General features: G+C 67.5%; 62 protein-coding genes (1 of these 62 only partly in view). 32 read left to right on the forward strand and 30 right to left on the reverse strand.

What is annotated here, in order from left to right; all coding sequences use genetic code 11:
* The first annotated feature begins 107 nt into the window (after positions 1-107).
* A complete protein-coding gene (locus ACFFGH_RS25650) occupies positions 108-809 on the forward strand; it encodes a class I SAM-dependent methyltransferase (RefSeq protein ID WP_386673654.1) in 702 nt (233 codons plus the stop codon).
* A gap of 13 nt (positions 810-822) precedes the next feature.
* Positions 823-1,479, forward strand: a complete 657-nt coding sequence (locus tag ACFFGH_RS25655; protein WP_386673656.1) for a pyridoxine/pyridoxamine 5'-phosphate oxidase — start codon at positions 823-825, stop codon at positions 1,477-1,479.
* A gap of 272 nt (positions 1,480-1,751) precedes the next feature.
* Here the strand turns inward: ACFFGH_RS25655 and ACFFGH_RS25660 are convergent, their stop codons facing one another.
* Together ACFFGH_RS25660 and ACFFGH_RS25665 are read right to left on the reverse strand one after the other, a co-directional pair.
* Positions 1,752-2,195, reverse strand: a complete 444-nt coding sequence (locus tag ACFFGH_RS25660) for a DUF6463 family protein (RefSeq protein WP_386673658.1) — start codon at positions 2,193-2,195, stop codon at positions 1,752-1,754.
* 66 nt (positions 2,196-2,261) lie between these two features.
* The gene (locus tag ACFFGH_RS25665) at positions 2,262-3,071 is read right to left on the reverse strand and encodes a TetR/AcrR family transcriptional regulator (RefSeq protein ID WP_386673660.1); all 810 of its coding nucleotides are present in this window, start codon (positions 3,069-3,071) and stop codon (positions 2,262-2,264) included.
* Here ACFFGH_RS25665 and ACFFGH_RS25670 point away from each other — a divergent pair.
* Positions 3,037-4,488 carry an MFS transporter gene (locus tag ACFFGH_RS25670; RefSeq protein ID WP_386673662.1) on the forward strand — a complete coding sequence of 484 codons (1,452 nt, stop codon included), beginning with the start codon at positions 3,037-3,039 and terminating at the stop codon, positions 4,486-4,488. The genes ACFFGH_RS25665 and ACFFGH_RS25670 overlap by 35 nt on opposite strands.
* A gap of 86 nt (positions 4,489-4,574) precedes the next feature.
* Here ACFFGH_RS25670 and ACFFGH_RS25675 read toward each other — a convergent pair whose 3' ends face one another.
* Both ACFFGH_RS25675 and ACFFGH_RS25680 read right to left on the reverse strand, forming a co-directional pair.
* Positions 4,575-5,231 carry a response regulator gene (locus ACFFGH_RS25675; RefSeq protein WP_386673664.1) on the reverse strand — a complete coding sequence of 219 codons (657 nt, stop codon included), beginning with the start codon at positions 5,229-5,231 and terminating at the stop codon, positions 4,575-4,577.
* 61 nt (positions 5,232-5,292) lie between these two features.
* On the reverse strand, positions 5,293-5,763 hold the full coding sequence (locus tag ACFFGH_RS25680) for a hypothetical protein (RefSeq protein WP_386673666.1): 471 nt from the start codon (positions 5,761-5,763) through the stop codon (positions 5,293-5,295).
* A gap of 200 nt (positions 5,764-5,963) precedes the next feature.
* On the opposite strand from ACFFGH_RS25680, the gene ACFFGH_RS25685 reads away from it, so the two are divergent.
* The 3 genes from ACFFGH_RS25685 to ACFFGH_RS25695 all read left to right on the forward strand — a co-directional run bounded on the left by ACFFGH_RS25685 (position 5,964) and on the right by ACFFGH_RS25695 (position 9,792).
* Entirely contained in the window at positions 5,964-6,542 is a 579-nt protein-coding gene (locus ACFFGH_RS25685) for a TetR/AcrR family transcriptional regulator (RefSeq protein WP_386673668.1), read from the forward strand.
* 144 nt (positions 6,543-6,686) lie between these two features.
* The gene (locus ACFFGH_RS25690) at positions 6,687-8,153 is read left to right on the forward strand and encodes a glycosyltransferase (RefSeq protein ID WP_386673670.1); all 1,467 of its coding nucleotides are present in this window, start codon (positions 6,687-6,689) and stop codon (positions 8,151-8,153) included.
* A 256-nt stretch (positions 8,154-8,409) separates the two neighbouring features.
* A complete protein-coding gene (locus ACFFGH_RS25695) occupies positions 8,410-9,792 on the forward strand; it encodes an MFS transporter (protein WP_386673672.1) in 1,383 nt (460 codons plus the stop codon).
* Positions 9,793-9,876: 84 nt separating this feature from the next.
* Here the strand turns inward: ACFFGH_RS25695 and ACFFGH_RS25700 are convergent, their stop codons facing one another.
* The 5 genes from ACFFGH_RS25700 to ACFFGH_RS25720 all read right to left on the reverse strand — a co-directional run bounded on the left by ACFFGH_RS25700 (position 9,877) and on the right by ACFFGH_RS25720 (position 13,644).
* Complete coding sequence (locus ACFFGH_RS25700; protein WP_386673674.1) at positions 9,877-10,545, reverse strand: alpha/beta fold hydrolase; 669 nt, start codon at positions 10,543-10,545, stop codon at positions 9,877-9,879.
* Positions 10,546-10,591: 46 nt separating this feature from the next.
* Positions 10,592-11,164 (reverse strand): dihydrofolate reductase family protein, encoded by a 573-nt coding sequence (locus ACFFGH_RS25705; RefSeq protein WP_386673676.1) that lies wholly within the window; start codon positions 11,162-11,164, stop codon positions 10,592-10,594.
* Positions 11,165-11,187: 23 nt separating this feature from the next.
* Positions 11,188-11,679 carry a pyridoxamine 5'-phosphate oxidase family protein gene (locus tag ACFFGH_RS25710; protein ID WP_386673678.1) on the reverse strand — a complete coding sequence of 164 codons (492 nt, stop codon included), beginning with the start codon at positions 11,677-11,679 and terminating at the stop codon, positions 11,188-11,190.
* Between the two features lie 112 nt (positions 11,680-11,791).
* Positions 11,792-12,460, reverse strand: a complete 669-nt coding sequence (locus tag ACFFGH_RS25715) for a response regulator (protein WP_386673680.1) — start codon at positions 12,458-12,460, stop codon at positions 11,792-11,794.
* A complete protein-coding gene (locus ACFFGH_RS25720; protein ID WP_386673682.1) occupies positions 12,457-13,644 on the reverse strand; it encodes a sensor histidine kinase in 1,188 nt (395 codons plus the stop codon). The genes ACFFGH_RS25715 and ACFFGH_RS25720 overlap by 4 nt, the downstream gene beginning before the upstream one ends.
* 349 nt (positions 13,645-13,993) lie before the next feature.
* Here ACFFGH_RS25720 and ACFFGH_RS25725 point away from each other — a divergent pair, with 349 nt between their 5' ends.
* The 7 genes from ACFFGH_RS25725 (at position 13,994) to ACFFGH_RS25755 (ending at position 19,814) form a co-directional block, all read left to right on the forward strand.
* Positions 13,994-15,514 (forward strand): MFS transporter, encoded by a 1,521-nt coding sequence (locus tag ACFFGH_RS25725; protein WP_386673684.1) that lies wholly within the window; start codon positions 13,994-13,996, stop codon positions 15,512-15,514.
* A 398-nt stretch (positions 15,515-15,912) separates the two neighbouring features.
* A complete protein-coding gene (locus tag ACFFGH_RS25730; RefSeq protein WP_386673686.1) occupies positions 15,913-16,362 on the forward strand; it encodes a hypothetical protein in 450 nt (149 codons plus the stop codon).
* A gap of 60 nt (positions 16,363-16,422) precedes the next feature.
* Entirely contained in the window at positions 16,423-17,256 is an 834-nt protein-coding gene (locus tag ACFFGH_RS25735; protein ID WP_386673688.1) for an alpha/beta fold hydrolase, read from the forward strand.
* Between the two features lie 2 nt (positions 17,257-17,258).
* Entirely contained in the window at positions 17,259-17,741 is a 483-nt protein-coding gene (locus ACFFGH_RS25740) for an anthrone oxygenase family protein (protein WP_386673690.1), read from the forward strand.
* A gap of 95 nt (positions 17,742-17,836) precedes the next feature.
* Positions 17,837-18,415 carry a dihydrofolate reductase family protein gene (locus ACFFGH_RS25745; protein WP_386673692.1) on the forward strand — a complete coding sequence of 193 codons (579 nt, stop codon included), beginning with the start codon at positions 17,837-17,839 and terminating at the stop codon, positions 18,413-18,415.
* Between the two features lie 49 nt (positions 18,416-18,464).
* Positions 18,465-19,319 carry an NmrA family NAD(P)-binding protein gene (locus ACFFGH_RS25750; protein ID WP_386673694.1) on the forward strand — a complete coding sequence of 285 codons (855 nt, stop codon included), beginning with the start codon at positions 18,465-18,467 and terminating at the stop codon, positions 19,317-19,319.
* Between the two features lie 60 nt (positions 19,320-19,379).
* Positions 19,380-19,814, forward strand: coding sequence for a VOC family protein (locus ACFFGH_RS25755; RefSeq protein ID WP_386673696.1), 435 nt, complete (start codon positions 19,380-19,382; stop codon positions 19,812-19,814).
* Between the two features lie 45 nt (positions 19,815-19,859).
* Here the strand turns inward: ACFFGH_RS25755 and ACFFGH_RS25760 are convergent, their stop codons facing one another.
* From ACFFGH_RS25760 to ACFFGH_RS25770, 3 genes are all read right to left on the reverse strand, one after another.
* Positions 19,860-20,441: a class I SAM-dependent methyltransferase gene (locus tag ACFFGH_RS25760; RefSeq protein WP_386673698.1), complete on the reverse strand. Its 582-nt coding sequence runs from the start codon at positions 20,439-20,441 to the stop codon at positions 19,860-19,862.
* 91 nt (positions 20,442-20,532) lie between these two features.
* Positions 20,533-21,183, reverse strand: coding sequence for a LysE family translocator (locus ACFFGH_RS25765; protein ID WP_386673700.1), 651 nt, complete (start codon positions 21,181-21,183; stop codon positions 20,533-20,535).
* Between the two features lie 225 nt (positions 21,184-21,408).
* Positions 21,409-21,816 (reverse strand): winged helix-turn-helix transcriptional regulator, encoded by a 408-nt coding sequence (locus ACFFGH_RS25770; protein ID WP_386673702.1) that lies wholly within the window; start codon positions 21,814-21,816, stop codon positions 21,409-21,411.
* A gap of 82 nt (positions 21,817-21,898) precedes the next feature.
* Here ACFFGH_RS25770 and ACFFGH_RS25775 point away from each other — a divergent pair, with 82 nt between their 5' ends.
* The 4 genes from ACFFGH_RS25775 to ACFFGH_RS25790 all read left to right on the forward strand — a co-directional run bounded on the left by ACFFGH_RS25775 (position 21,899) and on the right by ACFFGH_RS25790 (position 25,459).
* Positions 21,899-23,410, forward strand: a complete 1,512-nt coding sequence (locus tag ACFFGH_RS25775; protein ID WP_386673704.1) for an MFS transporter — start codon at positions 21,899-21,901, stop codon at positions 23,408-23,410.
* Positions 23,411-23,472: 62 nt separating this feature from the next.
* Positions 23,473-23,994: a carboxymuconolactone decarboxylase family protein gene (locus ACFFGH_RS25780; RefSeq protein WP_386673706.1), complete on the forward strand. Its 522-nt coding sequence runs from the start codon at positions 23,473-23,475 to the stop codon at positions 23,992-23,994.
* Between the two features lie 85 nt (positions 23,995-24,079).
* Positions 24,080-24,655 (forward strand): TetR/AcrR family transcriptional regulator, encoded by a 576-nt coding sequence (locus ACFFGH_RS25785; protein WP_386673708.1) that lies wholly within the window; start codon positions 24,080-24,082, stop codon positions 24,653-24,655.
* Between the two features lie 420 nt (positions 24,656-25,075).
* Positions 25,076-25,459 (forward strand): RidA family protein, encoded by a 384-nt coding sequence (locus tag ACFFGH_RS25790; RefSeq protein ID WP_386673710.1) that lies wholly within the window; start codon positions 25,076-25,078, stop codon positions 25,457-25,459.
* A 48-nt stretch (positions 25,460-25,507) separates the two neighbouring features.
* Here ACFFGH_RS25790 and ACFFGH_RS25795 read toward each other — a convergent pair whose 3' ends face one another.
* Entirely contained in the window at positions 25,508-25,990 is a 483-nt protein-coding gene (locus tag ACFFGH_RS25795; protein WP_386673712.1) for a hypothetical protein, read from the reverse strand.
* Between the two features lie 80 nt (positions 25,991-26,070).
* Here ACFFGH_RS25795 and ACFFGH_RS25800 point away from each other — a divergent pair, with 80 nt between their 5' ends.
* Positions 26,071-26,502, forward strand: a complete 432-nt coding sequence (locus tag ACFFGH_RS25800) for a MarR family winged helix-turn-helix transcriptional regulator (RefSeq protein WP_386673714.1) — start codon at positions 26,071-26,073, stop codon at positions 26,500-26,502.
* Positions 26,503-26,867: 365 nt separating this feature from the next.
* Here ACFFGH_RS25800 and ACFFGH_RS25805 read toward each other — a convergent pair whose 3' ends face one another.
* Positions 26,868-27,434: a GNAT family N-acetyltransferase gene (locus tag ACFFGH_RS25805; protein ID WP_386673716.1), complete on the reverse strand. Its 567-nt coding sequence runs from the start codon at positions 27,432-27,434 to the stop codon at positions 26,868-26,870.
* A gap of 129 nt (positions 27,435-27,563) precedes the next feature.
* Here ACFFGH_RS25805 and ACFFGH_RS25810 point away from each other — a divergent pair, with 129 nt between their 5' ends.
* Positions 27,564-28,133: a TetR/AcrR family transcriptional regulator gene (locus ACFFGH_RS25810; RefSeq protein ID WP_386673718.1), complete on the forward strand. Its 570-nt coding sequence runs from the start codon at positions 27,564-27,566 to the stop codon at positions 28,131-28,133.
* A 103-nt stretch (positions 28,134-28,236) separates the two neighbouring features.
* On the opposite strand, the gene ACFFGH_RS25815 is transcribed toward ACFFGH_RS25810, so the two are convergent.
* The 5 genes from ACFFGH_RS25815 to ACFFGH_RS25835 form a co-directional block, all read right to left on the reverse strand.
* Positions 28,237-28,824 (reverse strand): LysE family translocator, encoded by a 588-nt coding sequence (locus ACFFGH_RS25815; protein ID WP_386673720.1) that lies wholly within the window; start codon positions 28,822-28,824, stop codon positions 28,237-28,239.
* A gap of 502 nt (positions 28,825-29,326) precedes the next feature.
* Positions 29,327-30,289, reverse strand: a complete 963-nt coding sequence (locus tag ACFFGH_RS25820; RefSeq protein WP_386673722.1) for an LLM class flavin-dependent oxidoreductase — start codon at positions 30,287-30,289, stop codon at positions 29,327-29,329.
* Positions 30,290-30,323: 34 nt separating this feature from the next.
* Positions 30,324-31,256 carry a DMT family transporter gene (locus ACFFGH_RS25825; RefSeq protein WP_386673724.1) on the reverse strand — a complete coding sequence of 311 codons (933 nt, stop codon included), beginning with the start codon at positions 31,254-31,256 and terminating at the stop codon, positions 30,324-30,326.
* Positions 31,257-31,379: 123 nt separating this feature from the next.
* Positions 31,380-32,213, reverse strand: a complete 834-nt coding sequence (locus ACFFGH_RS25830; protein ID WP_386673726.1) for an ABC transporter permease subunit — start codon at positions 32,211-32,213, stop codon at positions 31,380-31,382.
* Positions 32,210-33,136, reverse strand: a complete 927-nt coding sequence (locus ACFFGH_RS25835; RefSeq protein WP_386673728.1) for an ABC transporter ATP-binding protein — start codon at positions 33,134-33,136, stop codon at positions 32,210-32,212. Before ACFFGH_RS25835 ends, ACFFGH_RS25830 begins: the two co-directional genes overlap by 4 nt.
* Positions 33,137-33,378: 242 nt before the next feature.
* Here ACFFGH_RS25835 and ACFFGH_RS25840 point away from each other — a divergent pair, with 242 nt between their 5' ends.
* A complete protein-coding gene (locus ACFFGH_RS25840; protein WP_386673730.1) occupies positions 33,379-33,966 on the forward strand; it encodes a TetR/AcrR family transcriptional regulator in 588 nt (195 codons plus the stop codon).
* On the opposite strand, the gene ACFFGH_RS25845 is transcribed toward ACFFGH_RS25840, so the two are convergent.
* The 3 genes from ACFFGH_RS25845 to ACFFGH_RS25855 are packed head-to-tail and all read right to left on the reverse strand — an operon-like array spanning position 33,941 to position 35,690.
* The gene (locus tag ACFFGH_RS25845; protein WP_386673732.1) at positions 33,941-34,513 is read right to left on the reverse strand and encodes a GNAT family N-acetyltransferase; all 573 of its coding nucleotides are present in this window, start codon (positions 34,511-34,513) and stop codon (positions 33,941-33,943) included. The genes ACFFGH_RS25840 and ACFFGH_RS25845 overlap by 26 nt on opposite strands.
* Positions 34,510-35,241, reverse strand: a complete 732-nt coding sequence (locus tag ACFFGH_RS25850) for an SDR family oxidoreductase (RefSeq protein ID WP_386673734.1) — start codon at positions 35,239-35,241, stop codon at positions 34,510-34,512. Before ACFFGH_RS25850 ends, ACFFGH_RS25845 begins: the two co-directional genes overlap by 4 nt.
* Positions 35,242-35,282: 41 nt before the next feature.
* Positions 35,283-35,690: a GNAT family N-acetyltransferase gene (locus ACFFGH_RS25855; RefSeq protein WP_386673972.1), complete on the reverse strand. Its 408-nt coding sequence runs from the start codon at positions 35,688-35,690 to the stop codon at positions 35,283-35,285.
* A 6-nt stretch (positions 35,691-35,696) separates the two neighbouring features.
* Between ACFFGH_RS25855 and ACFFGH_RS25860 the strand changes: the two genes are divergently transcribed.
* The 5 genes from ACFFGH_RS25860 (at position 35,697) to ACFFGH_RS25880 (ending at position 39,262) form a co-directional block, all read left to right on the forward strand.
* The gene (locus tag ACFFGH_RS25860; RefSeq protein ID WP_386673976.1) at positions 35,697-35,882 is read left to right on the forward strand and encodes a hypothetical protein; all 186 of its coding nucleotides are present in this window, start codon (positions 35,697-35,699) and stop codon (positions 35,880-35,882) included.
* A gap of 132 nt (positions 35,883-36,014) precedes the next feature.
* Complete coding sequence (locus ACFFGH_RS25865; RefSeq protein ID WP_386673736.1) at positions 36,015-36,380, forward strand: ArsR/SmtB family transcription factor; 366 nt, start codon at positions 36,015-36,017, stop codon at positions 36,378-36,380.
* A complete protein-coding gene (locus tag ACFFGH_RS25870) occupies positions 36,304-36,855 on the forward strand; it encodes an SRPBCC domain-containing protein (RefSeq protein ID WP_386673738.1) in 552 nt (183 codons plus the stop codon). The genes ACFFGH_RS25865 and ACFFGH_RS25870 overlap by 77 nt, the downstream gene beginning before the upstream one ends.
* 58 nt (positions 36,856-36,913) lie before the next feature.
* Positions 36,914-37,918 (forward strand): zinc-binding dehydrogenase, encoded by a 1,005-nt coding sequence (locus ACFFGH_RS25875; protein WP_386673740.1) that lies wholly within the window; start codon positions 36,914-36,916, stop codon positions 37,916-37,918.
* Between the two features lie 93 nt (positions 37,919-38,011).
* Entirely contained in the window at positions 38,012-39,262 is a 1,251-nt protein-coding gene (locus tag ACFFGH_RS25880; RefSeq protein WP_386673742.1) for an MFS transporter, read from the forward strand.
* 10 nt (positions 39,263-39,272) lie between these two features.
* Here ACFFGH_RS25880 and ACFFGH_RS25885 read toward each other — a convergent pair whose 3' ends face one another.
* The gene (locus ACFFGH_RS25885) at positions 39,273-39,671 is read right to left on the reverse strand and encodes a MerR family transcriptional regulator (protein WP_386673744.1); all 399 of its coding nucleotides are present in this window, start codon (positions 39,669-39,671) and stop codon (positions 39,273-39,275) included.
* 242 nt (positions 39,672-39,913) lie between these two features.
* Between ACFFGH_RS25885 and ACFFGH_RS25890 the strand changes: the two genes are divergently transcribed.
* From ACFFGH_RS25890 to ACFFGH_RS25900, 3 genes are all read left to right on the forward strand, one after another.
* A complete protein-coding gene (locus ACFFGH_RS25890; protein WP_386673746.1) occupies positions 39,914-40,885 on the forward strand; it encodes a CPBP family intramembrane glutamic endopeptidase in 972 nt (323 codons plus the stop codon).
* A 521-nt stretch (positions 40,886-41,406) separates the two neighbouring features.
* Complete coding sequence (locus ACFFGH_RS25895; protein ID WP_386673748.1) at positions 41,407-42,324, forward strand: ABC transporter ATP-binding protein; 918 nt, start codon at positions 41,407-41,409, stop codon at positions 42,322-42,324.
* 47 nt (positions 42,325-42,371) lie between these two features.
* Positions 42,372-43,202: a hypothetical protein gene (locus ACFFGH_RS25900; protein ID WP_386673750.1), complete on the forward strand. Its 831-nt coding sequence runs from the start codon at positions 42,372-42,374 to the stop codon at positions 43,200-43,202.
* Positions 43,203-43,739: 537 nt separating this feature from the next.
* Here ACFFGH_RS25900 and ACFFGH_RS25905 read toward each other — a convergent pair.
* On the reverse strand, positions 43,740-46,931 hold the full coding sequence (locus ACFFGH_RS25905) for a protein kinase domain-containing protein (RefSeq protein ID WP_386673753.1): 3,192 nt from the start codon (positions 46,929-46,931) through the stop codon (positions 43,740-43,742).
* Between the two features lie 513 nt (positions 46,932-47,444).
* Here ACFFGH_RS25905 and ACFFGH_RS25910 point away from each other — a divergent pair.
* The 3 genes from ACFFGH_RS25910 to ACFFGH_RS25920 are packed head-to-tail and all read left to right on the forward strand — an operon-like array spanning position 47,445 to position 49,598.
* Positions 47,445-48,167: an AraC family transcriptional regulator gene (locus tag ACFFGH_RS25910; RefSeq protein WP_386673755.1), complete on the forward strand. Its 723-nt coding sequence runs from the start codon at positions 47,445-47,447 to the stop codon at positions 48,165-48,167.
* Positions 48,168-48,220: 53 nt separating this feature from the next.
* Entirely contained in the window at positions 48,221-49,036 is an 816-nt protein-coding gene (locus tag ACFFGH_RS25915) for an alpha/beta fold hydrolase (RefSeq protein WP_386673757.1), read from the forward strand.
* 1 nt (position 49,037) lies between these two features.
* The gene (locus ACFFGH_RS25920) at positions 49,038-49,598 is read left to right on the forward strand and encodes a dihydrofolate reductase family protein (RefSeq protein ID WP_386673759.1); all 561 of its coding nucleotides are present in this window, start codon (positions 49,038-49,040) and stop codon (positions 49,596-49,598) included.
* Between the two features lie 80 nt (positions 49,599-49,678).
* Here the strand turns inward: ACFFGH_RS25920 and ACFFGH_RS25925 are convergent, their stop codons facing one another.
* The 3 genes from ACFFGH_RS25925 to ACFFGH_RS25935 all read right to left on the reverse strand — a co-directional run bounded on the left by ACFFGH_RS25925 (position 49,679) and on the right by ACFFGH_RS25935 (position 51,182).
* Positions 49,679-50,236 carry a hypothetical protein gene (locus ACFFGH_RS25925; protein ID WP_386673761.1) on the reverse strand — a complete coding sequence of 186 codons (558 nt, stop codon included), beginning with the start codon at positions 50,234-50,236 and terminating at the stop codon, positions 49,679-49,681.
* Positions 50,237-50,421: 185 nt separating this feature from the next.
* A complete protein-coding gene (locus ACFFGH_RS25930; protein ID WP_386673763.1) occupies positions 50,422-50,760 on the reverse strand; it encodes a hypothetical protein in 339 nt (112 codons plus the stop codon).
* A complete protein-coding gene (locus tag ACFFGH_RS25935; protein WP_386673765.1) occupies positions 50,757-51,182 on the reverse strand; it encodes a MerR family transcriptional regulator in 426 nt (141 codons plus the stop codon). The genes ACFFGH_RS25930 and ACFFGH_RS25935 overlap by 4 nt, the downstream gene beginning before the upstream one ends.
* A 170-nt stretch (positions 51,183-51,352) precedes the next feature.
* Here ACFFGH_RS25935 and ACFFGH_RS25940 point away from each other — a divergent pair, with 170 nt between their 5' ends.
* The gene (locus ACFFGH_RS25940; protein WP_512700305.1) at positions 51,353-51,637 is read left to right on the forward strand and encodes a DUF8817 family protein; all 285 of its coding nucleotides are present in this window, start codon (positions 51,353-51,355) and stop codon (positions 51,635-51,637) included.
* Positions 51,638-51,875: 238 nt separating this feature from the next.
* Here ACFFGH_RS25940 and ACFFGH_RS25945 read toward each other — a convergent pair whose 3' ends face one another.
* The 3 genes from ACFFGH_RS25945 to ACFFGH_RS25955 form a co-directional block, all read right to left on the reverse strand.
* Entirely contained in the window at positions 51,876-52,157 is a 282-nt protein-coding gene (locus tag ACFFGH_RS25945) for a winged helix-turn-helix transcriptional regulator (RefSeq protein ID WP_135130485.1), read from the reverse strand.
* Positions 52,154-52,558: a VOC family protein gene (locus ACFFGH_RS25950; RefSeq protein ID WP_386673769.1), complete on the reverse strand. Its 405-nt coding sequence runs from the start codon at positions 52,556-52,558 to the stop codon at positions 52,154-52,156. The genes ACFFGH_RS25945 and ACFFGH_RS25950 overlap by 4 nt, the downstream gene beginning before the upstream one ends.
* Positions 52,559-53,133: 575 nt before the next feature.
* Positions 53,134-53,145: the 3' portion of a TetR/AcrR family transcriptional regulator C-terminal domain-containing protein gene (locus ACFFGH_RS25955; RefSeq protein WP_386673771.1), read on the reverse strand. The gene runs 675 nt beyond the window's last position; 12 of the gene's 687 nt are visible here — the last part of the coding sequence; its start codon lies off the right edge, out of view; its stop codon occupies positions 53,134-53,136.

Raw genomic sequence — 53,145 nt, forward strand, 5'->3', positions numbered from 1 at the left:
CCGTGAGGCGACCACGCCGGCCACCGCATGCGGATGGCGCCGGTTCCGGATCCCGCGGACGCAGGTGGATGCCGAGAGAGGAATGACCCGGACCGATGCGCGCCGACATGAACAAGCGAGTGGACGAGATCGCCGGAATGTTCGACGGCGTCGCCCGCCGCTACGACCGCACCAACACCATCCTCTCGTTGGGGAACGCGCCGCTCTGGCGGGCCGCCACAAGCCGTGCGGTCGCGCCGGAAGCCGGCGAGCGGATCCTGGACGTCGCCGCCGGCACCGGCACCAGCTCGGCGCCCCTCAGCAAGGCGGGCGCCGTGGTGACTGCCGTCGACATCTCCGAGGCGATGATCAAGATCGGCCGAACGCGGCATGCGGAGGTCGACTTCCACGTGGCGAACGCCGAGCGGCTGCCCTTCGAGAACGACATGTTCGACGCGGTCACCATCAGCTTCAGCCTCCGCAACATCGCCGATCCGCGCGCTGCGGTGTCCGAGATGTACCGGGTGCTCAAGCCGAGCGGACGGGTCGTGATCTGCGAGTTCTCCACCCCTCCCCGACTCCTGGTCCGGTCGGGCTACCGCGTGTACCGTCGATTCGCGTTTCCCGCCGTGAGCTGGATCAGCTCGAACCCGCCGGCGTACCGGTATCTGAGCGAGTCGATCGCCCACTGGCCGGATCAAGCGACCCTGAGCGTCTGGATCCGGGCGGCCGGGTTCACCAGTGTCGGGTACCGCAACCTCAGCGGTGGCATCGTCGCCCTGCACCGCGGCAGGAAGCCGGCGAAGCTCGTCGTCGAGGCTTCGTCGTGACCAGCCGCCCCCGATGACCGCCGACAGTCTGCGGACACGGCTTCGCAGCCTGCCGGTCTTCCCGGAGGAGATTCCGGACGCTCTGCACTCGGAGCAGGTGTCCGACCCGATGGCCCTCTTCGCCCGCTGGCTCGACGACGCGATCGAGGCGGGGCAGCCGGCACCGCATGCCGCCGTGTTGGCGACCAGCCGCCACAATGTGCCCAACGCTCGGGTGATACTCCTCAAAGACATGGACGCTGACGGCTGGTACTTCGCGACCCACGTGTCGAGTCCCACCGGCATCGACCTCTGGGATTCTCCATTCGCCGCTTTGACGTTCTTCTGGCCCTTCCTCGGCCGTCAGGTGCGCGTGTCCGGCCCGGTCCTGCCGACTTCGCCGGGGGCTTCGGCGAGCGACTTCCTGGCAAGACCCCTGGCCTCAAGAGAAGCGACGCTGATCGGACGGCAGAGCCAGGTGCTCGTCGACCCGTCGGACTACGACGCCGCGACGGAAAGCGTGAGGCGAGTGCTGGAAGCTGATCCCGCCGCCGTGGATCCGGAGTGGGCCCTCTATCTCTGTGCTGCGCGAACGGTCGAGTTCTGGCGCGCCTCGGCGGATCGGCGGCACGCTCGCCTGCGCTTCTCGCGGCGATCCGGAGGGTGGACGGCGGAACACCTCTGGCCGTGAGCCGCGAACGCGTGCCCGAATGGCGGCGACGAACCGGATCTGATGCGGCGGCAGATCAGAGGTCGACGCGGGGCCGCTCAAGCGCGCCAGATCGCTGACGACGCGACCGGAAGCTCACAGCATGGTTCTTCAAGTCTCGGAGCCGGCGGGTGATCCACTGCAGGGAGCGCCGCCGCCGCTGGACCGATCTCCCCGGGTCGTCCGACGCCTGGCGGCGCCACTCGAGCTCCTTGTTGAGCTGCCGCTCGTGCAACCGGTGCAGCTCGAGGAAGCTATCCTCCGGCAACTGCATTGCGCTCCCGGCCAGGTGCGTTCTCGGAGGGTCGGTGCGACCGGCGCCCGCGCCGCGCCAGCAACGCGATGGGCAGGAACAGCCAGAACCCGGACACCGGGGTCAAAGCTGCACCCCACGCCCCGATGAGCAGCAGCAGGGGCGTTGCGGTCGCGGGCGGGCGGCCGTGGGCGTTCTCGTGCTCCCGGACCATCGCACCCTGCCCGATGAGGAACAGACCAGTGGTGACGTACCAGAAGCCGACGCCTCGTCGTTCCGCCAGAGCGGGTTCCGCGTCGAGGGAGCCGATCACTCCAGCCTCCCGGATACTGCGCACGGAGCCGGGGTACACGGCACCGACAGCGGCGATGTGCACCAAACCCAGCGCCACGGACCACACTCCCGCGCTGCGAAGTGGCGAGACTCGGCTTGTCGGTTCGGCCATGCGCCAAGCGTTTCACCACCCGCACCGACGGCGCCCGTGCCGGAAGTCATGAGCTCCGGCGGGGGCTCAGCGAATCGCCGCGCGAACCGATCCGATGATCACCTCCGTGCCGAAGGACATTCCGAAGTCCTCGAAATCGTCGTGCTCGAGTGCGCCCGAGTCGATGAGATCGGTGAGCACGGGATAGACCTCCGGATCGATGAACGCCCTCGGTGGCGCAGACGCCGACTGGGACGCAGGCGCGGCGCCGCGAATCAGCCGGGCGGTCGAATTGACGTGTCCGTCGAGGAGGAGCATGAATCCGAGCTGCTGTTGCGGCCCGACGCCGGCCGCCGAAAGTGCGGACAGCCCCAGCTCAAGCCATGAGAGCACGTTGGGCGTCTGCGGGAATCCGGAGACGGGTATGTCCAGCACCCATGGGTGCAGGAGCAGCCGTGAGGCCATTCCGGTCGCGTAGAAGCGAAGCGCCGCGTCCCAGTCGTCCCGTTCAGGTGAGCTCGGAGGTAACGGTCCGATTGCCGTGTCTCTCATCAGGACGATGAGATCGCTCTTGTTCCTCACGTATCGGTACAGCGACATCGTTCCCACCCCGAGGTCGCTGGCCAGCTTCGGCATGGAGCATTCCTCGAGGCCGCCGGTGTCTGCCAGGTGGATTGCGGCATCGAGGATCTGCCGCAGGGTGAGCGAGGGCTGCCGGCCGGCTTGGCGCCCATCGGTTCGTCCCCACGCCAGGCGAACAACGTGGGGAATCTCCATGCCGTCTGTGCCCACTGCACCTCCCGAATTCGTATGCGTAATGATTACGCTACTATGCGTAAGGCTTACGCATAAGGAGATAACGATGAACAGACGATCGGTGGCAATGGTGGTGCTCATCGCCGCACTCTTCATGGATCACATGGACGCCATGATCACCAACCTTGCCCTGCCCTCGATAGGCCGCGACCTCGGCGCCACCCCGACCGAGCTCGAATGGACGCTGACCGGCTACATACTCGCGTTCGCCGTCGGTTTGGTCAGCGGAGGCCGGCTCGGAGACATCTGCGGCCGGAAGCGGATCTTCCTGATCGGGATCGCTGCGTTCACGTGCGCCTCCGGCTGTGCAGCAGTCGCGTTCTCCGGGCCGGTCCTCGTGCTGGCGCGCGTGCTCCAGGGTGCCGCGGCCGCGCTGATGGTGCCGCAAGTACTCTCGACGGCGCAAGCCCTGTACCTGCCAGGAGAGCGCGGCAGGATCTTCGGGGTCATGACTGCACTCGGGGGCGTGGGCGTGCTGGCAGGTCAGCTGCTCGGCGGCTGGCTGGTCACCGCGGACATCGCCTCGCTCGGATGGCGGGCCATCTTCGCGATCAACCTGCCCGTCGGCGTGCTGGTGTTCCTGCTGGCGGTCTGGCTTGTGCCTGACACACGCGCCGGCTCTGCAATCCGTCTCGACATCCGGGGCACCGTCCTGGCGGCCGCCAGCGTGTTCTTGATCGTGTTTCCATTGACCGTCGCGGCGGGAGCGGGATGGCCGGCGTGGGTCTGGCTGTTGCTCGGCGGCGGCATTCTGGCTGGCATCTTCTTCGTGCGAACCCAGCTACGCCTTTCCCGTATCGGGGGCTCGCCGACCCTTCCGCCACGGCTTTTCCGGCTGCGCGGGTTCCGGGTCGCGTCCCTGGTGCAGGCCGCCTACCACTTCGGGTGGGGAACCTTCGTGCTCATGTTCGGGCTCTACGTGCAGGATGCGGTCGGCTTCACTGCACTCGAAGCAGGCCTCGCGATGGCACCCCTGACACTCGGCACCTTCCTCGCCACCGGGGTTGCACCGCTGGCCGAACGGCTGCGTCGCATCGGTGTTCTCACCGGTGCCCTGCTGCAGGCGGCGGGCTTCGCTTGGTATGGGTGGGTGATGGGAACAGCCGGATCTGCTCTTGGACTTTGGTCGCTCGCAATTCCCCTGGTGGTCACCGGAATCGGGATGATCGTGCTGGCCGTGCCCCTGATGAGTCTCGCCTTGGAGGAGGTGGCCGAGGACGACGCGGGGGCCGCGTCCGGCGCGTTCTCAATGTTCCAGCAAGTCGGATCCGCGTTGGGAATCGCGACAGCGGGAATCGTCTTCTTCTCGATCGCGACACCCGGCTCGATCGATTCATATGAGGCGGCGATCACCGCTGGCAACTGCCTCACCATCGGAGCGTTCTGTGTCGCTGGTCTTGCGGCGCTGGGCCTGCCAAGCATAGGGCGCCGTGCGGATGGCCACCCTGCTGCGGCGCCTGCCCCGATGGCGGCCGGAGACGACGCGCCCGAGCGGTGATCCGCCGGCGCGACAGCCGGTCGGAGGAACATGATTCCGGCCCGCTGCCGCCCCGATCTCGATGAGCGGGGCGACGCCGAGCACGATCACGCGGACAGCATCCCCCGCTCGAGCGCCCGAAGCACGGCACGCGTGCGGCTGCGTACGCCGAGCTTCAGCATCACGCTGGACATGTGGTTCTTCACCGTGCCCTCGGCCAGGTGAAGCCCTTGAGCGATCTCCCGGTTAGACGACCCCGCGGCCGCGAGACGCAGAACATCGAGCTCACGCCGGCTCAGCGGGTCGGGCCGCTCGAAACCCTCGACTATCTCCGGGCGCTCGACCGCCGCCCTCAGCAGCCGCTCGGTGACCGCCGGCTGCAGGATGGTCCCGCCCATGGCCAGGCACCGCACCCCGCTCACCAGCTGATCGAGCGTCACGTCCTTGAGCATGTACCCGCGCGCACCGGCTTGCAGCGCTTGCACGAAGATCCGCTCGTCGTCGAAGGCGGTGAGCACCAGTACGGGCAGCTCGGTCCCGCGGTCTCGCAGAGCCTGCATGATGGAGAACCCATCGCGACCGGGCCGCAGGTCGAGCAGCAGCACATCGACCTGATGCTGTTCCAGAAGGGAGAGCGCCTGGCGCCCGTCAGCGGCCTCTCCGACCACCTCAACCTCGGGCGTCAGTGACAGCAGGCTCCGAAGCCCCTGGCGCACCAGTGTCTGGTCGTCGACCAGAACCACGCGGACTGGCTTTCCGGTCACAATCGTCATCCTCTTGACACGCGGGTGCTCACGATCTCCCGGATCCGTCAGGGGCGGCGGGTCAGTCCCGTGCTGTCGCGGGGGATTTCGTCGAGCGAGCCGCCAGGATGGTGATGAGCGCGAGCGGCGAGAAGACCGCCCATTGGATCAGTCCGAATGGGTCGCCGAACCACGCGAAACTGAATCCCAGGCTCACGGCGGAAATCGCGAGGTAATGCGTTCCGATGAACCAAGCCAACGGCTTCCGCCACTCGGTCCGGAACGCCGCCACCACCATTCCGACCGCACCACCCGCCACCAGGGCCGCCAGCTGATAGAAGAACAGGTCGACGGTGCTCACCGCCTCCACCGGCAGGTCCGCCGCGTAGAGCGGCGCCAGCACTTCACCAGGGCCCGCCGCCAGGTGGTATGACAGGGCCCAGCAGCTCACTGCGGCCGCGCCCAAAAGCCAGTAGCGAGGCGCCCGCCAACGAGTCGACGTCTCCTGAACTCGGTTCTCAACGGTCGTTTTCATTGCCAGCCGCCCTTCCATACGCATACGTATGGTAACAGAGATCCGGCCTTTTCCATACGGTGCAGTATGGCGACTTTCCGACATCGGTGAGCGCTGAAGACCGGTCTCAACGACGCCTCCGGCGGAGGCCGTCTCGCCATACCTACGCGTATGGTAGGTGCAGTTCGCGAGTCATCTACGGAAACGGTTGCCGGGCGATGGAGTTGATCGGAGGTCCCGTGACGCCACATACCAAACTCAAGCCCACCGACTGGGTGGACGCCGCCATGCAGGCCCTGGCAGAAGGCGGTGTGGAGGCCGTCTCTGTGGAGGGGCTCGCACGGCGGCTCGGTGTGTCGAAGGGGTCGTTCTACTGGCACTTCACCGGCCGTCCGGCCCTGCTCGAGGCGGTCCTGGCCCTGTGGGAGAAGGAGGGCACGGACGATCTGATCGTTCACGCGCTGGCGATCGAGGATCCCGTTGCACGGCTGCGACTGCTCACCGAGGAGTCCCTCGAAGCCACCTCACGGGGCGTCGACGTCGCCCGGACCGAGATGGCGATCCGATCCTGGGCAGCCCGGGACGCCCAGGTGGGCGAGCGGTTCCTTCACGTGGAGCGGCGACGCGTCGAGTTCCTTGCGGCTCAAATCCGCGAACTCGGCTATGACGCGGAGACCGCACTGCGGCTCAGCAAAGCGATGAATCTCGCGGTCGTCGGCCTGTTCGTCGAGCGGGTGTCCGGATCGGAGTTCGCCGACGAGTCGGCGCTCCAGCTGATGATCGAACGGCTGATCACCGAGGCCCCGAGACTCGAGTAGAGCTCCTTCGTGCCGATCGGCTCGCCGAAGTGATGACTTCCGGCACGGGCGGCACGGGCATGGACGGTGAAACGCTCGCCGCATGCCACCAGCTCACGCTCCGCGACCGCTCCCGGCTTCCCGCACGTGGGATGGCGGGCGACCGTGAGCAGGGGCGATGCGACGAGGCTTCCGGAGGGGCGCCACTTCGCGCTGACCTGGACCATCCCCGAGACCTACGGCGGGCAGACGAGCTCGATGCTCCACCGGTCGCGAGCCTTCGTCCGGATCGGCGGGACGCCTGTCGCGCTGCTGACCTTCGACCCCCGCCCGGACTATCCCGCGCTCGAACGGCGCCTGCGGGAACGGGGCGAGCTCATCGACGGGATGCGGGTGATCAACCTCTGGGACTGGCTCCGTAAGCACGATGTACCGCGGCGGAACGCCCCGCTCGGGTCTCCTGAGCGTGTCTTCACACCGCTCGCACCGGATCCGGAGCATCGCTCCGAGCACCGAGGCCGGGTCGAGGTGATCCGGACGCGGTTCGCCGCGGACCTCCAGACGGTGCTGCAGATCGATCACTACCGGGCCGACGGAAGCCTTCTGCTCAGCGACCGGCGCGACGCCTGCGAGCGGGGGGTTCTCGGCGGCCGGTCGCTCGTGCTGTGCGATCGTGCGGGTGAACCGGTACGGTCATGGGGAACGAGCTGGTCGCTGTACGCGTGGTGGCTGGACCGGCTCACGGAGGGCGCCGACGCCTTCCTTCTCGTGGACAGCAAGCCGATGGCCAAGTTCCTCCTCACCTACCGCCGGCCTGGCCGCGCCACCATGCACATCGTGCACGGGTCGCACCTCTACGGCATGGCTGGCCCGTGGGGCAAGCTCCGTGAGTCACGGGAGCAGGTGATGCGCAACCTCGACGCATTCGATGCCGTGGCGCTCCTCACAAGGCGGCACAAGCGTGACGTGTGGCTGCGGTGGGGCCCGAAACGGCACCTGTCCGTGCTGCCGAACAGCCGGACCTTGCCCGATCTGCCCGCGGGGTTCCAGGCCCGAGCCCCGGAGCGCGGCATGATGCTCGCCACGCTGGCACCGCTCAAGCGCGCCGATCACGCCATCCGCGCGCTCGGCCTGGCGCGGAAGTGGTCCGGCGCCGACGTCCGTCTGGACATCTACGGCGACGGACCGCAGCGCGAGCGGCTCGGCCGCATCATCCAGGAGACCGGGGTCTCCGACGCCGTTCGCCTCCGGGGCTACCGTCCGGACGCCCGCGAGCGGCTGACGGAGGCATCGTTTCTGCTGCTCACCTCCACTTCGGAGGGCTTCGGGCTGGTGCTGGTCGAAGCGATGGCGGCTGGCTGCATCCCGATCGCCTACGACATCCGGTACGGACCGTCGGAGATCATCACGCACGGCCGGACGGGATTCCTGGTTCGAAGCGGCGACCTGAACGGGCTCGCCCGCACGATCGCACGTTTGCAGCGCATGCCGGCGGACCGGGTCGAACGGATGCGAACCGCCGCCCGGCGCGCGGCTGAGCACTTCTCGGACGAAGCGGTCGTCCCGCTGTGGTCGAGGGAGCTCACAGCCGCACTGGAGCGCAACCGGGCCACCATCCCTCCGCAGGAGTGACGGCCCGGCGGGCGAAGCCCTGAACCTGGTCGATGCCGTTGACGGCGTCGTTGCGCAACCCTCCGGTTGCATTCGTCTCCCGCTTTGTGCAATTCTTTGGTTGCACTAGCTGGACGAGCTCCGGACCGTGTACCAGCCGCGGCGCTTAGGCCCCCGATGCAAGTCGGGGTGCACCTCTCCGCCGTCATCGGTCCTGGTCACGTCGTCATGCCCTTTTCACTCCGACGGAAAGAACATTCCTATGCCCGGTCGCACCATGCCCGCCGCAATCAGCAGTCGACAGCGACTCATTCTGGCCATCCTGCTCGGCGCGGGATTCCTGTTGTCCGTCGACTTCTCAATCCTGAATGTCGCGCTTCCTGAGGTTGGGGCCGGCGTCGGATTGTCAATCGGCCAGCTGCCGTGGATCGCATCCGCCTACGCGCTGCCGGCGGCCGGGTTCACGCTGCTGTTCGGCCGGCTGGCGGACATCTTCGGCCGCCGACTCCTCTTCATGATGGGGATGATCGTCCTGATCGGCGCATCGATCCTCGGCGGTTCCGCCTCCACTCCGGAGGTGCTCCTCACCGCAAGGGCGCTGCAGGGATTCGCAACCGCGATGACCATTCCCGCTGCGATGTCGTTGATCACCACATCATTCGCGGAGGGCCCACTCCGCGCGCGCGTCCTCGGACTCAACGGGGCGCTGCTCTCCGCAGGCTTCACGGTTGGGGCGCTCGTCGGCGGCGCGCTGGTCAGCGTGCTGAGCTGGCGCGCCTCCTTCTTCATCAACGTGCCGGTCGCAGGGGCGATCCTTCTTCTGACCCCGTTCTTCATCAAGGAGAGCACCATGCCGGCCCGCGTGAAGCTGGACCTGCCGGGGGCCATCACAGTGACCGGCGGACTCCTGGCCCTGGTCTACGCGATCATCGAGCGGAGCCTTCCGGTTGGAGCCGTCGGTATGGTCCTCCTCGCCGGGTTCTGGCTCATCGAACTGCGGTCCCCCGCCCCGCTGGCACCGGTGTGGATCCTCAGGCGACCGACGGTGAAGTGGGGCAACTACGCCGGATTCGTGGTGTTCACCATGGAGACCGCGATGATTTTCTTGATGACCCTGTATCTGCAGGAGGTGCTGGCCCTCTCGCCGCTCGCGACAGGTCTGATCTTCGGCATACCCGGGTTGGCAGCAACGGCGGCCGGGGTGCTCGCCGGCCGCCTCATCGGCAGATACGGAAGTCGCAAGGTCCTGGTGGGCGGCCTGCTCGTCCAGGCCATCGCGACCTTGCCGCTCGTCTTCCTCAGCGCTGACCGGACGGCACTCGCCGTACTGATCCCCGCCTTGTTCGTCGGGTTCTTCGGACACGTGACGGCCATCGTGGCCTACACGGTGACCGCGACCTCCGGCCTGCCGGACGGTGAACAGGGGCTCGCCACCGGACTCGCCTCCATGACTCAACAGGTGGCGATCACGGTCGGCATCCCGATCCTCGGGGCGGTGGCGGCGACCCAGATCGAGCAGATGTCCGGCATCCGCCTCGCCCTGGGGGTCAACGTCGCGGTGACCCTCGCGAGCGTCCTCCTGATCTGGCTCGGATTGCGTCCACGCAGCGGAGCGCTCCGGGCAGAACCGGTCGGTTCCGTTTCCCGGCCCATGCAGTGACCGGAGCGCGCCAACGAGCGCGTTCGCCATGCAGACACAGCGGCACGAGTGGCCCGGTCCGGGGCTGTGACCTCGCCCTGAAGCTCAGGCGTCGCGTCCGGCAGCGATGTCGGCGGCGAAGTCGAGCAGCACCGATGCCACGGCATCCGGAGCCGTCAGCTGCACGTAGTGTCCGCCCGCGATCTCGACCGGCTCGATGCCGAGCCGGTCACGGATCTGCCGCCGCATGAACGGCGCCGGGAAGAACCGGTCGTCCGTTGCGAGAATCGCTCTCGTGGCAACCGTCGGGTGGCGATCGCCGGGCCAGACCCTCGACATCCACTCGCCCCGCTGATCGCGCTCGCGCGCGTTGGCCTCCTTCACCAGCGACTCCGGCACACCCTCGAAGAACGACACCGCAGGATCCTGGTCGATCGACTCCAGGTCATGGCCCGTCGCCGACCACCAGTCCACGAACGACTCATCGGGCAGCGGGATCATCCCCGCGAGGTAGACCAGGCCGACCGCCCGCACCGCATCGCAGACGAGCGGTGCGGTGAACCCGCCGAGCGAGTGACCGACAACGATCACGTCCTGCCGGTCACCGATCGCCGCCGTCACCACGCGGACGTAGTCATCGAGCCCATTCCCGGCGTCCTCGATCGGCAGGTCGACCGCGACCACGTGGGGACCGGCTCGCTCGAGCGGCGGAACGACGAGGTGCCAGTCCCACGCGGTCGATCCGCCCCCGTGGATCAGTGCGAAGGTCGCCATATCCGCCTCGTCGTCTCGTTGTGCAGGGCACCGTCGTGGGGCGGATTCATCGCCGGTTCTTGATTTGGTAGCGCAGGAGCACCACGCCGCTCTCGAATCCCGTGGCTTCGAGCAGCTCCAGGTCACGCCGATCCTCGAAGATTCGCGTCCCGCCGCCGCGCGTCGTCGGGCACACCAGCATCCGCACCTCGTCGACGACGCCGGCGTCCAGCAGTGAGTGCATGAGCGTCAGACTCCCCCACAGCCACACGTCCTTGCCGCTCTGCGCCTTGAGCTCCCGGACGGTGGCGGCCGGGTCGCGCGTCACGGTCGCGGCGGGAAAGCTCCCCCACGGGGCGTTCTCCAGCTTCGACGAGGCGACGAACTTGGCGAGGGTGTTCAGCTTCTGGCCGTACTCCCCCTGCTCCTCGGCGTGCGGCCAGTAGTCCTTCGACTGGGCATAGGTGTTCGCGCCGAGGATCATCGTGTCGACCGTGTCGATGAACCCCATCAGGCTCGCCTTGAACGCGCTGGTGTCGGTCTCCGAGAAAGGCTCCCCGGACACGAAACTCAGGCCGCCGTCCTCCTCCGCGGCGATGTTATCGACCGTGACCCACTGCTGAACGATGAGTTTCCGCATGGTGTTCTCCATCTCCCGAGGCATCAGCGCTGCTGAGCCTCGTGTGCCATCTGCTCCAGGAACCCGGGCAGTCTGCCGGCGCCGAAATCGAAGAACTTCGCCCATGCCGGGGTGATCGTGATGCGCACCATCTGCTCGTAGAGCTGTGCGCACGCCGCTTCGAATGCGGGCACCTGTTCCGGAGCCATCACCTTCCGGGCACCGTCGATGTACTCCTCGGGCACACCGTCGACGGTTTCGAGCAGCGCTGTGCCGCGGATCAGGACGGCTTTGGAGTCCATCGGCGTGGAACCCTCATCGATCGAGACCGCGACCTGTGGCCGCTGGGCGAGGGCCCGCGCCTTCGGTGAGGTCGTGGCGGTGCAGATCACGAGCGCTCTCCCGTTCCAGAGATACCCGATCGGGATGACGCGGGGTGTGCCGTCGGCACCGTTGTACCCGAGCCTCAGCAGCGGGGCCTCCCTCAGCATCCGCTGAGCTTCGGGGTGGTCGAGTTCGTCGGCGGCCGTGGTCATGTGCTTCATTGTCTCCGGATTGTTTCTCGAGCGTGTGAACGACTGCCAGCGAAACGCTAGGTCGATGCCGGGGCGCGCACCAGGTGCCGGAAGTCACCCGAGTCCGTTCCGCTCAGCGCCTCTCGTTGGGAGGAGTCGCCAGAATTCCGGACTCCAGAGCCTTCAGCACCGCCTTGATCCGATCGTTGACGCCGAGCTTGAGCAGCACGCTGGACATGCGGTTCTTCACCGTGCCCTCGGCCAGATGCAGCCCCTGGGCGATCTGACGGTTCGACCATCCGCTCGCGGCGAGCCGCAGTACGTCGAGTTCGCCGCCGGTCAGCGCCTTCGGATGAGGTGTCACATCGGCGGCTGGGCGGGCGAACGCGCGCAGCAACCGCTCGGTGACCGCCGGCTGCAGCAGGGACCCGCCGGCGGCGAGTGTCCGGATCCCGCCGAGCAGCTGCTCCAGGGTCACGTCCTTCAGCAGGTACCCCTTCGCGCCCGCCTGCAGGGCCCCAAGGACGAGCTCGTCATCATCGAACGTGGTCAGCACGAGCACCGGGGCCACGATTCCTCGCTCACGCATCGAGTGCAGCGTCGCGATGCCGTCACGGCCGGGCATGCGCAGGTCGAGCAGGACGACATCCGCCTCCTGCCCGGCCAAGAACTCCAGCGCTTCGTCGCCGTCAGCGCATTCACCGACCACCTCGACCTCGGCACTCAGTGCGAGCAGGCTCCGGATCCCTTCCCGGACGAGATTCTGATCATCGACGAGCAGAACCCGGATCGGCGTGCTCATGGCGCCGTGGTCACGCTTCGCCGAGCGGTCGTTCCGTGCTCGGTCGCGGGGATGCTGCCGACGATGCTGAATCCGGCACCGGCCTGTGACCGCACTTCGAGGGTGCCGCCCGCAGTCTCAAACCGTTCGGCCATCCCGGTCAATCCGTTTCCCCGGGTGACCCGGGCGGAGCCGGTTCCGTCGTCCGTGATCGTGACGCGGATGCCGCGGGTGTCCGCGTCGATGAGGATGTCAAGGCGGCGGGCGTCCGAATGTCTCATGCAGTTCGTGATCGCCTCCTGGACGCACCGCATGACGATGACCGCATGCTCCGCAGAGATCGGCACACTCTCCCGCACCCGAACGCTGACCTGCACCGAAGCGATGTCGTCTGCGAGGGAACGAAGCGCCGCCTCGATCGACACAGGCGCTTCCCTCATTTCGCTGACCGCGGCGCGTACGCTGCCGAGGAGTTCTCTGGCGATCGCGGTGGCCTTGTTGACGTGTTCGCGCCCCGGATCATCGCGCACGATATGCGAGAGCACCTCCAGCTCAAGGGAGAGCGCAGTGAGGTGGTGTCCGGCAAGGTCGTGCAGATCCCGCGATATGCGCAGCCGCTCCGCCTCCCTGCTGGTCATTTCGAGCAGCGCCGCGGTCGACCGCAGTTCCGCGTGGGCCACCGCCAGTTCTGATCGGGCATCCGCCTCGCCTCGCGCCGCGAACATCACCAGCGCGCCGAACACCTGGAAGTTCCCGTACGCGAAGAGGCCCATCAGAACGTCGGCGAGTGGCCATCCGGCTGAGGCGAACACGATCCCGACCGTCGCCGTCTGCGCCGCCGCAACGACGACGACGGTGCGCAGGCGCCAGAAGAAGGACATCGTCGCAGCCGTCACGACGAAGAGCAGCGCGTTCCATCCCTGCTCCGGGTAGAACCCGACGAGCGCCACTGCAAGACCGATCAGCACGACAAGGAGCGCGTTCACCTGAACGCGGCGGGGCCGGGGCAGGATGCCGTGAATCAACATCAGTGTGACGATGAACAGCAGAAACGCCGACCACCACACCCAGGGCATGGCGGGACCGCCGAAGTCCGTGAGTGTCGACTCGAGCAGCACGATGACGGCCGGGATGTCCGCGCACGCGATGCTCGCCCAGGCGAGTTTCCGCTGCGTCGTCCAACGCGACTTTCTCACCGAAGCCATAGCCGAAGCCTAGGGAACAGCACGCAGAAAGGGACGTGCCAGAAGTCACCGCACGCTGGTCCTCCGCCGCAGCGCACGCCCGCAGCGCGAAGCCGGATTTCCCGGAAGGCAGACCCGCTGACCCCCGGCCGTCGTTCCGGGTGCCGATAGTCACGGCCTGAGCCGATGACTTCCGGCACGCGCGCTCTCGCGCGCGGTATTGAAAGGCTTGGCGGGCACCGCACACGACACGGCGTCACGAGCGGACCCGCCCCGACGATCTTCTGCGATACGGCGGGACGCGGTGCGCGATCGCCGTCCATCGCCTCTGACCCACCGCACGCGCCGCAAGAAACGAGAGACCCGCAGCATGACCGTCAGCACGTCAGAGATCACTCCTGCCGCCCGAGCCGGCAGGAAAGAGTGGCTTGGACTGGCCACCCTCGCCCTTCCCACCGTCCTGCTCTCGATCGACATCGGTGTGCTGTACCTCGCCCTTCCCGTGCTGAGCCGTGACCTCGGCGCCGACAGCGTCGAGCAGCTGTGGATCCTCGACGTCTACTCCTTCGTGCTCGCCGGGTTCCTCGTGACGATGGGGACGCTGGGAGACCGCATCGGCCGCAAGAAGCTCCTCCTCATCGGCGCGGCTGCCTTCGGACTGGCGTCGATGATCGCCGCGTTTTCCGCCTCCCCTGAAGCGCTCATCGCAACCCGTGCACTCATGGGAATCGCCGGCGCCACGCTGCTGCCGTCGACGATGGCACTCATCCGGAACATGTTCCCGGACCCCGTGCAGATGGGAACGGCGATCGGCATCTGGTTCAGCTGCTTCATGGGTGGAATGCTCGTCGGCCCCGTCATCGGCGGGCTGCTCCTCGAACACTTCTGGTGGGGCTCGGTCTTCCTGCTCGGCGTTCCAGTGATGGTACTGGTGCTGGTGCTCGGCCCCCGCCTTCTTCCCGAATACCGCGATCCATCCGCTGGGCGCCTCGATATCGCGAGCGTCGCGTTGTCGCTGGGGGCGATCCTGCCGGCGATCTACGGCATCAAGGAGGTCTCGCGGCACGGGTGGCAGGCGCTCCCCGTGACCGCGATCATCGTCGGCGTGGTCGCCGGTGCAGTGTTCGTTCGTCGTCAGCGACGCCTCGCCGACCCGCTCCTCGATCTGGAGCTGTTCCGGAACCGGCAGTTCACGGGAGCGATCTCGGTGATGTTCTTCGGCGGCATCGTCATGGCAGGCGTCTCCCTGCTCGCGGCGATCTATCTCCAGTCGGTGCTCGGACTGTCGCCCATCACCGCCGGACTCCTGCTTGTTCCAGAGAACGTCGCGATGCTGGCCGGCTTCTCGATCGCTCCCGCGGTGGCACGGCGGGTCGGAACCACAGCGACGATCACGGGCGGGCTGGCGATCTGCGCGGCGGGCTTCATCCCCCTCGCCTTTCTCGACACGACCGACGCCCTCTTGCTCATCCTCGGTGTCACCGCAGCCGCATTCGGCCTGTCGGCGCCGATGGCGCTGGGCATGACGGTGGTGCTGTCCGCGACACCGCCGCAGAAGGCGGGATCCGCGGCGTCGGTGAACGAGACGAGCAGCGAGTTCGGAATGGCCCTCGGCATCGCGACTCTGGGCACCCTCGCGAGCATCGTCTACCGCGCCAGTCTCACCGACGAGCTGCCCTGGGCGGCGACCACCGACGCGCTGCTCGGCCTGCCGAACGCGATCACGGTGGCGGAGCGCCTCGGCGGCACTGCCGGCGCGGAGCTGCTGGACGCGGCCCGGAGCGCATTCACCTCGGGAATACACGTCGTCGCCTTGGTCTCCGTCGCCGTCTTCACCGTCCTCGCGGCCCTCTCGCCGCTGCTGCTCCGCGTTGAGAAGACCGAGCGGTGATGACCGTGGTCGCCAACAGAGTCCTTCGATCCCACCGGCCTCGGGGGCACGTCACGTGGTTGGAGTAGCCGCACTCATCGTGCTCGTGGTGGCGGTTATCGTCGCCACCGCCGTCGAGGTGTCACGAGACGGCCTGCGTCGCATCCCAGACCGCGCGACCCAACACCGCTTCGCCCTCCGCTCGAGGGTTGGCCCGGCACCCGGAACCGACGAACCCGACGGAACGACTCGTCTATGACCGATCAACAACGAGAGAAAAGGAACCCCATGACTCCGACCAGCACCGGCATGCTCATCAACTTGGAGGTCGATGACGTCGATGCCGTCCATGACGGGCGTGCTGCCGCCGAGCAGTTCGCCGAAGCCGCGCTCAGCGAAGCGCAGTGAGGCGGGCCGCGATGCGTGACACCACCACCGCGACGGTCCCCCTCAGCGGCGGCCGTATCTGGTTCCTGGCCGACGCATTGGTCACCGGCGCCAACGCCATCGCATACCTGGCCCTGGGGCACATCCTGCCCGGGCTGCTGGGGGCGACGTCCACGCTCTTCTTCACGGCCGGGCTCCTCCTCGCCGTCGTCACCGTCGGGCTGCTCATCGCCGCGCGTTCACTGAAGCGGCCGATGTTCCTGCCAACGCTGCTCGCCACCATCAACGCGGTCTGGGCAGCGGCCTCGTTGTTCATCGCCGCTGCGAACCCGTTCGGACTGACCGTCGTCGGTGTCGTCTGGACCGTCGCCCAAGGCGTCGTCGTGCTGGCGTTCGCGATTCTGCAGTTCCGCGCCCTGAAGCGAAGCGCTGACGCGCTGGGCGGCCACGGTCGAGCACGGCAAGCTCGATCTCACGGATGACGCAAAGGGAGAACCGTGACGACTGGACGTGTGCTTGCTTGCGGGGGCGTGGATCTCTGTGTGGAGACCTTCGGGGCCGCGTCCGACCCGGTGGTGATCCTCGTCGCCGGCGGAGGTCAGTCGATGGTCTGGTGGGAGAGGGAGTTCTGCACCCGGCTCGCCACCGGCCGCCACGTCATCCGGTACGACCACCGTGACACCGGCCGCTCCACGAGCTCACCGGCCGGTCAGCCGTCGTACGGTCCGGCGGACCTGGCCAGCGACCCGGTGCGGATTCTCGACGCCATCGGCGTGGAGACCGCCCACGTGGTGGGCTTGTCGATGGGCGGCGGCATCGCGCAGACGCTCGGCCTGCTGCGCCCGGATCGCGTCCGCACGCTGACCCTGATATCCACCAGTCCGGAGGGACCTGGCTCCGAAGGCCTGCCCCCGCCGGAACCCCGGGTCGCTGCGACGTTCACTGATCCACAGCCGGAACCGGACTGGACCGACCGCGATGCGGTGATCGCCTACCGGGTCGACGCGGAACGCCCGTACGCCGGCACGCTTCCCTTCGACGAGCGGCGCATCCGTCGCAACGCGGTGCTGGAGGTCGACAGAACCCGCGACATGGCCGCGTCGATGACCAACCACTTCGTCGTGGGCGATCACTGGCCGCTCGGCGCCCGCCTCGAGACGATCACGGCGCCCACCCTCGTGATGCACGGCACCGCGGACCCTCTCCTGCCGCTGCCGCACGGAGCGGCCCTGGCTCGGGCGATCCCGGGTGCGCAGTTCGTGCCCCTGGAAGGCATGGGGCACGAGCAGCCGCCTCCGCCACTGTGGAACACGACGCTCGCGGCCATCCTGCACCACACCGATTCCGACGCACGCCGCCGCGACGGGGCCTGGTGAGAATGACCGTCCTCGACGTCCTCGACGTCCTCGTGGTCGTCGCCGTTCCCCTCATGGGGTTGGCCGGCGGTACGTTCTGGGCCTTCTCCACCGGCGTCATGCCAGGGCTCCGCCGCACGGACGATGACACCTTCGTCACGGTCATGCGCTCGATCAACCGAGCCGTGCTCAATCCGTTGTTCTTGGTGCCGATATTCCTCTCGCCGCTGCTGCTCGCCTGGGCCGCCTTTCTTGAGCTCGGCGGCCCGAGGGGCCTGCTGCTGCTGTCCGCCGCGCTCGTGTACTTCGTCGGCGCCGTGGTGGTGACCCTCGTGGGGAACGTGCCGCTCAACAACGCGCTCGACGGCTCGGTGTCGGCCTCGAAGGACGCCCGGGCCGCGTTCGAGCGCCGCTGGAACATCCTCAACGGCATCCGCTCGGGCGCCTCGGTGGCCGCGATCACGTTGGCGATCGCTGCGCTGACCCACGGTCCGGGAACCTCCTGAGCCGAACGAGTGACCACCGGCACCTTCACGCGAGCGTGGCCGTCCGTAGTGTCGCAGTGTCATCGGCCGATCGATCACATCCAAGGGGAAGCACCATGACCGCTACCTACACGTTCGACGTCTTCTCCAGTCTGGATGGCTTCGGCTCCTACAACGCCGACGGCGACTGGGGCGGCTACTGGGGCAAGCAGGGACCCGAGTTCCTGGAGCGCCGCCTGGCGCAGTACAGCGAGAAGCAGCGGATGATCGTCGGAGCCAACACGTTCCGGCAGTTCCTCGAGAATTTGGGCTCGACCGCCGCGTCCGACCTGGATCCCGTGAACGCCGGCATGCAGAATCTGCCCACAACGGTGGTCTCAACGACCCTCGAAGAGCCCCTCGACTGGCCGGACGTGACCGTCGCCAGAGGTGACGCCGTCGAGGTCGTCGCCCGGCTCAAGGATGCATCCAAGGTGCCGCTGCGCTCCCACGGCAGCCTGTCGATGAACCGGGCGCTGATGGCCGCCGGCCTCGTGGACCGTGTCCAGCTGACGATCTTCCCCGTGATCACCGGAACAACCGGGACCGAGCCGGTCTTCGCAGGCGCGGCCGACTTCGACCTCGAACTGATGGAGCACAGAACGTTCGACGGCAACATTCAGGAGCTCATCTACCGACCGACACCGCATTCGTGAGCTCCACCCGGCGCTGCGTCGCATGTCTCGACCGATCTCTGGAGTCACGATGAACACACCCACGAAGTCCCCCTCTCTCACCATCACCGCGATGCGGACCGTGGTGCTCGGCGGCACCGGCAAGACCGGCAGCCGTGTCGTCGAACGGTTGCGCACCGCGGGCGCCCCGGTGCGCGCGGTGGGGCGGAGCACCGCAATCCCCTTCGACTGGGCCGACCGGTCGACCTGGCAGGCGGCCGTCGCCGGTGCCCGCGCCGCGTACGTCGCCTACTCCCCCGACCTGGCGGTTCCCGGCTCGACCGACGACATCGCCGAGCTGCTTGGTCAGCTGGAGGGCGCAGGCGTCGAGCACGTCACGCTCCTCTCCGGGCGCGGGGAGCCGGAGGCGCTGGATGCCGAGCGGGTGGTGCGCGGATCCGGACTGTCCTGGTCGGTCGTGCGGGCCTCGTGGTTCTTCCAGAACTTCACCGAGAGTTACCTCCGCCAGCCCATCCTCGATGGAGTCCTGTACCTGCCCGCTGGCGACACGGCGGAGCCCTTCATCGACGCGGACGACATCGCGGAGGTCGCCGCAGCCACACTCCTCGACGAGCGCCATGCGGGGCGCGTCTACGAGGTGACCGGCCCGGAGCTGCTCACGTTCGGACAGGTCGCCGAGCAGCTGTCGGTCGCGCTCGGCCGACCGGTGACGTACGTGCCGGTCTCATACGAGGAGTACGCGCGAGCCGCTCGAGCCGATGGGGTGCCCGAGGAGGTCGTGTGGCTGCTCGACTACCTGTTCCGCGTCGTGCTCGACGGCCGGAACGAGTCGCTGACGGATGGGGTGCAGCGGGCGCTCGGACGCGCGCCCCGCCTCTTCGGCGACTTCGCGGCCGAACACGCGGCCGCGGGGACGTGGAGCTGATCTCCGTGCCCCGGCTCCCGGCGATGCGTTCTCGCACCAGACGAAGGAGAATCCTCACCCATGGAATCGCACATCGACACGATCACCCTCGCTGTGGCCGACCTCGATCGAGCGCTCGCGTTCTACCGGGACGGACTGGGTCTTCCCACGAGCGGGATCATCGGCGAAGAGTTCCCCGGCAGTGACACCGCACCGGCCGGCCGTGCCGCCATGTTCCAGCTCGGCAACGGCGTCATCCTGTCGCTCTATCCTGCGGCAGAACTCGCGAAGGACGCCGGGCTGAGCCCGTCGGATGTCGCCGGGCACGGGTTCTCCATCGGTCACACCGTGTCGACTTCTCAGGAGGTCGACGACCTGCTTGCCGCCGCCGAAGCCGCCGGTGGTCGTGTCGTCGGCGACGTGGGTGAGCGACCATGGGGAATCTACTCCGGCTACTTCATCGACCCGGACGGCCACCTCTGGGAGATCGTGCACTTCCTCCGAACGCCCGCCTGAATCGGCCGGAACGACGCTGTAGCGGACCTCGTCCTCCGGGCGGTGTCAGGTCGCGACCACGGCATACCGCTCGTCCTCGATCGGGCGGCCCCACAGGTCCTCCGACGAGAGAACGTGCGACCGCGCGCTCATGCCGAGCGCGTCCAGGTACTCGAGTGTCGCCGAGGAAGGGAGACCGGCACCGGTGGACCATCGGCCCTCGACGAGGACGAGCCGACCACCCGGGCGCAGCAACGACCTCCATCTGCTGAGCGCTTCGGGTGGGTTGCGCATCGCCCACAGTACGTGGCGGGATAGCACCACGTCGTATGAGCCCGGTTCCAGTGCCGGCTCGTTGGCATCGCCCTTGATGATCCGGACTCCCGACAGGCCCTTCGTCTTCTTCCGGGCGCGGGAGAGCATCTCCTCCGACAGCTCGAGCCCGTCGACGATGTGACCCTGCTCTGCAAGCAGATGCGTCAACGTGCCGGTGCCGCATCCCATATCCGCTACCCGCGCAGGCGCGGCGGGAAGCAATCCGCTCAGGAGCGCGATCCACGCTGACCGCAGGCTCGGCTGCGTCAGCCCGTGGTCTGGCTCCCCGTCGAAGGCCGCGGCTTCAGCGTCCCAGTCGGTGGTGTCCGTCACGATGTGGTCCCCTCCCGAAGGAACTGGCCGATGAGGAGCCCGACGCGCTGCTTGCGCGCGCCGGCTGGGACTACCCGAAGTGCGAACAATCTCAAGCAGCGAGCGGTCGGCTGCGGTCCGCGAGCAGCCACACCGCGAGGCCGCCGAGAACCGTTCCCATCATGTACCTCTGGATGTCGACCCAGCGCGGTCGGGCAGCCAGCATCCCATGGAGTGCGCCGGCGAACAGAACGATGGCCGCGTTCACGGTGAGCGCGATAGCGACCTGGGTCGCCCCCAGCACGAGGCTCTGCGCGGCAACCGATCCCCGCTCGGTGTCGATGAACTGGGGAAGGATGGACACGTAGAGGATTGCGATCTTCGGATTCAGAAGGTTCGTGACGAGACCCATCAGAAACAGACGTGCGGGACGGTCGACCGGCAGTTCACCGCCCAGCGACTTGCGGATGCCGGCGGGCCGTGGCCGGATCGCCTGCCACGCAAGGTAGAGGAGATACGCGGCGCCAAGGATCTTCAGAGCCGTGTATGCAGCGGGCACGGCGACGAACACGGCAGCCAGTCCCGCCGCGGCTGCCAGCAAGTACACCAGGAAACCGGTTCCCACGCCTGCGAGGGATATGAGACCGGCCCGCCGGCCCTGCGTTATCGACCTGGACAACAGGTAGACCATGTTCGGACCGGGGGTCAGAACGAGCGTCAATGCCACGAGAGCTACGCCGAGAACGGCCGAGCCTGAGACCACGTTCCTCTCTCACCTCCCTCTCGGAGCCGATGCTGCGGTGCTCGGACCATGCCGTCCCAGCCTCGCTCTGACCGCCGCGCGTCAACGTGAGCGAAGCGGACCCGGCTCGAGCTTTACAGAGCCGGTGGATGACCGGTAGGAACCCAGGTGCGATTGGCTTTCCACTGCGGGCCGTTGGCAGTTATTCGAGGCGAGGGCCCAAAGCGACGCGGTCGGCTCAGCCCCTCACCCCTCGTGACTGCGGTCGTACGCGTTGCGGGCATGCGCGATCGCGTCCTGATGGGTCTCCGTCCATGCCACCAGTGGCTGAATGGTCTGCCGCAGCGACCGGCCCATCTCCGTGAGCGTGTACTCGACATGCGGCGGGGAGACCGGGTACACGTGACGCGTCAGCAGGCCGTCCCGCTCGAGTTGGCGGAGCGTGATCGTCAGCATCCGCTGGCTGACCCCGTCGATCAGCCGCATGAGCTGCCCGAAACGCAGCGAGCGGCCGTCGAGCAGGCTGATGACCAGCAGGGACCACTTGTCGGCGATCCGGTCGAGGATCTGTCTGACCTCACAGTCGGCCCGTGTGTCCCACTGGTGCGCTGAGTCCCACGGCTCGGTATATGTGGGGTAACTAGGGGATTCCAAAGTGCCTACTTTCCTCACTCGACAGCCTGCCGCAGGATGGCCTCGGTTACAAGAAGTAACCACGCAACCGGGGAGAGGAAGCATGGCAGCACCTGAGGCGAGCACACACGGCACGACACTTCGGGGGCGTTCCCTCGCGGTTCTCCTCATCATGTGCGGCGCGATCTTCATCGAGGGCTCCGACGTCGCGATGTTCAACGTCGCGCTGCCGACGATTCGCGAGGATCTCAACCTTGCGACCGGGCAGATTCAGTGGGTGGTGAGCGCCTTCGTGCTCGGCTACGGCGGATTCGTCCTCGTCGGGGGCCGGGCGGCGGATGTGTTCGGCCGTCGACGGGTGTTCCTCATCGCCATGGTCGCGTTCATCGCGTTCTCAGCGCTCGGCGGATTCGCAACGGATGGACCGATGCTCCTCGTCGCGCGAGCCGCGACGGGCATTGCGGCCGCATTCATGACGCCGGCCGGGCTCGCCATCATCACGACGACGTTCACCGACGTTGCCGCGCGGAACAAGGCCGTCATGATCTACTCCGCCGTCGGCGCCGGCGGCTTCTCCATCGGCTTGGTGGTCGGGGGCGGCTTGACGATGCTTGGGTGGCGGTGGGTGTTCTTCGTCCCCCTCGCGCTGTCCGTTCTCCTGCTTGCTGGAACGCTGGCGTTCGTTCCGCGCCAGATCGACGACAGCGGACGGGGCGGCAGGCTGGGCGCGGTTGCAGCCGCACTGCTCACCGCCTCCACGGTCTCGCTGGTCGTCGCCATCGAGCAGGCCGGTCACGGGGCCTACTCCATCGCCGCCGCGGTCGCCGTGGCTGCCGGTGTGCTCGGTTACTTGTTCGCCGCGAACCAACGGCGCTCCAGCCACCCGTTCGTGCCCGCCAACGTCTTGCGCGACAGAGGCATCCTCCGAGCCAACGCGGGAGCGGGTCTGCTCGCCGCCGGCTTCCTCGGCTTCCAGTTCATCGTCGTGCTCTATCTGCAGGAGCACCGAGGCTGGACCGTACTGCAGACCTCGCTTGCGATGCTGGTGATGGGCATCGACCTCATCCTCGCCCCCACACTCACACCCCGCCTGGTCAATCGATTCGGCGTGCGGAACGTGGCCTCGGTCGGCTTGGCGTTCGCCCTGGCGTCGTACCTTCTCTTCCTTCCAGCCGATGACACCTGGGGCTACCTGCTCATGCTCCCGAGCTTCGTCGCTCTCGGCCTGGCGTTCACCTTCGCCTACGGACCGCTCACGATCGCTGCCACGGAGCCAGCCGCAGAGGCGGACCAGGGCAGCGCCAGCGGACTGCTCTACACGGTGTTCCAGATCGGTGGAGCGATCGGGCTTGCACTCACCTCGATGCTTCTGGCATTCGCCGATTCGGTCTCAGTCGGCGCAGAGACCTATCGAATCGCCCTGCTTGCTCCTATCGCCCTAGCGGGGCTCGGTCTGCTGGCCTCGGTCGCCGGCCAGGCATGGAGACGGCCCGCGGCGGCCACCAGGGCCGCGGGCCGGCGGCAGGCGGCGGCTCAGCCCGACGAGCGCGACCCCGGTGAGCGCGACATGCCGAGAAGGCAGTCCGAGAGCGCAGCGGAAGCACGAGGGCATTGACTCCAAACGGCACCGATCGGTACCATTTCGGTCATCCACTCCCCTACTCAGTTGGGATTCCCTTGCCGCGTCTCCACGCAGTCGACCACGATTCCACCGGCCTTCTCGAACAGACCCGCAGGCAGCTCGGTCGCGTGCCGAACCTGTACGCCTCCATGGCCGCTGGTCCTGCCGCGCTCTCCGGATACCTCGCCATGCGGGATGCGCTCACCGACGGGGAGCTCACTCCCCGGCTTCGTGAGCAGATCGCCCTGCTCGTCGCACAGCTGAACGCATGCACCTATTGCGTCAGTGCCCACGCGCTCCGTTCTTCGCGGCTCCTCCACATGAGCGCGCAGGAGGTCAGCGACACGCGTTCAGGTCTGGACGCGGACCCGCACGCCCAGGCCGTGCTCACACTCACGCGACGGCTCGTCGAGGACCGTGGCCGAGTCGCGGACGCCGACATCACCGACGCTCGCGCTCACGGGGTGACCGACGGCGAGATGGCAGAGATCACCGCCCACATCGCCTTGAACACCCTCTCGAACTACTTCAACCACCTCGCTCAGCCAGAGCTCGACTTCCCCGAGATGCCGGCGTGAACGGGGAAGGGCATGTCGGGCCTGAGGCCCGGTGACGAGTCGCATGCGGGCGGTGGCAGCCGCCGCTTCCACGTAGGGTTGGCGCATGGCCAGCAGGGCCCGTGAGCGACTCGTAGAGACCGCGGAACGCCTCTTCTACGCGGAGGGCATCCGCGCGGTGGGAGTGGACCGGCTTCTGCAGGAATCCGGGGTAGGACGAGCCTCGTTCTACCGTCACTTCAGCGGCAAGGATGAGCTCGTCGTCGAGGTGCTCGAACGACGCGATCAGGCGTGGCGCGCCTGGCTCGCCGAGCGGGTCGTTGCGCACGGTGGCGGACCGCTGGCCGTCTTCGACGCACTCGAGGAACGTTTCGCACGGGCGGACTTCCGTGGCTGCGCCTTTCTCAACACGATGGTCGAGTCCGCCGATCCGGCCAGTGCGGCGCACCGAGTCGCCGCCCAGCACAAGCGCCAGGTCATCGCGTTCCTCTCCGATCTCCTGGCACCGCTCGGCATCGACGGCCAGCAGGCCCAGAGCCTCGCGCACCGGTTGATGCTGCTCATGGACGGCGCGATCGTCACGGCTGTCCGCGAGCAGAGCACCCAGCCGGCGGCGCATGCCCGCGAGATGGCAGCCGTCCTTATCGCCGGAACGGCCGGCCCGGTCGACGGCGCGGGATGAGTCGCCTCGCGCCGAGTGGACGGCTCGGCCAAGAGCCGGCCTAAGACATCGGCCATCGTGTGACACGACAGCGTGTCCGCGGCAGCCGGTGGCAGATCCGCAACGGTCAACGGCAGACAAGCGAGGCCGTGGTCCCCTGGGTGCCTCATAGCTTGGTATGAGCAATCACTTCACGACGGGAATCATGCACGCAGCGGAGCACGCCTTCAGCCATCTTGCACGACGGCACGAACAGCGTTTGGTGCGCGAACTGGAATTGAGGAGACGCGCATCCGAGGAACCGAACCGAGCGACGGGTCGGCCGGCGTCTACGCGAAGAGTGCTCCTCCACCTCGAGAGAACGCTGCAGCTCCTCTCGAGAAGGCTGCGGCGGAGGTCTGCAACCGCATGCCCCCAGCAGCAGTGCTGCATGATGTCGTGATGCGACAGTTGGTTTCCTCTGGGGCGGTGTGGGAACCGCTCGTCGGGTACTCGCGGGCGGTTCGGGTCGGCGACTGGGTTGCGGTGTCCGGCACCACAGCGGCGTTGCCGGAGGGCGGCGCCGTCGGAGGTGACGACATCGCGGAGCAGACCCGCGAGGCGCTGCGGCGGATCGAGACCGCCCTGGCCGAAGCCGGAGCGACACTCGAGCACGTGGTTCGCACCCGCATGTACGTCACCGACATCACCCGGTGGGAGGATGTCGGACGAGCCCACGGCGCGGTGTTCGGCACGATCCGGCCCGCCACGTCGATGGTCGAGGTCAGCAATCTCATCGACCCAGCGCTGCTCGTCGAGATCGAAGCTGACGCACTGATTCGATGACCGTCGCGTGAAGGCGAGCGGTCGAGTCCGGTCACGGAGGTCAACTCATCACTCCTCAGCGTCCCCGAGATAGGCGGCGACCATCGAGCGCGGTTGGTAGCCGAGCCCGAGGGCACGGGCCAGCTCACTGGCGTGGTGGACGACCTCCCCGACGACGGCGGCGTACAGTTCAGCGACCGTGCGTTCGTAATCGCGCTGATGCAGTGGAACCAGGGCAGAGTCAGCCCGCGAAGAGAATGCGGCCTCCATCAACGACGCGGTTCGCCGATACTCGTTCTCGTATCCGCCTCCGTAGGCGTTTGCCGGCGCGTGGACTGCCGCCCGGCGCTCCGCGCCGGATGGAACCACCCAAGGGGATGCGTCGACCGTGAGGACTGATGCAACCTGTAGGTTCTGCTCCATGAGTCGCCTGTAGAGTGCACCGACATTGCCTGCCGCGCCCGAAGTCGGGCGATCGAGATCGCCCGTGGTGAGCTCGGACAGATAGCCCGCAAGATCCTCGGTCACGGAGTGCAGGACGGATACGTCCACGGTGTCTTTCCTTAGTTCAGGATGCGGATGTTTACAGAGAAGATCATCTACCACGGTAGAGGGTCCGGAGCGGGGTGTCCATGAGTACGAGCCATGACCCGCACGACGCGCCTGATCTGGGAGCATCGCTGGCCCGCCTACTGCCTCGCCTCGCCGAGCTCGAGCAGCCGATCCTGAGCCAGGCGGGGTTGTCGATGTGGGAGTACGCCATCGTGTCCGAGCTCGCATCGGGGGATGCCGTCTCTCAGGTGGAGCTGTCACGAAGGACCCGGCGTGATCCGACCCGACTTGGGAAGCACCTCGACGAGCTGGCCGCGCGAGAGCTTCTGATCCGCGAGCTTTCGGCGGATCAGCGTCAGCGAACGGTCCGGCTCACCGAGGGCGGCCGGTCGACCTATGCCCGGGTCAAGAGCGCCATACGGGTCGTTGAGGAGGAATTCCTCACTTCGGTCATGTCCACATCCGACGCCCGGTTGTTCCGCAGGCTCCTGACCGATCTCGCTGAAGGCTAGGAGCTCGCGCGCAAGTCGGCAGCCACCAGTTCCGCCCGGCGCCGATTACCCGATGGCGGACGGGTGGAAGCCGTCGCGGGCGAAGAAGTCACGGCTCGGACGATGACGGATCCGACGCGCAGTAGCGCCATGCTGACCTACCAGGTCCCAGACAGGGCGTCCTGTGAACGGCGACGCGGAATGGCTCCCTGGATGCCGTCTCACCGACCCGACCTGATGTCGCCCCACCGGCAGGCGGTAGAATCTCCCTTGTCCGGCGCACCCATGATGCCTGGGCCAGCAGGAGCGACGCGCGCAGCGGGTTCATGGGGTCCCGACCGGCCCGCTCGACGCGGCGCCGACTTCGATTGCGTGGATTCCCACCCTCACGTGGAGTGTGGGGAACCTTGAGAGTTGTCGCGATGCGGGGTGCGGGCAAGGATCTTGATCACCTTGCCACCATCTTCGTGACGGTCGGCAACGGGGACATAGCCGAGGCGTTCGAGCAGCCCGATCGACCGCGCATTCTGCTGGTCGACCGTGGCGTAGATCCGCGGCAGACCCACCTGCTCGAGCGCGAAAGTCGTGATCGCCCTGGCGACCTCAGTTCCCAGCCCTTGGCCCCAATGCGCTCGCTCCAGCACATACACCAGCTCCCAGCCGTCGACGTCTTCACTGGGCGATGGCTTCAGCTCGGCATGCCCGACGACGGCACCTCCGCGCGTGATCGCCCACACAGCGAACCTGTTCCCGGCATAGACGGATGAGAAGATCCGGCCGAACAGAGCGCGGTCTTCCCCTTCGTCCTGAGGACCGTCCCCCACGAATCTGCTCACCTCTGGGTCTTGGAACAGCCTAACGAAGGCGTCTTCGTCACGCGGATCGTACGGCCTGAGCAATGCACTCCCGGCGTTCAAGACGGGGCTGGACGTTCCGGAGGGAGTCGAGGACATATCCACTTGGCAGCTTTCGTGATCGAGTCGAGTGGCGGCATGTGCAAGCCGCGTCCGTACCAAACTGTATGGTATGTTTTCTGGCGCGGCACAGTCAAGAGCGGCCACGTGGATCGATAAGGGAGTCGGATGACAAGTCGTCAGCGCTGGCTGCGCGAAGGCCTGGAGATCCTGGCCGATTCAGGAACCGTCGGACTCACCATCGAATCGCTGTCGGAACGCCTGCGATTGAGCAAGGGCTCCTTCTACCACCACTTCGGGGGCATGCCGGGTTACCGCCAGGCCCTTCTCGAGTACTTCGAGCACCGGGAGAATCAGGAGTTCATCGACCGAGCACGGGCGGCACCCGTGCCGGCCGGCGCGGCTCGTGTTCGGCACATTGTTGCCGATGCCATGGCTGCCGAGGGCGGACGGCCCCGCCTGGAGGCCGCTGTCCGAGCCTGGGCCTCCAGCGACCCGATCGCTCGCGAGTACATCGACCGAATCGATCGAGCCCGTGTCGACTTCCTGCAGGGAGAGCTCCAAGCGATGGGGCTCGAACAGCAAGCCGCGGCCGACTTCGCTCAGATCGGTCATCTGATGTCCATCGGAGCCGCGGACGCAGTGCTGTCCATGACACCACCGCAGATCGTTCGCCTGTGGGACCGGCTGCTCGCTGCGGCGGTGAGCGCCGCAACAACGGACGGATCGGACGGATGAGCACCTCGGTGCCTTCGCGCGCGCCGACCCCGGTTCCCCGTGCGAGCGCGCCGTCTGCACCAGCGCCCGTCAGCCCTACCCCACTTGGTGCGCATCACGATGCTCAGGTCGGCAACCAGAACAACCCGGCGGTCATGGCCAAGAGCGCGGCAAGCATGCGGTTCACTGCCACAAGCGCGCGAGGCGTGGAGAGCAGACGCTTCAGCGTCAGGCCGAGCACGGCCCACAGCACGTTGCACGGCGTGCCGACCAGCATTGCCACCAGCGCCAACAAGACGATCATCGCGAGGTCGACCCGGTCCGCGTGAAGGAACGCTGACACACTGGCCGTCGAAGCCAGCCAGCTCTTCGGGTTCACGAGCTGGAACGCCGCCGCGGCCACGAACCCCACCGGGCGATCCGAGGACCGTTCCGCCAACCCGGAGGACGACCACGAACGCCAGACCATCCACAGCACGTACAGGGTTCCGGCGACCTTCAACCCGACCTGCACCGCCGGGTGGGCGACAAAGACGGCTCCCAGGCCCGCGCCGACCAGAAGGTTCTGCACCAGAACTCCCGTTTGCACACCGAGAATGAGCGGCACAGTGTTTCGCAGACCGAAACGCAGACCGGAGTCCGCGAGGAGGACGTTGTTCGGCCCCGGTGTGATCGCCATCACCGACCAGTACCCGGCGGCCGCAGCAATCACGCCGTCAACGCGTTCCCCTCTCGACGGAGCGCGCCGATGCGGAGGTCGGCATTGCGGCGGTCCGGGTCACGTCGCGAGTCAAGGGCTCACGTGTGGGCGCACGACCATACCCGTCCCGGCGGACGACTCTGACCGTGCCCCCGACGCCCAACGCTGCCAGCACACCCAGCGCAATGAGGAAGGTCATGGCTCCCATTGAATTCCGCCTCCCGTTCTTCCAGCGGTGGCGCGATCAACCGATGTCGGTCGCCGATGCCTTCGAGCAGGCGCCGATGTTGATGCGAGGAGGCGGGGAACCGTGCAGCAGCAGGACCGTCGGCAGATCCCGATCCGAATCGATGGGACCGACTCGGAGTAGGACAGTTCCGTGCCGGCCACCGGAATGAACGCGTGCCGGGTCGCCGTCAGCGGCAACCCCATGGAGGTTCCTTTCTTCCGTGCGGACTCCGATCTCCAGGCAGCACCCGAAGCTCGATCCCACAGAGCGGATCCGTGCGCTGGCTCACGTGCCACCGGACAGCTCCGCAAGGCGCCGCAGCTGGCGGTCATGGTCGCCGCTCGGGAACAGCCACAGGCCGACCGAGTCCGCGCCCGCGGAGAGCAACCCTTCGAGACGATTCCGGACCTGCGCGGGCGTTCCCGCCACCGCGAACTCGTCGAGCCACTCGTCCTCGACTGCCAACCGTTCGTTCGGGGCGAGTGACGCCACCCGCGATCGGACCTCCGTCTCGAATCGCGACTGGCCGACGAGGGCTGAGTGTGCTTCCGCGGTGAGGAAGAACCCCACCGCATCGCGCACGGCGTTCCTGGCGACGTGCTCGTCGTCGTCGATCGAGGCGAGCACGTACGCGGTGATCCGGGGTGGACGAGGCGCATCCGTCCCGATCTGCTGCTTCGCCCAGAAGATGTAGCTCTCGCCGGACAATGCGGAAAGAAGCACACCGTCGGCGCGCCCAGCGGCGCGAAGGGCTCTGGCGTTGACCGCGCCGATCCACAGTTCGGGCTGAACCTCCGGAAGGAACTCCAGACCGATCCGGGCGAAGCGGTGCGCATCCGTCCGTTTGTCGAGCTCCGCACCATGCAGCAGGTCCCGCAGCGCGTCGAAGGTCTCCAAGACCGTCGTGAGGGGGCGCCGCGCCGTCAGTCCCATCTGATCCAGCCAATGCGTGTTGCCGAGGCCGACCGCGATGCGGACCCGGCCCGGGTACATCCGCGCCATGCCGGCGGTCTCCATGGCGAGCACGGCCGGGTGCCGGGTGAGCACACTGACCAGCCCCAGACCCGCGCGGGCCCGCTCGGTCGAGGCGAGCAACTGGGTCAGCCCCGAGAAGCCGCCCGTGAAGAAACAGTCCTCTGAGAACCAGAGTTCCTGGATCCCCAGCTGCTCCGCCAGACGTGCGCTGCGGATCAGCGTCTCCGGCGGCGTCAGGCTCCCGAAGACGACGCCGACTCTGTCACGGTTCACTTCGCTTCCCTCCTGTGAAGTGGTGACGAGCGGGTCACAGCTGGACCGCCAGGGACCCGGCGAGGAGCATCGCAATGCCGGCGGCGCGCAACGTGGTCACCCGTCGTCTCGGAAGGCCGAGCAGCCCCCAGTGGTCGATGAGCGCGGACCCGAGCTGCTGCCCGGCGACGGTGAGCGAGACAGTGGCAGCCGCGCCGATATCCGGAATGAGCAGGAACGTCGACGTGACATAGAGGGCTGCGCAGAGGCCGCCGACCCAACCCCACCACGGAACTCGACGGAGGCCGGGCAAGTCCGGCCATGGCGTCGCCCGCGCGCAGAGCAGGACCGCCAGCACAAGCAGCGCGACCACCACCGCGACGGTGAAGCTGATGAGGGCGACCGGCGCAGCGGCGCCGATCTCCTCTCGCAGAAGCGCGTTGATCGCGCCCTGAATGGGAAGCAGTGCACCCGCCGCCATTCCGAGCAGCAGCCAGCCAGGAGCGCGCCACGCTCGCGCCGTGCTCCCGTTCCCGGGCACGGGGCGAGATGGATCGCCGCTGATGACCACCAGGATTCCGACCAGCACCAGCGCCACTCCGGCGATGAGCTCTGCTCCGCCGGGCTTGGCCGGTACGCCGAACGCGCCGGTCACGTCCAGTACGGCGGATGCCAGCATCTGCCCCGCGACCCAGAGCCCGACCGTGGCCACGGCGCCGAGGCGCGGCACGAGGAGGATCCCGCTGGTGATGTAGATGGGGCTCGCGAGGCCGGCGAGCAGAACCCAGCCCGGCACCCGATCGGCATCCGCGAGTGCGGCCGCGGCGCCGGAGGCGAGAGTCACGACGAGCAACGCCACCCAAGCGGCGGCGAGCTGAACTGCCGCCGCCGCGAAGGGCGATCGCAGCCCCTTGTTGAGCTGGAGGTTGACCGACGCCTGGACTGCGAGCAGAGTTCCGACGGTGAGCGCAACCGCGTGGAGAATCACCGCTCGATCCCCTGCAGTCGGATGGAACACGTCCTTGCCGCTTCACGGCTGGCCGCGGGTGCGAGTACACGGCGCGGGGGAACTGCTCCGCACTGTCGCCTCGTTTCGAGTATCCGAGCGGGCTCAGGCATCGCGGCGGTGCAGGCTGACGGCTCCCGCGACGAGCGCCGCGGCGGCGTAGATTCCAACGACCGCGACACCTCGCCAGGCAGCGAGCACGTCGGCCGGAGCGGGGTCGAGGAAGGCGGCAGCGGCAGACAGCGGCAGGTACGGCAGCAGGTCCTGGACCCACCCGACTGCGACGAACTGCAGGATTCCAGGCAGGACGAAGAGCAGAACGTGCGCTGCGGTGACCGTTCCGGCGGTCGACCGGAGTGCAGAGCCCAGACCCAGGGCGAGCAGCGCCGAGGCCACAAGGAAGAACGTCGAGCCACCGAAGAGCTGCCACGTCACGGGGTCGTCCAGTTCTGGAAGCAGGTTGCGCGGGGCGAGCACCGGCTGAACCGCGAGCCAGGTCACAGCAAGGCCGACCACGCTGGTTGCCGTCGTGATGACGGCGACGATGACGGCCTTCGCCGCGAGTACCGGCAGGCGCGTGGGGACGGCGCCGAGGGTGGCTCGAATGGTGCCGGTCGAGTACTCGGCGGTCATCGCCAGCGCCCCGAGCACCGCGACCGCGAGTGCGGTCATCGAGTAGCCGCCGACGATGATCTCCGCGCCGTGCCCGGCAACCGCGATCATGTGAGCCGCGGCCTCCTCCGGCGTGACGTCGAGTGTCGCGGCCTGAAGGAGCCCGAACGACGCGGCGACGACCACGCATGCACCGACGACCCACCAGGTGGACCCCAGGGAGAGGAGCTTGATCCACTCGCTCCGCAGGGTGCCGGCGAAAGAGAGGCCGGCCGGTCCGCGATCCGGGTGCGCTGCGGCCGTCACTGTGTCAGCCGGGCGGGTCATCGGGCTCCCTCCAGCGACACGTGCAGGTCGGAGCGGTATTCCACGGCGTCGGCGGTCAGCGACAGGTACGCCTCCTCCAGAGTGGGCCGCTGCGGGATCAGCTCGTGCAGCACGAAGCCGTGGTTCGCGGCCAGTTGGCCGATCCGCGGGGCGGCCAGCCGTTGGACGTCGAATGCCTCTGGTCCAACGCGGTTCACGGTGCCTCCGGCATCAGCCACAACGACTGCGAGCTCGCCGGCCTGGGGAGAGCGGACCTTCACGGTCGTCGGGCTCACCGCATCGATCACCTCGTGCACCGAGCCGGCGGCGATCAGCTTGCCGCGTCCGAGCACCAGCACCTGGTCGGCGGTCTGAGCCATCTCGCTCATCAGATGGGATGACAGGAAGACCGTGCGACCGTCTGCGGCGAGATCGCGGACCAACGTCCGAAACCACAGGACTCCTTCCGGGTCGAGCCCGTTGACCGGCTCATCCAGCACGAGCGTGCGGGGGTCGCCGAGCAGTGCAGCAGCGAGACCGAGCCGCGCCGTCATGCCCAGCGAAAATCCTCCGACCCGCTTCGCGGCTGCCGCGGTGAGGCCGGTCAGTTCGAGAACCTCATCCACCCTGGCGGCGGCGATGCGGTGAGTGGCGGCGATCGCCCGCAGGTGCGAGCGAGCAGACCGCCCGGGGTGCGTGGCCACCCCGAGATGCGCGCCGACCTCTCGCAACGGCGCCGGATGCCGCCGCAACGGTCTGCCGTTGACCGCCACCGTTCCGCTCGTCGGCCGGTCCAACCCGAGAATCATGCGCATCGTCGTCGACTTGCCCGCGCCGTTCGGCCCCAGAAACCCGGTCACGGTGCCGGGAGCGACCGTGAAGGTCACGCTGTCGACGGCAGTCGTATCGCCGTAGCGCTTGGTCAGTTCTTGCGCCTCGATCATCTCCACCCTTTCGCCGGCTGGGCCGCCGCTGTTCTGCGGCGCTCAACACGTCTCCGATAACTCGAACTGTCGTGTACGAATTCCCAACCATAGGGCAAAACCTGTACTCACGCGTACGTGTTACGCCCGCGCCTCCGGGGCGCCCGGGAACGCTGCCCGAGGCGCAGTCGCGGCTCGGGGTTCTACGCTGGTGGCTGTTGGAGAACGACCGTTCTGATGGGGAGCCCTATGGAGTGCACGCGATGACCTCGGAGGCCCAGCCGCGTGCCGACGCTCGCCGGAACATCGAACGGATTCTCGATGCCGCCGAGACGCTCCTCGGTCGCGACCCGTCCGCCAGCATGGGCGACATCGCGGCGGAAGCCGGGCTCGGCCGCGTGACCGTTTACGGCCACTTCGGCTCGCGCCAGGCGCTGGTGGAAGCCGTCGTTCGTCGCGCGCTTCTGGAGGTCGACGCCGCATTGCAGGACGTTGACCTGTCCGGGGACGCTGGCGCCGCACTTGAGCGCCTGATTCAGGCGACGTGGCAGCTGACCGTGCGTTCAGGCAGGCTGCTGATCGCCGCGGAGGAGGCGCTCCCGGCAAGCACGATCCGGGAGATGCACCAGGGTGGACTGGAAGACCGCGTCCGCGACTTCATCGCCTCTGCGCAGCGACGCGGCGAGTTCCGCTCGGACCTGCCGACGGACTGGTTCCAGGCGATCTTCCACGCCGTCGTCCATGCGGCCTCGACCGAGATCCATGCCGGCCGGCTGGAACCGACCGACGCGACGCGCGTGATCACGGCGACACTTCTGGGCGCCCTCACGTCACTGCAGGGCGCGAGCTAGCCGCTTCGTACGCGGAGCGATGGAGGACGTACCCCTCTATCACAGCTCCCGCGTCGAGATGGTCGATCGCGGCGGTCCGAATAAAGCCCAGTCGTTCAACGAGCCGGACGGAGGCATCGTTGCCGCGCTCGATCAGTGCCTCGACGATCACCACCCCGAAGCGGGAGAACGCGAGGTGGAGCAGCGCCCTCGCCGCTTCGGACGCCAGACCGATCCCCTGCCTGTCTCCCCGCATGACGTAGCCGAGCTCAGCCCGGCCATCCGCGCCCCTCTTCAAGTCGACCTCGCCGATAACCCGCCCCGTAGCCCGCTCCTCGATCGCGAGGACCAGCCAGTCACCTTCGCGGGAGGCGACGTCCTGTGAGAGCCTCGCCTGGAGTGCTTCCTCGGTCTGCTTCCGGTCACGCACCGGCCAGGGAAGGTACCGCGTGGCGACGGGGTCACCGTGGAACACCAGGAGATCGTCCAGATCCTCAGTCCGGTGCCCGCGAAGATCCAGGCGCGCAGTGCGGATGGGAAGAACCGGCGCCCATGGTGTCGCGCTCACGCGTTATAGCCGCCGTCCACCGTGAGCGTCGCGCCCGTGACATAACCGCCGTCCGGCCCTGCCAGGAATGCCACCGCCCCGGCGATGTCCGCTGGGGCGCCGTACTGGCCGAGCGCGATTTGCGGCAACTCGCTCGCCGCCTCCTCCGAGCTCGCCGGATTCATGTCGGTGTCGATGTTGCCCGGGTGCACCACATTGGCGGTGATGCCGCGTTCGCCCAGGTCGCGGGCCAGGCCACGAGTCATGCCACCCACTGCCGCCTTCGTCATCGCGTAGAGCGCCACACCCGCGTACGGAACGCGGTCGGCGAACGTGCTGCCGATCGTGATGATCCGACCGCCATCTCGCATGCGACGTGCCGCAGCCTGGCTGAAAAGGTAGGGCGCACGCACATGGAGGGCCAGCGCGTGGTCCACCTCGGTCAACCCGACGGAGGCCAGCTCGCCGGAATCGAACGTGCCGGCGTTGTTCACGAGCACATCGAGGCCCCCGAATCGCTCGATCGCAGTTGACACCGCGGTCTCCGCCGCGCCAGGTGCTCCGCTGTCGATGCGTGCGGCGAGCGCGGCACCGCCGCGGCGGGTGATTTCATCGACGACCTCGTAAGCCGCCGTGCCAGACGAGCGATACGTGAACAGCACGCTCATTCCCTCGGCCGCCAAACGCTGGGTGATCGCCGCACCGATGCCGCGAGAACCGCCCGTGACGAGGGCGACGCGATGCTCCATACTCCTTCCTCGCAGCGTTGCGCGGGCGTCCCGCAGGCGGTTCATTGGCGCGGTCCGATCCTCAGCATGGTGGTGAGGGTGGTCACCATGCCGCGGCGGGCGTAGAAGTCCCGGGCGGATTCATTGCCGACCACGACTTCGAGGAGCACCGTTGCCGCTCCGTCTGCATACAGGCGCGCCTCGGCAGCGTCGAGGAGAGCCGTGCCGATACCGAGCCCGCGTGCCTCTCGAAGCACGACCAGCGAGTGGATCTCGCCAATGCGATCGCTCGTCGGCCAGGTATCGTCGGGGCCCAGCCGCTCGTCGGCGATGGCGTACCCCACTGCACGGCCATCCATTCGCGCCACCAGTGCGAAGGCCCCATCCCGCGTGAGGATGTCGTCGTACAACCTGCGGCGACGCGGCCAAGACTCCCTCCGATCTATGACCGGAAGTCCCGTCGTCTGCACTTCAGCATGATGATCGAACAGATCAAGCCACAACGGCTCGATCTCATCGAGCAGCTCCGCGTTCCCGAATGCCAGGTCGAATGCAACGTCACCTTCCTCGTCAATTCGCGTCCGCCTGCGATTGCTCACTCTGGTGCCCATCCTTCAATGAATCTTGAAATGGCGAACCGCAGTTCTTGCGGTCCGCGTTAATTCGAACACTATTGTTCAGATTTCCATGGCCGGCAGCAACCGCCTGCGCGACCCATGACGGATCGGAAGGTTATCCCTCGCACTAAGTGTTCGGTGAGTGGATATTTAGCCAGGGTGGGGAACAATTCGGAGGTGCTCGATGGCATTCTCGCGGCATTGAGCGACGGGACGCGCCGGGCGGTGATCGAGCGATTAGGCCAAGCTCCGTGCAGTGTCAGTGACCTTGCGAGGCAGTTCCCGATCACCCTGCCATCGTTCATGAAGCACGTGCGCATGCTCGAAGTTCACGGACTCATCCGCACCGTGAAGGCAGGTCGGGTGCGCACCTGCCACCTCGAGCGCGCGCGTCTCGCCGTTGTAGACGACTGGCTCACCAAACAGCAGCAAGTGTGGTCAGACAAAACAGACCGGCTCGAGGCGCTTGTCACCGATACGCACACCAACAGCAGCACCAGCACCAGCAACAGCACCAGCAACAGCAGCATGGAGGACTCATGATGAACTCCGACCTCGATCTCACACTGCAGCGCGTGATCCGCGCACCCGCTCCGCCGTATGGAGCGCCTGGACGGAGCCCGACAAGCTCGCCCAGTGGTTCCTCCCCGCGCCCACCATCGCCCGAATCGATCGGTTGGAAGCCCGGCCCGGCGGAGCGCTGGTCACGTCCATGAGCGATGACGGAGCCGAGTTCCAGCCGCACATGGACGCCTGCTTCCTCCTGGCCGAACCAGAGGAACGCCTCGTCTTCACCAACGCAATCAGCAGCAGCTGGCGCCCCACGGACCCTGATCCGGTGCCACTTACCGCGGAGATCACCTTCGCCGAGCACCCGGATGGCACCGAATACACCGTGCTTCTGCGGCACGGCAACCCCACCGCACGGGCCCGGCACGAGCAGCTCGGCTTCGTGGAGGGGTGGGGAAGCGCCACCGCACAGCTGGCCCGACTCGCTGAGGGGGCGGGAACCCGGTGACGACGGACCCCTTCGGGATTCCGTCAAGACGAGCAAGCGTGCGATGAGCGGTTCTTCCATGGTCAGCGCGACCGATATCCCTGCCACGATGCGTGCGCTGTGGCAGCCCTCGCTATCCGGTCCGCGCCATATGCGGCTGATCGCGGACGCGCCTGTTCCCGAACCCGGCCTCGGCGAGGTGCTGATCAAGGTCACCGCCGCGGGCGTCAACTTCGCCGACGTGATGCGGTCCAACGGCACCTACGGTGGCGGCCCGGTGGCTCCATACCTTCCCGGGCTGGAGGCGGTCGGTCAGATCGTCCGCCTCGGTGCGGAGGTGACGGCCCTGGAAAGGGGGAATCGTGTCGTCGGCGCGGGGTACGGCGCCTTCGCAGAGTACATGGTGCTCCGCGCGGCCGGGGTGGCGCCGGTGCCAGCGGGCTGGACTGATGAGCAGGCGCTGGGCCTGATCATGAACTGGGTTACCGCACTGGCCGCCTTGAAGACCCTTGGCCGCATCGCCGCCGGCGAGGTCGTGCTGATCCACGCCGCGGCGGGCGGCGTCGGGCAAGCCGCCGTACGTCTGGCGAAGCACTTCGGCGCCACCGTGATCGCCAGTGCGTCGGCGGGCAAGCATGACGCGGTTCGGGCGCTTGGCGCCGACCACGTTCTCGACCACGGCAGCGCGGACCTGGCGGCGGAGGTGCTCCGGCAGACCGACGGCCGGGGCGCCGACCTCGTACTCGAATCGGTCGGCGGCGAATCCTTCCGCGCCAGCGTGACCGCGGCGAAGCGGGTCACGGGCAGGGTCGTGGTCTACGGCGTGGCAGGCGGCGAGGCGACGATCAGCAACTGGGAGCTCAACTTCCGACACCAGATCCATGTCATCGGCCTGCATATCGGCGTGCTGATCGAGCACTCGCCGCAGATCTTCGCCGAACTCATGACGGAGTTGTCCGCGCTCATTGCCGCTGGTGTCCTCCCGCCCGGGCAACCGAGCGTCCACGACTTGGCCGACGGCCCGAGAGTACTGGCGGAACTGGAAGCCCGAGCCACGATCGGCAAGCTGGCACTGCGGCCATGACGGCCGCACCGCCGCCTGCGATATCTCCTGAAGCAGCCCTGGGCGTCCCCCGCGCTTGAATCTGACATCAATGTCAGGTCTTACCGTCGTGACATGGATGCGCACACCTCCGATGCACCGGGCGCCTCAACTCCTACGGCGACCCGCCGACCCGACCGGCTTCTACCGAGTCTGCTCACGCTCGCCGCAACGACATTCGTGGCCGTCACCGCCGAGATGCTGCCCGCCGCAGTTCTCCCATACCTCTCGCACGACCTCGGCGTCACCGTCGGCCAAGCCGGGCTCTTGGTGTCGATCTGGGCGGCGACAGTGGTGCTGGCGAGCTTTCCGCTCGCCCGGTGGACGGCCCGGTTCGATCGTCGGACGGTGATCACCTGGGCACTGGTCACCCTGGCTTCCGCAACCGCCGTCACCGCCGTGGCCGATGACTTCCTGCTCGCGGCCGGTTCGCGGGTGGTCGGCGCCGGCGCAACAGGACTCCTGTGGTCGACCGTGAACGCACACGCCGCCGCGATCGCGCCGGAGCAGCGCCTGACGCGTGCGACCGCCGTCGTTCTCGGCGGCGCAACGGCCGGCACGGTGCTCGCCGTGCCTCTCGGACACACCGCTGCCGGGGTCTGGGGGTGGCGGGCCCCATTCCTTGCACTCGCTGTTCTCGCGTTGCTGACGGCCGTGCTGGTGCGCGTGGTTCTCGCGCCGCGGGGTGCCAGGAAGGAGGGGGGCAACGGTACGTCCGGGGAGCGCAGGCCGTTGACACCACTGATCATGCTCGGTGCGCTCGGAGGTCTCATCTTCGCCGCCCATTTCGGGGCATTCACGTTCGTGGCGGCACTGCTCGAGGCGAACGGCAGCCTGGTGCCGACCTCGGTGCTGCTCCTGCTGTTCGGAATGTTGAGCGCCGCGGGCGTCGTCGCGGTCGGCCAGGCAGGCGATCGTTACCCGAACGGCTTGCTCATCGCCATCAGCGCGCTCGTGGCGACGACGCTGGCTGGACTGATGCTGCTCGGCGTGCACCCGCTCCTGGATGTGCTCCTCATCGCGGCCTGGGGAGCCGCGACGGGCGGAGTGGGTCCCGCGGTCCAAGCGCGCATCATGCGCGCCGCGGGGGCCGAGCACCGCACCATCGCCGGTGCGCTGATCCCCGTGACCTTCAACCTCGGCATCGCGATCGGCGCCGGGATCGGCAGCGCAACGGTCGACTTCACCGGCGTGACCGCTGTGCCGGCTGTCGCTACGGCGCTGGCGGCACTGGCGACAGTCGGCCTCGTTCTCGCCGCTCGCCATCGCCCCAGACCCGCCCGCGTCTCCGCGAGTGGCCGCATCGCAGAGGTTCCCTGCAGCTAGCGGGATGTGATCAGTACTGCACGAGGCGCTGTTCCCGGGAGCCGTCCGGCGATGGCGCGGTCGCGGCCTCGATCACCCCGTCGAGCACGTCGCGAGCGAGGGTGAGTTCGGCGATGGCTCGATCGAGGCGACGGCGCTGCGCCCGCAGCTCGCGTTCGAGCAGAGGAGTCGTGTGCTCGTTCGGGCCCCCGTCCGCATCTCGCATGCACGGCAAAAGCTCGGCGATGGTCCGCGAGCGCAGCCCGGCGGCGAACAGCTCCTGGATCCGGATCACACGGTCGACGGAGGCTAGGTCGTACTCTCGCTGCCCACCCGGCGTGCGCTGTGCTTCAAGCAGCCCTTGCTGCTCGTAATAGCGCAGCGAACGCTCACTGACCGCGGTACGTCTCGACAGCTCCCCGATTCTCATTCGGCACCTTCTCCGAGAGACCCTGACATTCGTGTCAGATTCTAACGCCGACGCCGAGATTGCACACCCCATGGTGGTGCTGTCGAACCGTGCTCGTTGATCCCCGGTCGCAGTGTGCGGGTGGTGTTCCAGTCCTGTCCGTGGTCGCCTCGCGTACCCGAGGCCACATTTGACTCGAGCGTCCGCGCTTCGGGGATTCACGGTGCGCAACGCCCCCACACGACTGAGGAGATCAATCCATCATGACCATCCCATACCGCCGGCCGACCTTTGCACTCGCCCCACGCGGCAGTGCCGACTCACCAGGCTGGCTCCGCCGGCACCCGCTCCTCGCCTACACCCTCGTGGCTTACGGCATTACCTGGACGCCGCTGATCGGAGGTTTCTTCGGCGCCCGCGCCGGGGTCCTGGAAACCGACGGGAACCTCGTCGAGGTGATGATCCAGGTTGCGGCCGCCGGGCCGCTGATCGCCGCGGTGATCCTCGTCGCCGTCACCCGCGGCCGATCAGGCCTCGCCGGGCTTGCCCGCAGCCTGGTCCGGTGGCGGGTCAACCCGCTCTGGTACGCCTTCATCTTCCTTGGCGTACCGCTGCTCATGCTCGCCACGGTCACCGCCTTCTACGCGGGCGCCATGGTTCCGGCGCTCACGGAGAACTGGCCACTGCTGTATTCGTTCTTCCCGCTGCAGCTGCTTGGCGTGGCACTGCTGACCGGACTAGCCGAGGAGCCAGGCTGGCGCGGCTACGCCCAGCCGATTGCGAACCGGCGGTACTCGCCGATGGTCGCCGCGCTGGTGGTGTCGGTGATCTGGGCGGGCTGGCACCTGCCCAACGTGCTGTTCGGGCAGACCGTGCCCGAGACACTCACGCATCTGCTGGCGACTGTGGTCAACGGTTTCGTCCTGGCCTGGGCGTACAACTCCACCCGCAGCGTCCTCATCGTCATGCTGCTCCACGGTGCCCAGAACGCCACTGCGGAGCTCGTGATGCGACTTCTGGAGGGTTCCACCGGCGGACCGACGATCCCCGTCTACTACCTCATCTCGGCGCTGACGTGGGGGGTGCTGATGACGGTCGTCGCCGTCCTCACCCGGGGACGGCTCGGCGTTGCACCCTCGCACGACGATCACGCCGAGAACCCCGCCGCAATACCAGCACAATCCGCCACTGCACATAGGACCACTCCCCCAAGCCGAACGGGTGAACCCAGATGATCGAGCTGCTGGAAGCCGACAGGCCCATCGTCCGCCTGACCACAACGGATACCGCAACGCTGGTGCCGGCCCTTCTGCGAATGGGCGCGTCCCTGCGCATCACCCCTGGCGAGCTGGAGATCCGCGGCCCTGCCGGCACGCACCGCCGCCCTCGTCGCGGCGAGCCAGCTCGCTGCCGTGACGGACATGACAACGCAGGACATGACAACGCAGGAAGGCGCAGATCAATGAACGCAGTAGGCGTCAACCCGGACGCTTGGCTCCGGTTGCAGCGCATGACTCGAGCCAGGACGGCCGGAGGTCAGCACGCCAGCTCTCCGGGCCGGCATTCCGCTCCCGGTGGCTTTCGCCGCAGCCTCCGCCCCGCCGGCACACCGCGGAAGTACCGGGGAACTAGGACCGGGGCATGAGGTTCTCCCGAAGTTCGGTACGGCGCTCCGATCCGCGCGTTCCCGCGAATTCGTACCTTCGAGTCATCGACATCGCCAAAATCCCGACCACGAAAGACAAGGGCAACCGACATGATCGAAGTACAGAACCTGACCAAGCGATTCGGCGACACCGCAGCCGTCGACGACGTGACGTTCACCGTCCGCCCTGGTGTCGTCACCGGGTTTCTCGGGCCGAACGGCGCCGGCAAGACGACAACGCTGCGCGCTGTCGTGGGGCTGGACCGCCCCACCTCCGGCACCACCACCGTGAACGGCACGCGGCTGCAACAGCACGCGGCTCCGCTCAGGGAGCTGGGCGTGCTGCTCGACGCCGGCAACCTCCAGCCGGGCCGGTCCGCGCGGGCGCACCTGTCCGCGATCGCCGCAACTCACGGCATCGGACGCCGGCGCGTGGATGAGGTGCTGGAACTTGCCGGGATCCAGGAGGTGGCGAGGCGTCGGGCCGGGAAGTTCTCGCTCGGCATGCGGCAGCGACTCGGGATCGCCGCGGCGCTGCTCGGCGATCCGCAGACGGTCGTCCTCGACGAGCCGATCAATGGCCTCGACCCGGACGGGGTGATCTGGGTGCGGAACCTGCTCAAGCAGCTCGCCAGCGAAGGGCGGACGGTGTTCCTCTCGTCGCACTTGATGACCGAGATGTCGCTCACCGCTGACCACCTGATCGTCATCGGCCGCGGGCGGCTGATCGCCGATGCTCCGCTCGCGGACATTATGGCCGCGACGGATCAGTCACGCGTCGCGGTGCGGACCCCGCACGCATCGGCCCTCACCGCCGCCCTGCTTGCGCACGGTGTCACGGTCACCGCGGTGACCACGGACCGTCTCGAGGTGAGCGGAATGGACGCCCCCGCCATAGCGGATGTCGCAGCCCGGATCGGCGCCCGTGTGCACGCGCTCACCACCCACGCCACCTCCCTCGAGGACGCGTACCTGTCTCTCACCGAGTCGTCGGTCCAGTACCGCGCGAGCGCGCCGACTACCTCCTGACTCGACAAGCAAGACCTATCCGAAGCGAAAGAGAAGGAAACCATCCCATGCCATCTGCGACAATCGACACCCGCTCAGCCGAGCCGCGGATCCGCTTCAGCGGCGTGTTCCGCTCCGAATGGATCAAGGCGCGCACCGTTCGGCCACCGGTGTGGATCGCCGGGCTGACCATCGTCGGCGCCGCCCTGTACGCCGCTACGGTCCCGCTCATCACAACCGTCACCTCGACCACGGGCGAGGACCCGCGCGCGGTCATCTTCGAGAACCTCGGCGAGCGGCCGATGCTGCAGGCACTCGGATACGCGTACGTGACCGTGCAGGCGCTCGTCGCGGTGCTCGGCGTGCTGCTTGTCAGCGGCGAGCGAGCCTCCGGGCTCGCGAACGTGACGCTGGCGGCGGTTCCGCGGCGCACCCCAGTGATCTTGGCGAAGCTGTCGCTGAGCGCAGTTCTCGGGTTCGGAATCGGGCTGACCATCGCGGCCGCCGCACTGCTGATCGCCCAGCCGGCGCTCGCCGGCATCGGAATGGGTGACTCTCTCTGGACCGTCAGCGGCCTGCAGGTCGTGCTGGGCGGCGCGGTGTCTCTCGGCCTGCTCTCCGTCATCGCAACCGCGATCGCCTCGCTGTTCTCGAACACTGCCGCCGCGGTCGGCTCGGTGCTCGCACTGCTCCTGGTGGCACCCGGCATCCTCGGGATGCTGCCGGTGATCGGCGGGACCTTGCAGCAAGCCATGCCCAGCTCCGCCGCCATGCTTCTCTTCCAGCCCGCCGACGCGGTCGGCTGGAGCACGGTGCTCACCGGCCTGCTGATAATGGCCGGTTGGGCGGCCGTCTCCACCGCAGTCGCCGCGACGTCATGGAAGAAAAGGGACGTCTAGTCCCCCATTCCATGGGAAGCCGCCGGGAAGAGCAACTGCCTCTTTCCCGGCGGCTGCCGTGCTTGCCATCTCTGCTGCTGGGGATGCGGCTCCCACCGTCGATAGTCGCCCGGGCGATCGTCGTCGCCCGGATCCGCCGAAGGCACCCTCGGGGCACGAAGAGACGCGATCCCGGATCCAGCTCGAGTGGGCGCTCAATGTCATCTAGGAGGACGCTGAAGCGCCCGTCCACCACGTAGAAGCATTCGTCAGCGTGGTGGTGAACGTAAGCCGGTCGGTGCCACCCACTCGTTGCCGCCAACTCGACAGTGGTGAATGCCCCGCCGGTCGCGGTCCCACTCACCTTGCCGAGCAAGTGTTCTCGCCATGGTGTGGATACCGGGAATCCTGATCCCGGTGCCAGAAGATCGGCTGCCGTGTCATGGTGGCCGGTTTTCTTCGGTCTATGAACTTGCGTCTCGGGCAAGGATGGCTGCCCTGGCTCCGGTGGTCTACAGACGCAACTCGCACAGCGGTCGCACGGCACCAGATCAGCGGTCAGCCGCGGGACCGGCCCGGCTGAGATTGATCGGGAGGCGACTGCAGCGCCGAGCGGGGGTCCATGGCCGCGCCGTCCCGCCACGCTTCTCTGAATGCATCGGCCCCAAGCGCCGCTTCCACCGTTTCCCTGCTCTGCTCGAGTAACGCCACGTCCGGTCGGTAAAAGCTTCGGCTCTCCTCAGCTGAGGCGCGCGCGCTTGCGGCGGCAGCCATCAGCATGGCGCTGGTGCGCCAGTTCCGCAGCTGACAGTGAACGACCGCGAGCAGGTCCAGCGCGTAGGCCGAACTTGCATCGTCGCCAGCTTCGGCTGAGGACTCAACGCTTTCCACCAAGGCCTTCTCCGCAGCGTCCGGGTTCGCCTGCTCGATCGCATGCTGCGCGATGTTGAACAATCCAGCGGTCATCATGAGTCGATCGCCTCTGACCCTTGCCGAAGCCACGAGCTTCTCGAAGACGGGTATCGCAGCCCCACCGCTCAGCCTGAGGGTGGTGCCGAGCCAGATCGTCGCCATGAACTTGAGCTGGTCGTCGTCCGCTGACTCGGCGAGCTTGATCGCACGGTGCAGGCGTGCGGCGGCGCCAACCGGGTCGTTCTCCAACGCGTGGATGCCCAGCCCGGCAAGTGCGTATGCCTCTCCCACAACGTCGGAATCGCGGCGCGCGGACTTCAGCGCTTCTGCCCATGAGCGTTCCGCCGGGGCGAGGTCGCGCTGGGCGAAGCACATGCTGGCGCGAACGAGAAGCGCTCTGGTGCGAGCCGGATGCGGCAGGTCCAACTGCAGCGCTGCCTCCATCCACGTGCGCCCCTGGCCGGCATACCCTCGCATCCACCAGATCAACCACGAGGCCCAAGCAAGCTCCACCGCTGTCTCGCCGGCATCTGATGCCAGGGCCCACTCGATCGCTGAGTGAATATTGCCGTTCACCCATTCATCCTCTTCCGACCCGTTCCCGTCGCGTTCTGCAGGCGCCTGGTGAGGGTGTTGCTGTGCCCCTTCCAGAAAGTAGGACGCATGCGCTTCGCTTGCGGCGCTCTCCTCGGATTCAGCCCGCAAGCGCTCCCGCGCATATCCCTCCACGGGCGGCAACATGGTGTAGCGAACGGGTCCTGAGCCGGCGTGCAACGAAAACAGCGAATGCTCCACAAGCTCTTGAAGAGCGCTGAGGACGCGCTCTTCGCCCATCACGCGGGCCAGCACTGCCACAGACCCGCTCAGCGTGGCGCCTCCCCTGAACACGGAGAGCCGCCGAAGCGCGATCTGTGCCATCGGGCTCAGCAGCCGGTAGCTCCAGTCAAGAGTTGCTTGGAGGGTCCGCTGCCGGTCCGGCAAGTCCCGGGCCCAGCCCTCGGTTAACGCAGCGTCCAGATGCTGAAGCAGTTCGGTCGGAGGGAAGGCCTTGATCTTGGTTGCCGCCAACTCGATGGCAAGCGGAAGGCCACCCATCCTCCAGCAGATCGAGGCCACTGCGGCCGCCGACGCTGGTGACAAGGCGAAACCGGCCTGCACCGACCGAGCCCGCTCCGCGAACAGCGCGCCGGCCGCCGAGGCTTCCACCTCTTCAGCAGTAGGGTCACGGGTCGACTTCGGCAGCGCGAGCGGATGAACCGGAAACTCAGCCTCGCTCCGCAGCCGCAGACTTGCTCTGCTGGTCACAAGCATCGTCAGGGTTGGGCAACTGTCCGCTATCTCTGCAACTGCGGATGCTGCTTCGATCAGGTGCTCGAAGTTGTCGAGCACGAGAAGCATCTGCTTCGGCCGCAATCGTTCGGCGATGCTGGACGCAGTCACCTCCACGCCCGCGTTGTTGATGTTCAAGCTGGCTGCGACCGTGGGAAGAATCATCGCTGCGTCATTGAGTGGAGCAAGCGGAACGAACACGACGCCATCGGGGTACGAGGCGGCTGCTTGGTCGGCAGCCGCCACCGCCAATCTGGTCTTTCCCACTCCCCCCGGACCCGTGAGTGTGATGAGTCGCACGTCGGCACGGCGGACCAGCGACGCCAGCTCGCCTAGCTCCCGCTGGCGCCCGATCAGCGGCGTAGCCGGGACCGGCATAACTGCGTGTGACGGTCGTCGCTCGACCTCATGAGCGCTCTCGTCGTGGGCAGCCGCGAGAAATGCGGCATGTTCGGCGGGAGTGAGCCCAAGAGCCTGGGAAAGAACGCGAATCGTGTGGGGATATGGCCGCGTCCGTGTGCCCCGCTCGAGCGCGCTGATCCCATTCGCCGTCATTCCGGCCCGCTCGGCGAGCTCCTCCTGGGTGAAGCCCTTCGCCTTCCGGAGTGAGCGCAGGTGATCACCGAATGGCAGAGCACTGTCCTCCGCAACCTGCGCGTGCGCCTCGTTATACGCACGCGAGGGTGCGGCTTCCCCGCGGAGGAGAGCGTGTGCTGCGCCCGCGAGATCCCCTGCCATAGCGGGGCGGTCCGCCGGGCTCTTCGCCATGCATGCAAGCACCAGATCCCGCACCGGCTCCGGCACGTGTGCGGGCAACTGCGGCGGTGCCGCGGTCAACTGTGCCAGCGCTATCGCAGCTTGGGATTCGCCGGTGAACGGGCGCCGTCCGGCGAGAGCCTCGTAGGCGACGATGCCAAGCGAGTAGATGTCCGTCGCCGGGGTCGCAGGGCCGCCGCTCACCTGCTCCGGTGACACGTACTGCACCGTCCCCATGACCTGGCCGGCGTCGGTGAGCGGCACTTGATCCGCGAGGCGAGCGATCCCGAAATCGGTGATCTTCACCCGCCCCTCCGGCGTGATGAGCAGGTTCTCGGGCTTGATGTCACGGTGCACGAGGCCGGCTGCGTGCGCCGCCTGCAGCGCCGCCGCGGTCTGTGCGACGATGTCGAGCACGCGCTCCGCGGCGAGTGGGGACCCCCGCCTGAGGATCGCCGACAGCGCCTCTCCTGGCACGAGCTCCATGACGAGGTACGCGGTGTTCTCCTGCTCGCCGTAGTCGTACACGGTGGCGATTCCTGCATGATTCACCATTGCGGCGTTGCGGGCCTCCGCGCGGAAGCGTTCCAGGAAGCCCGGAGCGCCGGCGTATTCGTCCTTGAGGATCTTCACGGCGACGGTGCGGCCGATGACGAGGTCGGACGCCTCCCACACCTCCCCCATGCCGCCGATCGCTACCCGGTTCGAGAGCGAGTAGCGGTCACCCAGGAGGACGCCGCGGCCCGGCCTCATCGGCTCCGCACCGCCTCAACGCCTCGTCGGAGAGCAAATCGGAGATTCCCGGGTCTGGCGACATCCCGGGAGATGAAGGCCACGGCCCAATGGTCCCGCGACAAGGGCGGAATGACAACGAGTTCGTTGAGTTCGCTTCCGCTCGTGTCCCCAAGTCGACTCCATGCAGCGCCACGGCGTCCGACCGGATCGGACGTCACGGGTCAGAACGGTGACCTGCGGCACCTGTGCGCGAGCATGGCCGTCCGTAGTGTCGCGCAGTGTCATCCGTCCGATCGCTCACCTCCGAGGCCCACACCCTGACGGCTCCCTGCACCTTCGGCGTATTCTCAAGCCTCGATGGGTTTGGCTCCTACAGCTCCGACGGGGACCGGGGCGGCTGCAGGGGCGAACGGACCCAACCACCGTCAAGGGCCGACTTGGACCCCGTGAACGCCAGCATGCGGAGGACGCCGTACCGGAGCGCCTCGTATTGTCAAGGAGATGGCGCTCACGTCGCTGGAAAGGTGCGGGATGCCGATTGACAGTGCCGACCGCGGCTCTGACTCGCCGTATGTGGAGCGTGTGTGGCGCGGCCGCACGTCCGGCGTGGAGAGGATGACCTCGGTCGCGACGTCGACGTGGGAGCTGGTGTTCTGGGAGGAGGACTCTTCCGTCCGCGCCGCGGTGCGCGGCCCGGAGACCGCGGCCTCCACCGTCGATATCGCGGGTGACGCGGAGTCGTTCGGGATCACGTTCGCCCACGGCACGTCCATGCCGCACCTGCCCGTCGCCGAACTGGTCGATGGCGCGCTCGAGAGCCCGTATGTCACCGAGCGCACCTTCGTGTTGCGGGGCGAGCGGTGGGAGATCCCCGGGCTGGACGATGCGGAGCTGCTGGTGGCCAAGCTCGTGCGCGCCGGGATCCTCGTCCGCGACCCTTTGGTGGACGACGTGGTCTGGGGTGGCATCGCGCGAGTCGGGTCGCGGTCGGTGCAGCGCCGGGTCGCCGCCGCGACCGGACTCACTCAGGGTGCGATCCGGCAGATCCAACGGGCCCGGGAGGCAGCGCTGCTGCTGCGCGAGGGGGCCTCGCCGCTCGACGTCGTGCACCGCCTCGGCTACTACGACCAGCCTCACCTGGCCCGGTCGTTGCAGCGGTTCATCGGCCGCACCGCGACGCAGTTGCGGCAGCGCGACGATGCCGACGCTCCCCTGTCGCTTCTGTACAAGCCCGAGGGCACGGCGGCTCCATAGCGTCGTCTCGTCGCGGTGATCGGCACCGCGAAAGCGACATGAGGAGAAATGACATGCCTGAAGGCACCGTTACATCGGGCGACGGCACCACCATCGCCTACACCGCGTGGGGTGACGGCGACCCGATCGTCATCATCGACGGCGCGACCGCCCATCGCACCACCACGCCTGAGAACGCGCAGACGGCAGAACTGCTCGCCGGCGATTTCCTCGTGATCAACTACGACCGTCGCGGTCGCGGCGAGAGCGGCGACACCGCGCCGTACGCGGTCGAGCGCGAGTTCGATGATCTGGCCGCGGTCATCGAGCACGCGGGCCATGGGCGCCCGGCGACGGTCTTCGGCTGGTCGTCCGGCGGGAACCTCGCCCTCAACGCCGCCCAGAACGGTGTCCCGATCGCGCGGATCGCGCTGTTCGAGCCCAACGCGGCCGTCGACGATGCGCGTCCCCCGCTGCCGGCGGATTACGTCGAACGTCTCGAGGCCGCTGTCGCCGACGGCCGTCCCGGTGATGCAGTCGCCCTGTTCATGACCGCAGCAGTGATGATGCCGGAGGAGATGGTGGAGGGGATGCGGGAGGAGGACTGGTGGCCGGGGCTGGAGGCGATCGCACCCACGATCGCCTATGACGGCCGCCAGGTCGGCGACGCCCTGTCGGGCACCCCCCTCCGCGCCGACCTCTGGGACGACATCGACGTCCCGGTCCTCGTCATGCACGGCATCGACACCTGGCCGGCCATGGCCGCCGGCAGCCGCGCCATCGCCGCCCACCTGCCCACCGCCACGCTCAAGCCCGTGCCCGGACAGGAGCACAGCACCACGCCCGACATCCTCGCTGCCGCGCTGCGCGAATTCATCAGGGAGAACTGACATGGGAAAGATTGTGCTGACCGAGTTCATCTCCCTCGACGGCGTCGTGGAGGCACCCGGCGGAGAGGAGTTCAAATACCCGAACTGGACCTTCGAGTTCGATCGCGGGCCCGAAGGCGAAACGTTCAAAGAACAGGAGGCGCTCGCGTCGGCCGCGCTCCTGCTGGGCCGCAAGACCTACGAGGGATTCGCCCGGGCATGGCCGAAGTACGAAGGCGAACTCGCCGACAAGTACAACAGCATGCCGAAGTACGTCGTCTCCCGCACGCTCACCGACCCGGACTGGACGAACACGACCGTGCTGAACGGCGACCTGGTCGAGGACGTGACGCGCCTGAAGCAGGAGATCGACGGCGAGATCTCCGTCGCTGGCAGCATCCAGCTCGCCCAGGGTTTGCTCGCTCACGACCTGGTCGAGGAGATCCACCTCATGGCGTCGCCCGTCATCCTCGGGCACGGCCGCACTCTCTGGGCACAGACACCGGACAAGACAGCGTGGACGCTGGCCGAAGCCACGGTCTACGGCGACAGCACACTTGTCACCATCTACAAGCGGAGGTGACAGCCGTGACGAAGGCCCGGGCTTGCGTAGCCAAGCCCGGGCCTTCGGTTTCGTCAGCCCGTGGCGACCCGCCTAACGCGTCACCGGCCGAGCAGGGTGACCACGCCAAGCGCGGCGGCCGCGATCAGACCGGTCCATAGAACGATCGCGACGATCTGCCAGAGGATGACCCACTCCTTCTTGACTCCGGAGGCGACGAAGAACGCGGCGGTCAGCTGCGTGGGGAGGGCCAGGGGTGCCAGGATGCTCGTCACCGGAACGCCGAATCGCACCATCCAGCCACGCAGACGCTCGCGGCCCTTCGACCGGCGGGTCGGCGTGCCGGCGCTTTCGCCGCCCGACGGCCGGTCGGCCGCGTCGATCGTGAGGGTGCCGCCGCGGGCTGCGTGCGCGCGCCGTGCGACCACCGACTCGCGAGCGCGCGAGCTGAACAGGACCACGGCGAGGACGCTGATGATGTTGCCCGCAGCGCCGGCCAGCGCCGCCACGATGGGATTGATGCCGACGATGATGCCGATCGCGGCCGAGCCTTCGCCCTCCACGTAGGGAATCATCCCCAAACCGGCGATGAGGAGGGGCTGGACGAGTTCGGGCAGTTGGGTGACGAAGTCCTGGAGGCCTTCGTAGGGGGTGGACATGTTCAGTTTTCTCTCTTCGATTCGATGTTTACTTCCGTACCGATGCATTGAAAACCATGTGCTCGCCACAGGGTCAAGCGCTCTTGAAAATCGCTTCGTCGACCGGTTCGACGTGCCCTAGGATCGCGTGACCGCCTACCAGCGGAAGCGCGAGAAGACTGGGACCCGCAACGGATCGTCGCTGCTCATCCGGACGCGGGGTCGTCGCCCGCCGGGTCCGCGTCGAGCTGTCGCATCTGCTCATGCGCTATCCGGCTCGCGCGGACGATCACGTCGAGCTGCGCGGGGTTGTAGAGCGCAGCCACCGACTCCGCGACCGTGTCCTGCGTCACTTTCGGGCTCTTCGAGGCGTGACCGGTCTGATCGCTCAGCCAGGGGTAGTCGGTCAGCAGCTTGGCGACGGTGGGTGCGTACAGCTCGGCCACCCGCTGGCGGGTGAGTTCGTCCGCGTCGGGCGCCAAGGCGTCGAACGCCGCGCCGACTTCATCCGGCTCGGACTCGATCATGTCACGGACGTCGGTCATCGCCTCCTCGTCGTACAGCTGGGAATGAACGAGATGAGTGACCGCTCTGGCGTGCCCAGCTTCGACGCGACCCCCTCGAAACCTGAGGGCACGTCGGTCACGGAGGAGCCGAGCAGGATCGCCTTGATCTCGGCGCGAGCACGCTGGAGCCGCTCGATGCTCTTCGCCAGGTCAGCGTCGATCGCGGTCAGCGCAGCGGTAGGGGTGTCGCCGCTGAACCCGACCTGCTCGATCTGGTCGACGGGCACCCCAAGGTCCCGCAGGCGGCGGATCTGCAGGAGCCGGACCAGGTGCCGCACCTGGTACTGCTTGTACCCGTTGGACATTCGATCGGGTTCCTCGAGCAGGCCCACGTGGTAGTGGCGGACGGTGTTCACGGTCGTCCCCGCGAGATCCGCGATCTCTCGTGTGCTCCACGCCATGTCTGGAGTCCCTCCTCGTGCACCTCATTGAAGGCCCGGTTCCGAGCACAGGGTCAACCCCGCCCACCATAAAGTGGGGGCGCGCTGACGACTGCGACGATGAGCCCTCCTTCGAGCTCATAGATGCATCTCAAGCTTCCACCGAAGTCGGGGCGAAGCGCACGTGCAGTGTGGCTTGCTACTGGCTTCGCTTCTATCGGGGGCTCGTCCGAGGACGAAGCGACGGAACGACGATCCGGCTGGGCCGGGTGATCGACGTCGCCGCACGGCAAGGGGATGCTCGCGGCGACGACGCCCAGGCGATAGCGGTCCTCGACGCGGGACTTCTCCGCGACCCCGTCGCGCCGCCGATCGAAGTGTTCGAGGCGCTGCTCTACCGCGCGGAGCTCAAAGTACGAACCGGAGCAAACAGCGTCCCGACCTCGCGGCCGCGAGCGCGCTGTCGCCGAACGTGAACTCGGCGTGGAGGCAGAGCGCGCGCTGACGGTAGCGGGTGAGGCGATCTTCTAGCGCCTCAAGCGGTAGCGGGAATAGGCGGTTGCTACCACGAAGCGTCGATTCTCGACGAGTTCGAGATCCACCCGGCGCCCTTGCACGGTAGGTACGACCGCGCCCACGCGATGAGGTACGCCGGACGAGTGAACACGATGGCCGCTGCTGGGCCGTGATGATCGAGTCTGATCTGATTCGGATCTAGGCCTCCTCGGCGCCCCAGCGTCCGAGCGCGACGATCGCCTCGCGCAAGGCAAGCCCGCGATCGGTCAGCGCGTAGGCCCGGGTGTTGTGCCGGAGGGGCAGACGGGTCAGTACGCCGGCCGCCTCGAGCTCGCGCAGGCGGGTCGCGAGCATGTTCGTCGGCACTCCGAGGTCGCGCTGCAGATCGCCGTAGCGCTGCGGCCCGTCGAGCAGCCGCTCCACGACGAGCAGGGCCCACCGTGCTCCGACGATGTCGAGGGCCGCGGCGAGGTCGCTCACGTGGTCGGATCGGCGTCCGGCTTCATCCAGAACGGCGAGTAGTGGTAGCCGTCGGGGTCGTCGAACTGGCGCTGGTACATGAAGGGGTAGTCGTCGGTGTCACCGATCCGCCCGCCGGCGGCGCCCGCGCGCTCGGCGAGCTCGTCGACCGCTTCGCGGCTGCCAAGGTCGAACGAGACTGTGACCTTCGAGGGCGTGTTGGGTCCGCCGACCAGGTCCTCGAGGCCGCCGACGCTCGCGTACATCTCGCGACTGCCGAGCATGACGTACTGCTCGGGCGCGATCGCGAAGCACGACACATTGTGATCGGACATCTCCGCGTTGAGGGTCCAGCCGAGGGCGGTATAGAAGGCGGTCGCGCGCTCGACGCTCTCGACCGGGCAGGTGATGAAAAGGCTCATGCCGTTAACACTTGCAAAATGCAAGTGTGACGTCAAGTCCCGGCCGTGGGCTCCGGCTCTCGTCGGATTGCTGACCTCAACAGACTGTGGAAGGCGGAGGCCGCCCGAGTCATAGAGCCACCACTCGTGACCGAGTTGACCGCGCTGGAGCCCGAGACGCAAGAGAATGCGAACGCCGATAGATCCGAGAATCGATTGCGGTTATTCAACAGTCGCGCCGTTGAGTGGCTCAGGCGTGGCGGGCGCGGGCAGAACGCTCTATCAGCGAAAGCTGGGGTACCAGGACTCGAACCTAGAACAACTGAATCGGCTCAAGTGCACGGTCGGCTACGTGATACGCCAGAAGATCCGCGTAGTTGTGCGGATCTTGACGCGGGCAATTTACAGGTAGCCCGTGTTGTTGCGTGCAGATCTCGATGACCGGTGCTGCTATCGGCACCCATTTCGGCACCACGCGCGGAGAACTGCTACGAGCCGGCCAGCGGTCGGCCACGGTCATTCCGCCCCGACCCGCGCCCGCCGCGGTCAGCTCGGGATACGGCCGCAGGTCCGTTCGATCGTCCGTTTGAATTGCGTCAGCCGTCGGG

Source organism: Lysobacter korlensis (assembly GCF_042434515.1).

What these genes read in the sequence shown, in the direction of transcription:
- ACFFGH_RS25680 (WP_386673666.1), bottom strand. Translation starts at nt 5,763, where the DNA reads ATGGAAGGGCGGCTGGCAATGAAAACGACCGTTGAGAACCGAGTTCAG.
- ACFFGH_RS25720 (WP_386673682.1), bottom strand. Translation starts at nt 13,644, where the DNA reads ATGGCTTCGGTGAGAAAGTCGCGTTGGACGACGCAGCGGAAACTCGCC.
- ACFFGH_RS25705 (WP_386673676.1), bottom strand. Translation starts at nt 11,164, where the DNA reads ATGCGGAAACTCATCGTTCAGCAGTGGGTCACGGTCGATAACATCGCC.
- ACFFGH_RS25900 (WP_386673750.1), top strand. Translation starts at nt 42,372, where the DNA reads ATGCCATCTGCGACAATCGACACCCGCTCAGCCGAGCCGCGGATCCGC.
- ACFFGH_RS25950 (WP_386673769.1), bottom strand. Translation starts at nt 52,558, where the DNA reads ATGAGCCTTTTCATCACCTGCCCGGTCGAGAGCGTCGAGCGCGCGACC.
- ACFFGH_RS25835 (WP_386673728.1), bottom strand. Translation starts at nt 33,136, where the DNA reads ATGATCGAGGCGCAAGAACTGACCAAGCGCTACGGCGATACGACTGCC.
- ACFFGH_RS25790 (WP_386673710.1), top strand. Translation starts at nt 25,076, where the DNA reads ATGCGACAGTTGGTTTCCTCTGGGGCGGTGTGGGAACCGCTCGTCGGG.
- ACFFGH_RS25915 (WP_386673757.1), top strand. Translation starts at nt 48,221, where the DNA reads ATGCCTGAAGGCACCGTTACATCGGGCGACGGCACCACCATCGCCTAC.
- ACFFGH_RS25725 (WP_386673684.1), top strand. Translation starts at nt 13,994, where the DNA reads ATGACCGTCAGCACGTCAGAGATCACTCCTGCCGCCCGAGCCGGCAGG.
- ACFFGH_RS25655 (WP_386673656.1), top strand. Translation starts at nt 823, where the DNA reads ATGACCGCCGACAGTCTGCGGACACGGCTTCGCAGCCTGCCGGTCTTC.
- ACFFGH_RS25745 (WP_386673692.1), top strand. Translation starts at nt 17,837, where the DNA reads ATGACCGCTACCTACACGTTCGACGTCTTCTCCAGTCTGGATGGCTTC.
- ACFFGH_RS25805 (WP_386673716.1), bottom strand. Translation starts at nt 27,434, where the DNA reads ATGTCCTCGACTCCCTCCGGAACGTCCAGCCCCGTCTTGAACGCCGGG.
- ACFFGH_RS25750 (WP_386673694.1), top strand. Translation starts at nt 18,465, where the DNA reads ATGAACACACCCACGAAGTCCCCCTCTCTCACCATCACCGCGATGCGG.
- ACFFGH_RS25715 (WP_386673680.1), bottom strand. Translation starts at nt 12,460, where the DNA reads ATGAGCACGCCGATCCGGGTTCTGCTCGTCGATGATCAGAATCTCGTC.
- ACFFGH_RS25930 (WP_386673763.1), bottom strand. Translation starts at nt 50,760, where the DNA reads ATGACCGACGTCCGTGACATGATCGAGTCCGAGCCGGATGAAGTCGGC.
- ACFFGH_RS25840 (WP_386673730.1), top strand. Translation starts at nt 33,379, where the DNA reads ATGACCTCGGAGGCCCAGCCGCGTGCCGACGCTCGCCGGAACATCGAA.
- ACFFGH_RS25740 (WP_386673690.1), top strand. Translation starts at nt 17,259, where the DNA reads ATGACCGTCCTCGACGTCCTCGACGTCCTCGTGGTCGTCGCCGTTCCC.
- ACFFGH_RS25810 (WP_386673718.1), top strand. Translation starts at nt 27,564, where the DNA reads ATGACAAGTCGTCAGCGCTGGCTGCGCGAAGGCCTGGAGATCCTGGCC.
- ACFFGH_RS25660 (WP_386673658.1), bottom strand. Translation starts at nt 2,195, where the DNA reads ATGGCCGAACCGACAAGCCGAGTCTCGCCACTTCGCAGCGCGGGAGTG.
- ACFFGH_RS25730 (WP_386673686.1), top strand. Translation starts at nt 15,913, where the DNA reads ATGCGTGACACCACCACCGCGACGGTCCCCCTCAGCGGCGGCCGTATC.
- ACFFGH_RS25895 (WP_386673748.1), top strand. Translation starts at nt 41,407, where the DNA reads ATGATCGAAGTACAGAACCTGACCAAGCGATTCGGCGACACCGCAGCC.
- ACFFGH_RS25710 (WP_386673678.1), bottom strand. Translation starts at nt 11,679, where the DNA reads ATGACCACGGCCGCCGACGAACTCGACCACCCCGAAGCTCAGCGGATG.
- ACFFGH_RS25885 (WP_386673744.1), bottom strand. Translation starts at nt 39,671, where the DNA reads ATGAGAATCGGGGAGCTGTCGAGACGTACCGCGGTCAGTGAGCGTTCG.
- ACFFGH_RS25695 (WP_386673672.1), top strand. Translation starts at nt 8,410, where the DNA reads ATGCCCGCCGCAATCAGCAGTCGACAGCGACTCATTCTGGCCATCCTG.
- ACFFGH_RS25850 (WP_386673734.1), bottom strand. Translation starts at nt 35,241, where the DNA reads ATGGAGCATCGCGTCGCCCTCGTCACGGGCGGTTCTCGCGGCATCGGT.
- ACFFGH_RS25670 (WP_386673662.1), top strand. Translation starts at nt 3,037, where the DNA reads ATGAACAGACGATCGGTGGCAATGGTGGTGCTCATCGCCGCACTCTTC.
- ACFFGH_RS25785 (WP_386673708.1), top strand. Translation starts at nt 24,080, where the DNA reads ATGGCCAGCAGGGCCCGTGAGCGACTCGTAGAGACCGCGGAACGCCTC.
- ACFFGH_RS25880 (WP_386673742.1), top strand. Translation starts at nt 38,012, where the DNA reads ATGGATGCGCACACCTCCGATGCACCGGGCGCCTCAACTCCTACGGCG.
- ACFFGH_RS25875 (WP_386673740.1), top strand. Translation starts at nt 36,914, where the DNA reads ATGGTCAGCGCGACCGATATCCCTGCCACGATGCGTGCGCTGTGGCAG.
- ACFFGH_RS25920 (WP_386673759.1), top strand. Translation starts at nt 49,038, where the DNA reads ATGGGAAAGATTGTGCTGACCGAGTTCATCTCCCTCGACGGCGTCGTG.
- ACFFGH_RS25775 (WP_386673704.1), top strand. Translation starts at nt 21,899, where the DNA reads ATGGCAGCACCTGAGGCGAGCACACACGGCACGACACTTCGGGGGCGT.
- ACFFGH_RS25650 (WP_386673654.1), top strand. Translation starts at nt 108, where the DNA reads ATGAACAAGCGAGTGGACGAGATCGCCGGAATGTTCGACGGCGTCGCC.
- ACFFGH_RS25800 (WP_386673714.1), top strand. Translation starts at nt 26,071, where the DNA reads ATGAGTACGAGCCATGACCCGCACGACGCGCCTGATCTGGGAGCATCG.
- ACFFGH_RS25860 (WP_386673976.1), top strand. Translation starts at nt 35,697, where the DNA reads ATGATGATCGAACAGATCAAGCCACAACGGCTCGATCTCATCGAGCAG.
- ACFFGH_RS25905 (WP_386673753.1), bottom strand. Translation starts at nt 46,931, where the DNA reads ATGAGGCCGGGCCGCGGCGTCCTCCTGGGTGACCGCTACTCGCTCTCG.
- ACFFGH_RS25830 (WP_386673726.1), bottom strand. Translation starts at nt 32,213, where the DNA reads ATGACCCGCCCGGCTGACACAGTGACGGCCGCAGCGCACCCGGATCGC.
- ACFFGH_RS25925 (WP_386673761.1), bottom strand. Translation starts at nt 50,236, where the DNA reads ATGTCCACCCCCTACGAAGGCCTCCAGGACTTCGTCACCCAACTGCCC.
- ACFFGH_RS25910 (WP_386673755.1), top strand. Translation starts at nt 47,445, where the DNA reads ATGCCGATTGACAGTGCCGACCGCGGCTCTGACTCGCCGTATGTGGAG.
- ACFFGH_RS25890 (WP_386673746.1), top strand. Translation starts at nt 39,914, where the DNA reads ATGACCATCCCATACCGCCGGCCGACCTTTGCACTCGCCCCACGCGGC.
- ACFFGH_RS25935 (WP_386673765.1), bottom strand. Translation starts at nt 51,182, where the DNA reads ATGGCGTGGAGCACACGAGAGATCGCGGATCTCGCGGGGACGACCGTG.
- ACFFGH_RS25755 (WP_386673696.1), top strand. Translation starts at nt 19,380, where the DNA reads ATGGAATCGCACATCGACACGATCACCCTCGCTGTGGCCGACCTCGAT.
- ACFFGH_RS25665 (WP_386673660.1), bottom strand. Translation starts at nt 3,071, where the DNA reads ATGAGCACCACCATTGCCACCGATCGTCTGTTCATCGTTATCTCCTTA.
- ACFFGH_RS25700 (WP_386673674.1), bottom strand. Translation starts at nt 10,545, where the DNA reads ATGGCGACCTTCGCACTGATCCACGGGGGCGGATCGACCGCGTGGGAC.